Below are 56485 nucleotides of genomic sequence, written 5' to 3' on the forward strand. Positions count from 1 at the left end.
AGCGGGAGGCGAATTCTACAGCGTTTCAAACCGCTGTCAACACCCTCTTTACACCGCTTTCGATCAACTCAACCGATCGGCTAACAGGACCAAACCTCAACCCTGTCAGCCCGGCGCATTCTACGCAGATCTCTCTGCTTTGCAACCCTTAATTTCTCGCTAACTTATTGATTAGCTTGAAGTTTTAAGAGCCTTCCGCGCCGGAAGTGGTGCGCATTATAAGCACCCACAAAATACCGTCAAGGCATTATTGAAATGATTCTGAAATAAACGATTAGAGGCACTTAAATACCGAACGACCCTGCAGCAAAGCTCTCTGAAGCATTGCCTTCTATATATAGAGGGATAGCACTTCCCTTGTTCAGGACCTTGATGATGAGACTTGCGACCCTTTTGCGCCTCACCGGCAGTGTACTGCTGCTCCTCAGCCTCAGTGCCTGCAGCCTCTTCGATACAAGGGATGATGTGTACGTCGACCTGGTAGGCCTGGAGCCACTTCCCAGCCAGGACATGGAGGCTCGCTTCGCCGTAAAGCTGCGCGTGCAGAACCCCAATGAAAGCGCCATCCGCTACAACGGCATCGCCCTGGAGCTGCGGGTGAACAACCGCCCCCTGGCAACTGGCGTCAGTGATGAAAGCGGGGAAGTGCCACGCTATGGCGAAAGGGTCATCAGCGTACCCATCACCATTTCCGCGTTTTCGGTGTTGCGCCAGGCCTGGGGAGTGGCCGCAAGCGCGCCCTCCAGCCATGCCTCCGTACCCTATGAGCTAAACGGCAAGCTCGGCGGCGGCTTATGGGGAGCGGCACGCTTTACCGATACCGGTGAGCTGACGCTACCGGCGCAGTAGCCTTAGGCAATCGCTGCTTGCTTAGCGAGCTCGTCGAAGACTTCCGGCTGCAGCGCCGCTTCGCCCTTCTCGTCCAGCACTTCGCGGGGATGTTCACTGCCGGGAATGCTGCTATCCAGCAGACTGAGCAGACTGGAGCCGCGCAGGGTCAGCACGAAGTTCTCACCGTTACCGCCCTCTGATTCAGGACGCGGCTCGATAAAGCCTTCTTTTAGTAGTAGCGCCTCGTAGTCACACGCCTCTACCTTCAAGGAATCGACCTTATCCATCTGTACGCCTTCAGCCGTCTGGTCTGCAGCGAACTCAGCGGCGTACTCCCGCGGCTTGAATGGTTTGTAGGCACCGTTCTGCACTTCGTGAAGCAGACGCTCGATAAGGTCCCAGTTATAGGTAGCCATGTTCTCAACCTCCAACCGACTGTTAGTGATGTCACGCAGGCCAGACGGCCGCGGACTCATCCTTCATAGGTTGTGACCGGCCTTTGCCTAGGCCCGTTCAGGTTGTTTCGCCGGCACGCCATCATCGGCAACCTTCTCGCCCGGCGACTTGCCGTCCCGTGCATGGTGTTCGATCACCGCATTCAGCTCCGCGCCAAACAACAGCACGGCCGAGGACAGATAGAGATAGAAGAGAAAGATGATGATCGCGCCAATGCTGCCGTAGGTGGCGTTGTAGTTGGCGAAGTTCTGCGCGTAGTAACCAAAGCCCAGGGACGCCGCAATCCAGCCGACCACCGCCACAATCGAGCCCGGGGTGATAAAGCGGAACTCCTGCTTCACATCCGGCGCCAGGTAATACACCGCTGCCACCACCGCAACCAGCATCAGCACCGCCACCGGCCAACGCAGCCAGTTCCACAGCACCACCACAATCTGCTCAATCCCCAACTGATGGGCCAGCCAGTTCATGGCCTGCGGGCCGACGACCATCAAACCGGCCGCCACCAGCAGCAACACCGCCACCCCAATGATGTAGATCACCGACAACGGAATGCGCTTCCACGCCGGCCGCCCCTCTTCCACACCGTACACCTGGTTCATCGCCTGCATGGTTGAGCGCACGGCGGCGGAAGCTGTCCACAGCGCCACCAGAATACCGAAGGAGAACAAGCCGGCTTTCTGTGTCTGCAAGTTGGTAATCGCGGGGTTCACCAGCTCCATGGCGGCCTGCGGCAGCACCAGCTCTGCCTGCTGCCGCAGCCATTCAAAAAACGGCTCGATATCCAGCACGCTGATAATGGCGATCAGAAACAACAGAAACGGAAACAGCGAAAAGAACAGCTGGAAAGCCAGCGCCGAAGCGTAGGTCGGCAGCTCGTCGTCGAAGAAGTCGACCACCGTGCACTTGATGATTTCCGTGAAGGAAACACCCCGCAAATCCGGCAAAAACATACTCGCTCCCCCGCCCGTAAGCCATGCTCAGCGCGTGAAGTCACGGCGCCCCCAGGTTTTTGAGCCCATGGTGCCCGAATCGGTTCGTCTAAAATCTGCGGAGACCGGGCGTCGCAGCTAAAAGCAGGGAAAAACCCTATACACTATGCGGCCTTTTACCGATCCAACTCCGAGGTCCCTGTGAGCACGTTGCCACCCTGCCCGAAATGCAATTCCGAATTCACCTATGAAGATGGCCAGCAACTGGTCTGCCCGGAATGCGCCCACGAGTGGTCCGCTACTGCGGCGGCGGACGCTGGCGAAGGCGACAAGGTGATCAAGGATGCGGTCGGCAATGTGCTACAGGACGGTGATTCGGTCAGCGTGATCAAAGACCTCAAGGTCAAAGGCACCTCGCTGGTGGTGAAGGTCGGTACCAAGGTGAAGAACATCCGCCTGTGCGACGGCGACCACGATATCGATTGCAAAATCGACGGCATCGGCCCGATGAAACTGAAATCCGAGTTTGTTAAGAAAGTCTGAAACGACGGGCCGGCGTCAGCCGGCCCGCCTGCCCCGCTACAGCTTCCCTTCCATCGCCAACTTCACATAGCTCGAATCAAAGCGCAGTTTGATGTTCTTGCTATCACCCAGGGTCGAGCCGTCCGGGAACTGCATGCCCACCTTGTCGGCATTCGCCGCGCCCTCACCGAGCAAGCCCTTCTCGAATGAGAAATTACGCACCTTGTCCATGGTCGCGCTTAGCGTGCTCGACGCATTGGCGAAGGTGTAGGCCGTTACCGGCGTGTAAAACAGCTCGGTCTTGGTCAGTTGTGCGTCGTACCCGGCGAGGTCGGTGCCGGAGTGCTCGGCCATGTAGGTACGCGCCGCCTTACCCTGTTCGTTGTCTTGCTGCATCAACTGCAGGGTTTCGAACCAGGCGCCAACCAGGGCTTTGCCCAGTGCCGGGTTCTCCGCCAGGGTGGCGCTGTTCACCGCCATCATGTCGATGATCTCGCCAGGAATTTCCTTGGAGGTGAACACCTCTTTGGCCGTCGGCGACTGTTTCATCACCATGCTCAGTTGCGGGTTCCACAGTGCCGCGGCGGTCACGTCCGGGGTCATGAACGAGGCCACAGCATCGGCGTCCGAGGTGTTCATCACCGTCACGTCGCGCTCGGCCAGGCCGTGGATATCCAGGGCACGCGCCAGCAGGTAGTGCGACACCGACAACTCGACCAGGTTGACCTGCTGGCCCTTGATGTCGGCAAAACTCGAACCGTTCTTCAGCACGATGGCGTCGTTGCCATTGGAGTAGTCGCCGAGAATCAGGCCGGTGGTGTCCACGCCATTGGCGGCGGGAATGGTCAGGGCGTCCATATTGGTCATGCCGCAGGCATCGAACGCGCCGGCCGCGTATTGGTTGATCGACTCGATGTAGTCGTTGAGCTGGACGATTTCGATCTTGATCCCGTACTTCTTCGCCCATTTATCGACGATGCCTTTTTCCGCGGCATAGCCCCAGGGCATCCAGCCGGAATAGATGGACCAGGCCACCTTGAAGCTGTCTTTCTTTTCCGCCGCGCTGATGTTGGCGGCCAGACAGAAGCTGGCCAGACCGACCAGGGCGAGTTTTTGCAGCAAGGATGCACGACGCTTCATAAACACCTCATGGGCATTGGCTAATAGTTGTTTGATTGGCTCAGCACAGCGGCTGGGTGTAACGGGTCAGGGTCGGCGACTCGTGCTCGAACCAGGCGGCCGCAGCCGGGGTAAAACCGGTGGCCTGGGCATAGGGCAAGCTGGCTTCCAGCGTGTCGATGGTGAACAGCCGCTGGCAGACGATGCCGTCGACTTCCACGGTTTGCCGCACCTGCTCCTCGGCGGCCAGGTACTCAAAGCCATCCAGCGCCAGCAGGCGCTGCCCGACCCGCGCCGGTTGCGTGGACAGGCTCACCGTGTAGCCTTTCGCCAACGAGCCCTGGGCCACCGACGTTTCAAAATTGAACAGGCGCGCCAGTTGCGCGGCATCGCCTACCGCGGCAGCGACCCGCTCACGCAGCTGCGTATCGGCCGGTACAACCAGCGGCTCGGCACGGCCCAGCACCAGCGCCGCGTAGTCACCACAGACAATCAGGCCGCCACCGCGATGGCGCACCACGCCGCTGCCCACCTCGCGCTCTTCCAGTAACCGCAGGCCAATCAACGGGCCGGGCGCGGAAGGCTGCAGGCGCCAGTCTTCGACATACGCACCGCTCGGCGCGAACTCGATCATGCAGTTGCCAAAGCGCTTGAGCTCGGCGGGCTCCGGCCAGCGGTTATGCAGTTGCAGCGACGTGTCGCTGTGCCAGCTGAGCATCGGCTCGCGCCAGTCGCTCAGCGCTTCCCAACCTTCGTAGTTGGCCAACACCTGCAATTCAGCGGCGCTGTAATCGGCCAGGTTTCTGGCCACTACCTGAAGGTCTTCCAGCGGCAAGCGCAGGTCGATGGTGAAGCTGCGGCTTTGCAGCCAGCACACATGGGTATGCAGGTCGGTAGCGCCGTTGGCGAAGCTGATGGCGCGGCGTTTGTAGTAGCCCAGCATCCAGTCCGGCACGCCGTGCGTTGGACGACAGGCATGGGCGGCGAGCAGTTCGGCGAGGGTCATGGGCAGGGCTCCGCAGCAGTGTTTTGGTAACCGAAGGAAGACAGGCCCTTGGCGCCCTCGGGCAATTGCAGCTCGCCGCTGGCCAGGCGCTTTTTCAGGTAGCTGAAGGTTTGCAGGGTTTGCGCATACAGGTGTTCGCCGCAACGCACAGGGGCGTAGGGGCTATGGGTGCCCGGTTCGAGCAGCGCGGGAATCGGCTCAATCAGCGTGTCGTAATCACAGGCGCAGAACAGCGGAAACGCATACCGCTCCTCCGCCACTTTGCGCACCCGGTGTGAGGTGGCGACGAAGGTACCGTTGCTGAGGACTTCCATCATGTCGCCGATATTGATCACGAAGGCGCCCTCCACAAGGGGCACCTCAATCCACTCGCCAGCGCCGTTGAGCACCTGCAGGCCGGGCGCGGTAGGCAGCAGAATGGTGAAGCACTCGTAGTCGGTGTGCGCTCCGATACCGGGGCGGTCCACCGGCGCATGGGGGTTGTAGGGGTAGTGGATCAGGCGCAGCTGGCTGGGCGGCGTGCTGATGTGCTGGGTGAAGGCCTCTTCAGGCAACCCAAGCGCCAGCGCGAAGCCGCGAAACAGCTGGTTGCTCACCGCCAGCGCTGCATCGTAGTAGGCCTTGATGTCTTCTTTGAAGCCCGGAAATGCTGGCCATTTGTTGGCCCCCAGCATCGGCCGGCGGCGCTGCGCGTCCTGAAGATCGAAGCCCACGTCGTAGGCTTCCTTGTGGTCCACCGTGCCTTCGACGAATTGCTCCTCGCCTTCGGGCACATAACCGCTGTGATTGCTCGACAGGCCGATGTAGTCGGCCATCTTCGCCGCCAGTGGCTGGGCGAAATAGGCGCGGCTGCGGTTGACCAGGCCATCGATCAGCGCCGGCGGCACGCCATGCCCAGTGATATAGAGAAAGCCGGCCTCCCTGGCCGCCTGGCCCAACTGTGCGGCCGTGTGTTGGCGCACGGCGAGGTCGTCGGCATACAGGCCGCTGATATCCACCAGGGGCAAGGTTTGAAACGCGGTATGGGGATTGGGTTTGCCAAGGTCTGACGCCACAGCAACCTCCTGATTAAAAAATCAAAACGTTACCTGGTCGTCCAGATTGAGCGATGGCGGCTGCCACCCCGGGTCGTCCCGGAAAACTATCCGCCCCCGAACGGGAGCGAGGAGGATGAAGCGATTTGCGTGCCAGGGGCCGTAAACCCCTCTAGAACGGGGATTCGCCGTTTATAAAAAACTACGTTTGCCCCATCGTAGGGCAAGTATCGCGCCGCGATATCCGCCACTGGGCACAGGTTGAAACCGCCGGCGGATAGCTGCGATGTTCGCCCTACTGAACCGGCAGGAAGTTCATAAACAGCAGGCCCTGGGCGTAACTCACCCCCAGGCGCCGGTAGCGTTCATCCAGCACATCGGTGAGCAGGTCTAGGCGCGCGACGATCTTGCCGAACTCCACGGCAAAGCTGAGGTTGCGCACATCCGGCGACAGCTCGTTGGACAGCAGCCAGGGGTTGCCCTTGATGTCGTTGCGACTGGCGAGCATCCAGGTGGCTTTCTCGATGTTGCGCGCGGCGTTGTGGATAAATTGCGGGTCGAGTTCGTCGGTCATGTAGAACTCGGTGCGCCCGCCATGGGCGGTGATCAGCATGCTGCCCAGGGCATAGATGAAACCGCCGACGCGATCGCCCTGGTAATCCACGCTGAGGGCATAACTCAGCGCCGCGACATCCTTGCGCCCACCCAACTCCGGCAAAGGGCGGCTCTGTTCGATGGCTTGCTGCACCTGCTGCTCAGCTTCCTCGACAGTGGGCAGGCCGGTCTTGCGCCATTCACGCGGGTTGCGCCGGTAGAGCTTGTCCATCAGGCGGTAGAGAGTGTTGAGGTTATTGCGCATGCCGATGGTGGCCATGCGGTCGGTGTGAGTCTGGAAGAACTCGCCGGCTTTGACCGCGCTTTTGTTGCCAATAATCGTGTCATGGTCCTGGTGACTGGCGCAGCCGCCGAGTGCCAGGGCCAGCAGCAAGCAGGCGCCAAGCCGCCAGCCGGCCGCGAGTCGAGACCTTGGGCGTCGCAGGGCGACAGAGGCAAGCAGATTCATCCAATCCATGCGTCGACTCAGATGCTGTGCGGTTCCACTGGTTATAGACGCTAGCAATAAAAATGCCGCGCCTGGTTATTTTTCAGGCAGCCTGGCGCGACCTGTGTCGCATCCCGGCCTCAGGGTCTGACCGACACGGCGCGCAGAGGTTGCGCAGCCCAGGTAAATGCCCGCCACCGCTGACTTGGTTTGGTCATCAATCGGCAATAAAAGCTGCGCAAGCTGCACCTACACCGGCTGCCCGCCATGGGCGTGTGTGCCCTCCGGTTACCAATCCCCCCAGTTCCCCGTTACTGCAGCGAGCCGGCATGAATCACCACATTGAGGTTCCCGACCTGTTTGGCCTGCTCTATGGCTTTCGTTTTCGCCCTGGCGAGCGCGGCGAAGAGATCGACTCCAGCACCGCCCTGGCCTGGCTGAAGGCCCCCAGCGACGACGGCGAATTTCTCTGGCTGCACCTCAACCTCGCCCACGCCGCGTGCGAGCGCTGGATGATGGCGCACCTCGACCTGCCGGAAAATTTCTTCGAAAGCCTGCGCGAAGGTTCACGCTCCACGCGCCTGGAGCATGTCGATGCGGCGCTGTTGGCGGTGGTCAACGACGTGGTATTCAACTTCGATATGGTCTCCACCGACATCTCCACCCTGTGGGTGTGCGCGCGCAGTCGCCTGCTGGTCAGCGCGCGCCTGCAACCGCTGCGGTCGGTAGACAAACTGCGCTCATCGGTAAAGCGCGGCGAACGTTTTCGCTCGCCTCTGGAGCTGCTGGTGCACCTGCTGCGCGACCAGGGCGACGTGCTCACCGGCATCGTCCGCGAGACCAGCATCAGCGTTGACGGTATTGAAGATCAGTTGCTCGCCTCACGCCTCAACGACAACCGCGCCGACCTTGGCACCAAGCGCCGAGTGCTGGTGCGTCTGCAACGTCTGCTGGCACTGGAGCCTGGCTCGCTGATGCGCCTGCTCAACCGCCCGCCCGAGTGGCTGCAAGAGGACGACGTGCAGGAACTGCGTGAGGCCACCGAGGAATTCACCCTGGTGATCAGCGACCTCACCGCCCTTGGCGAGCGGATCAAGCTGCTGCAGGAAGAGATAGTCGCCAAGCTCAACGAACAAAGTAACCGCACCCTGTTCACCCTCACGGTGGTCACGGTGCTGGCCTTGCCGATCAACATCATCGCCGGCTTTTTCGGCATGAACGTCGGCGGTATTCCGCTGGCCGACGACGCGGAAGGTTTCTGGATTCTGGTGGCGCTGGTGGCCACCTTCACCGCGCTGGCCGGACGCTGGGCGTTCCGCAAGCGCAGCGACTACTGACAGCCTAGGCTGTCATCGACTTGCCACAGCCGCGCTCTAGCATCGGCTGGTCCGCAACCCTACCGCCCACAAGGTGCCGAGATGACCAACGAAGAGTTGATGCAGCGCATCCACCGCGAACTGCAAGACCACGGTGACGAAGAGCTCGAGCTGGAACTGCTCGAAGACGGCCACGACCTCGACGAACTGTTCCAGGGCCGTCCGGACGACAGCGAAGCCCGGCGCGCGCGCAAACACTACTTCAGCGAGCTGTTCCGTCTGCAAGGCGAACTGGTCAAGCTACAGAGCTGGGTGGTCAAGACGGGCGCCAAGGTGGTGATCCTGTTTGAAGGCCGCGATGCCGCCGGCAAAGGTGGCGTGATCAAGCGCATCACCCAGCGCCTGAACCCGAGGGTGTGCCGCGTCGCCGCCCTGCCCGCACCCAACGACCGCGAACAGACCCAATGGTATTTCCAGCGTTACGTTTCGCACCTGCCGGCGGCCGGTGAAATCGTTCTGTTCGACCGCAGCTGGTACAACCGCGCCGGCGTCGAGCGAGTGATGGGTTTTTGCAACGATGAGCAGTACGAAGAGTTCTTTCGCAGCGTGCCCGAATTCGAACGCATGCTCGCGCGCTCCGGTATCCAGTTGATCAAATACTGGTTCTCGATCTCCGACAGCGAACAACACCTGCGCTTTCTGGCGCGCATCCACGATCCGCTCAAGCAATGGAAACTCAGCCCCATGGACCTCGAGTCGCGCCGGCGCTGGGAGGCCTACACCAAGGCCAAGGAAATCATGCTCGAACGCACCCACATCAAAGAGGCGCCCTGGTGGGTGGTGCAGGCTGACGACAAGAAAAAGGCGCGGCTCAACTGCATTCATCACCTGCTAAGCCAGATGCCCTACGAAGAGGTGCAACAACCGCAAGTCGAACTGCCCCAGCGTATGCGCCATGACGACTATGTGCGTAACCCGACGCCGCAGAACATCATCGTGCCGCAGGCGTATTGAGCAAGAACGGGATGTGAGGAGAGGCTTTAGCCTCGATGCTTTTATAAGTGCCTCGATCTATTGAGGCTGAGCCTCTCCCACAAGCGCTCGCTGAACGGAACAGCGAGACATAACCTGTAACATTCCAGGCGAATAGTGATCGGGGCATCCACCTCATGGACGTCCCCGCCAATGAATGCCCCCTCCTACCCCGCCGATGTCTCGATCGCAGCAGACGCCAAGCCCAAGTTGAATTTCAAGAACAGCAAAGCCACTACCCTGGTGTTTTTCACGGTGCTGGTTCTGGGTCTGATCTACAGCGCCTACAGCCTGTTTCACGATGTCGATCAAGCCGGTACGGTGGTCACCACCTGGACGCCCTTTCTGCTGCTGGGCGTGGCCCTGCTGATTGCCCTCGGCTTCGAATTCGTCAACGGCCTGCACGACACCGCCAACGCCGTGGCCACGGTGATCTACACCCACTCGTTGCCGCCGCAGTTCGCGGTGGTCTGGTCGGGCTGCTTCAACTTTCTCGGTGTGCTGGTTTCCAGTGGTGCAGTGGCATTCGGCATCATCGCCCTGCTGCCGGTGGAACTGATTCTGCAGGTCGGCTCCTCGGCCGGCTTTGCCATGGTCTTTGCCCTGTTGATTGCCGCCATCATCTGGAACCTCGGCACTTGGGCGCTGGGCTTGCCGGCCTCGTCCTCGCACACCTTGATCGGCTCGATCATCGGCGTCGGCATCGCCAATGCACTGATGCATGGCCGTGACGGCACAAGTGGCGTGGACTGGGTGCAGGCGACCAAGGTCGGCTGGAAACGCATCGTGGTGACGGTCGGCGAGAAGATCGGCAAGAGCCACCTCACCTACGCTCAAGGCGCTTCGGCAGAACTGGTGGCGATGGTCACCATCGGCGCCGCCGACATGTATGGCCTGCCAGTGTCGACCACCCACGTACTCTCTTCCGGCGTCGCCGGCACCATGGCAGCCAACGGCTCCGGCCTGCAGATGCGCACCATCCGCAACCTGCTGATGGCCTGGGTGCTGACCTTACCGATCGCGATTCTGTTGTCGGGCAGCCTGTACTGGCTGTTCACCCAGCTGTTTTAACCCGCGCTCCCCCGCGTATTGCCGCCCCTTTCGGGCGGCTTTTTTTTGCTGAAAAACTCGCGGCTGAATCCATACCTCCAAAGGTCGCAGTTCCCGGTAGGAGCGGCTTCAGCCGCGATGTTTTTGATCCAACACCAACGCCAACAACCGATTGGTGGCGGTCTGGATATCCACCTGTTCGGTGTCGATTTCGCAATCGGCATCCAGGGGAGCCTCGTAGGGGCTGTCGAGGCCGGTGAAGTGGCGCAGTTTTCCGTCGAGGGCGGCGCGGTACAGACCTTTGGGATCACGGCGGGCGCAGGCGGCGAAAGAGGTGCTGATGTAGGCGCAGTGGAATTCGCCCTCTGCGAACAATGCCCTGGCAGCGTCGCGGTCGGCGCGAAACGGTGAGATGGCAGAGACGATAACGATCAGCCCGGCATCCACCATCAGCCGTGCCACTTCAGCCATGCGCCGGATGTTTTCCTTGCGGCTCTGCGGGCTCATACACAGGTCGCGGCATAGGCCGTTGCGCACGTTGTCGCCGTCGAGCAGAAAGGTGTGCAGGCCGCGGCCGTTGAGCTGAATTTCCAGCTCGTTGGCCAAAGTCGACTTGCCGGCGCCCGACAAACCGGTCAGCCAGATGCAGCCAGGCCGCTGACGTTTTATCCGGGCGCGCGACTGCGGCGCCAGCGCCAGGCTGTATGGGCGTATATCCACGTTGGCCTGACGCTCATTCATAACCGAGCAACTCGTAGTCACGGGCATACACCTGGCGCACCAAGTGACGGGTGCGCGCATTGCTGATGTCACGCGCACTGCCTTCGTGACGCTTGGAGGCATTCAGGTGCGGTAGGTCGCGGCTGATCTTGAGCAGCTCGCAGAGGGTGAAGAAGTCGTGGCGCAGGGTTTCCTGGCGGCCGATAAAATCCATCGCCAGGCTGCCGCTGGAGTCCAGCAGAAAGTCGGTCTGCGGGGCGAAGTGCAACTGGCGGCGCACGTTCTCGGCATGCAGCCAGCCACGCACGAATTCGTCAAAACTGGCGTAGCGGCTGACCAACTGATTGGCCGCCTGATCACGGCGTAACGGCACGTTGTTGCGCAGGTAGGTATAGGCCGAATACGTACGCTCCAGCGGGTCGCGCACGAAGGTGAACTTGAATGCTTCAGCGTAAGCCTGGGGGAATTGCTCCTGGTACCAGTACAGCGGCAGATGGCCCGGTCGCCAGGTGTCGAACAACGCCTTGCACACACTGCTGCCAGCACACTTGGGCACATGCACGAACAAGCCGGCCACGCGCTCGAAGGCCTCGGGATAGTGAATATTGGCAGTCATCGCCTTATTCACCGTATGACGGTCCACCACCGACAAGCGCCCTAACAGGAACGAGCGTTGAGCCTTGGGCATCAGTTTCCACAGCACGCGTTGCAACATTGACCACTTCCATTTCCGAACGAGCCGCTGTTTGGCAGCGAGGTGGCGGTAACGTAGCAATGCTGCGAACGGAAATTATGCGGTCTTGGTAAAGAGCGTAAGCGGCTGGATACACAACGCTGAGGCGCGCAGCGGCAGTGCCCATGACGGCTGTGCGCGGCTTTGTGTGAGTGCGCTTACAAACGTCGTGGCGCCGACGACCGGACAGGGCGCAGAACGGCTGTCGGGTTTCGCCGTTGGCTCAACCCAACCTGCGCCAATAAAAAAGGCCAGTCTCGCGACTGGCCTTTTTGTATTGCTAACGCGGCTTAGCTATTGCTTGGGAAAGCGAACTGAGCGGCTTCGTGGGAAGCGCGTTGTGGCCAACGTTGGGTGATGGCTTTGCGGCGGGTGTAGAAGCGTACGCCGTCCGGGCCGTAGGCGTGCAGGTCGCCGAACAGCGAGCGTTTCCAGCCGCCGAAGCTGTGGTAGGCAACCGGTACCGGCAACGGTACGTTTACGCCAACCATGCCCACTTCGATCTCGTCGCAGAACAGACGCGCGGCTTCACCGTCACGGGTGAAGATGCAGGTGCCATTGCCGTATTCGTGATCGTTGATCAGCTGCATGGCTTCTTCCAGGCTGCCGACGCGGACGATGCACAGAACCGGGCCGAAGATCTCGTCGGTGTAGATGGTCATGTCAGTTTTGACGTGGTCAAACAGGCTGCCGCCGAGGAAGAAGCCGTCTTCGTTGCCGGCCACTTTCAGGTTGCGACCATCGACCAGCAGCTTGGCGCCAGCAGCAACGCCGGCGTCGATGTAGCCAGCCACTTTGTCACGCGCCGCAGCGGTAACCAGCGGGCCCATGTCCAGGCCGCAGGAAGTGCCGGCACCGATTTTCAGGGCCTGGATTTGCGGCACGATCTTGTCGACCAGCGCGTCGGCGATCTGGTCGCCTACACACACGGCTACCGAGATGGCCATGCAGCGCTCGCCGCAGGAACCGTAAGCGGCACCCATCAGGGCGCTGACGGCGTTGTCCAGGTCGGCATCGGGCATCAGCACGGCGTGGTTTTTCGCGCCGCCCAGAGCCTGAACGCGTTTGCCGCGCTTGGTGCCTTCGGAGTAGATGTATTCGGCAATCGGGGTCGAACCCACGAAGCTCAGGGCTTTGACTTCCGGCGCTTCGATCAGCGCGTCTACCGCTTCCTTGTCGCCGTGCACCACGTTCAGCACGCCTTTTGGCAAGCCGGCCTGGTTCAGCAGTTCAGCGATATACAGGGTGGAGCTCGGGTCACGCTCGGACGGCTTGAGGATGAAGCAGTTGCCGCAGACGATGGCCAGCGGGTACATCCACAACGGCACCATGGCCGGGAAGTTGAACGGGGTAATACCCGCCACCACGCCCACCGGCTGGAAGTCGCTCCAGGCGTCGATGTTCGGGCCCACGTTACGGCTGTATTCGCCTTTCAGAATTTCCGGGGCGGCGCAGGCGTACTCGACGTTCTCGATACCGCGCTTCAGTTCACCGGCGGCGTCTTCCAGGGTTTTGCCGTGCTCTTCGCTGATCATCTGCGAGATCTTGGCTTCGTTCTGTTCCAGCAGTTGCTTGAAGCGGAACATCACCTGGGCGCGTTTGGCCGGTGGGGTGTTGCGCCAGGCCGGGAACGCGGCTTTGCCGGCGTCGATAGCTTTCTGCACGGTGGCGCGGCTGGCCAACGGCACTTTGTGGATGGCTTCACCGGTGGACGGGTTGTACACGTCGGCAGTACGACCGGTGTCGGTCACGAACTCGCCGTTGATCAAATGCTGGATGGTGCTCATACAAAACTCCCTTATCGAATTCTTGGCCGGGGTTTTCCCGTGCCTGCACTACTTGATAGCGGCTACTTGATTTCGGTCTCGATGAAGACGATTTCGTGGTCGCTGGCGTTGATCACATTGTGTTCAACGCCCGCCTTGCGAAAGTACGCCTGACCTGCCACCAGGGGCGCGTGTTTCTCGCCCTCCGGGGTTTCCAACAGCAGCAGGCCGTCGGTCATCGGCACCACGACATAGTCGTAGCCATGCAGGTGCTTGCCGGTTTCACTGCCGGGGGAAAAACGCCACTCGGTGACGATCACCTCGTCGTTCTCCACCTGCACGGTGGGCACGGCTTGCACACGTTGTCTCATCGTTTTAGTCCACGCTGTTGAGGGCATCGCCCACGGCGGAGAAGACGCGATCCAGGTCTTCGACCTTGGCATTGAAGGTTGGCCCGAACTGCAGGGTGTCGCCACCAAAGCGCACGTAGAAACCGGCTTTCCACAGTTTGATACCGGCCTCGTACGGACGGATCACCGGGTCGCCATCACGCGGCGCCAGTTGAATCGCGCCGGCCAGGCCGCAGTTGCGGATGTCGACGATGTGCTTGGCGCCTTTGACGCCGTGCAGCAGCTTGGCGAAGTGCGGTGCCAGTTCAGCGGATTGCTGGATCAGGTTTTCGCGCTTGAGGATTTCCAGCGACGCCAGGCCAGCCGCGCAGGCAACCGGATGCGCCGAGTAGGTGTAGCCGTGGGTGAACTCGACCATGTGCTCAGGCGATGGCTGGTTCATGAAGGTCTGATAGATCTCGCGGCTGGCGATCACGGCGCCCAGTGGAACGGCACCGTTAGTGATCTGCTTGGCCACGTTCATGATGTCCGGGGTCACGCCGAAGTATTCGGCACCGGTCCATTTGCCCATACGGCCGAAGGCGGTGATCACTTCGTCGAAGATCAGCAGGATGTTGTGCTGGGTGCAGATTTCACGCAGACGTTGCAGGTAACCAACCGGCGGCACGATCACGCCAGCAGAACCGGACATCGGCTCGACAATCACCGCGGCGATGTTCGAGGCGTCGTGCAACTCGATCAGTTTCAGCAGTTCGTTGGCCAGTTCCACGCCGCCGGTTTGTGCCGCGCCTTCGGTGAAGGCCAGGCCCGGTTGCAGGGTGTGCGGCAGGTGATCGACGTCCATCAGCTGGCCGTACATTTTACGGTTGCCGCCAATGCCACCCAGGCTGGTGCCGGCAATGTTCACACCGTGGTAACCACGGGCACGGCCGATGAATTTGGTTTTGCTCGCCTGGCCTTTCAGGCGCCAGTAGGCCTTGGCCATTTTCACCGAGGTGTCGGCGCTTTCAGAGCCCGAACCGGTGAAGAACACGTGCTTCAGATCGCCAGGCATCAGGTCGACCATTTCTTCGGCCAGCTTGAACGACAGCGCGTGGCCGTGCTGGAAGCCTGGGGAGTAATCCAGGGTGCCCAATTGTTTACCGACCGCTTCGGCGATTTCCTTGCGCGAGTGACCGGCACCGCAGGTCCACAGACCCGACAGGCTGTCGTAGATCTTGCGGCCCTGGTCGTCCACCAGCCAGCTGCCTTCGGCCGACACGATAAACCGTGGGTCACGCTGGAAGCTGCGGTTGGCGGTAAACGGCATCCAGTGCGCGTCCAGCTTGAGCTGGCTGGCCAAGGACGGCTGTGCAGTGTGCGGCATGTTCATTCAAGGGCCTCGCAAGGATCGTTGTTGTCGTCTGGGTACAAAGCTTTTGTTGCGAGCAAAGGTGCCATGGGCATAAAGTCTGAAAAACCCGATTCTTCTAATTTTCAGATTGGCTTTTACTAAACTATGAGCACCCGTCGCCCCGACCCTCTCGCGCAAGTCAGTGACTTTGATATCCGCCTGCTGCGGATCTTCCGCAGCGTGGTCGAATGCGGCGGCTTTTCCGCAGCGGAAAGTGTGCTGGGCATCGGTCGTTCGGCGATCAGCCAGCAGATGAGCGATCTCGAACAGCGCCTGGGCCTGCGCCTATGCCAACGCGGCCGCGCGGGCTTTGCCCTGACCGAGGAGGGTCGCGAGGTGTATCAGTCGTCGCTGCAACTATTGAGCGCGCTGGAAAGCTTCCGCACCGAGGTCAACGGCCTGCACCAGCACTTGCGCGGCGAATTGAACATCGGCCTCACCGACAACCTGGTGACCCTGCCGCACATGCGCATCACCAACGCCCTGGCGCAATTGAAAGAGCGCGGCCCGGACGTGCACATTCAAATTCGCATGACGCCGCCCAGCGAAGTCGAGCAAGGCGTGCTCGATGGTCGTCTGCATGTCGGCGTGGTTCCCCAGGCCACCACCCTCTCTGGCCTGGAATACCAGCCGCTGTATGACGAACGCTCCTTGCTGTACTGCGCGGTCGGCCACCCGCTGTTTTATGCCGCCGACGACCAGCTCAGCGATGAGCGCCTGAATGTGCAGGACGCCATCGCCCCGACCTTCCGCCTGCCGCCAGACATACAGGCCCAGTACCAGGTGCTGAAAGCCACCGCCAGCGCCTCCGACCGTGAAGGCATGGCCTTCCTGATTCTCACCGGCCGCTATATCGGCTACCTGCCGGACCACTACGCCAGCTTCTGGGTGCAGCAGGGCCGCCTGCGCGCGCTCAAGCCCAGCACACGCTTTTATGACCTCAGCCTGGCCTCGGTCACCCGCAAAGGTCGGCGCCCGCACTTGGTGCTGGAAAGTTTTCTGGAAGCACTGGCGGCCACCACCTAAGCCCGCCCTGCTTCGGTGCACAACGGCGCCACGACGATGCAGCGCCCGCGTTTACGACCAACCGGTCATCCCCAAGGCTTGCCCGCCACCGTTCTTGCGGCGACTGTATGCACCCGCCGAGACAAGGCTTTCGTGGATTGCGCACAATTTCCGCGAAGATTTTTTCGGCGAATCTGATCACTTGGACAGAAACTTGCAAAGACGAGTGCACCTGACCAAGTGGCCAGGAAAACTAAAACAGAAACAGGTTGTAGGAAGCGTAACGCGCACCGTCGTTTCCCCAATCTGAGATCGATGCCTTCCTGGGAGCACACATGAACAAAGTCTCTACCCTGCTGCTTGCTAGCGGCCTGGCACTGGCCGCTACTACCGCTCAAGCAGACGGCCCGCTGCTGTGGCAAGACAACAGCGCCACCTACCTGTACGGCCGTGATTTCAAGGTCAACCCCGCCATTCAGCAAACCCTGTCGTTCGAACACGCGAGCGGCTGGACCTTCGGCGACCTGTTCGTGTTCTTCGACCAGATCAACTACAACGGCACCGAAGACTCCAACGCCGGCAAAAACACCTACTACGGCGAATTCGCCCCACGTCTGTCGTTCGGCAAGATCTTCGACCAGAAGCTGGAGTTCGGCCCGATCAAGGACGTGCTGCTGGCCGGCACCTATGAGCGTGGCGAAAACCGTAACCAGAACTACCTGCTCGGCCCAGGCTTCGACCTGGCATTGCCAGGCTTCGACTACTTCCAGCTGAACTTCTACTACCGCAAACCCGACGGCATCACCAAGAACCCGTCCGGCCAGTGGCAAGTCACGCCGGTGTGGTCCTACACCATTCCGGTTGGCAACTCCGACATCCTCATCGACGGCTACATGGACTGGGTGTGGAACAACAAAGACGCCACCAGCAGCCGCCCGAACGACCTGCACGCCAACCTGCACTTCAACCCACAGATCAAATATGACCTGGGCAAAGCCATGGGCTGGACCGGCGTCAAACACGTCTACGTGGGTGTGGAATACGACTACTGGAAGAACAAGTACGCCATCGACAACGACAGCTTCCTGGGCGACGACATTCTGCGCGGCACCACCCAGAGCGCGATCAACGCCATCGTAAAAGTGCACTTGTAAGCAGCAACGGCACCTGCATGTTGGTGCAGGTGCCCGCTTCACGAATAACTCCTTCTTTGCCCGTTGGCGCACCTCGCGCAACGGGCATTTTTTAGCACACAGAATTCTGTAGCTGCGGTTGACCACCGTGGCCAACAAAACACCCTTGCTGAGACCGTGACATGCACCCCGAATCCGACAGCAACACCGACCTGATCTACGGTCTGGAAGACCGCCCCGCGCCCGTCCCGGCGTTCTTTGCCGCGTTGCAACATATGCTGGCCAGCTTCGTCGGCATCATCACCCCGCCGCTGGTGATCGGCTCGGTACTGGGCCTGGGTGCCCACCTGCCGTACCTGATCAGCATGGCCTTGATGGTGTCTGGCGTCGGTACCTTTATTCAGGCACGCCGCCCGTTCGGCATCGGCGCCGGCATGATCTGCCTGCAAGGCACCAGCTTCGCCTTTCTCGGCGCGGTGCTGTCGGCAGGCTTTCTGGTAAAGAGCCGCGGCGGTAGCCCGGAAGACATTCTGGCGATGATTTTCGGCGTGTGCTTTTTCGGCGCCTTTGTGCAGATCATCCTCAGCCGCATGCTCGGCCAACTGCGCCGGGTGATCACCCCGCTGGTGACCGGCATCGTCATCACCCTGATCGGTGTCAGCCTGATCAAGGTCGGCGTCACGGATCTGGGCGGTGGCTTCAACGCCCCGGACTTCGGCGCCCCTGGCAACCTCGGCCTCGGCGCACTGGTGCTGCTGACCATCATCGGTTTGAACCGCTCCAGCCGCCCATGGGTGCGCTTGTCGGCGATCATCATCGGCCTGGCCGTGGGCAGCATCGCCGCCTGGTTCAGCGGCAAGCTGGTGCCCCAACCGCTGCCGGACCTGCCGCTGATCAGCCTGCCGATTCCGTTCAAATTCGGCTTCGCCTTCGACTGGACCGCATTCATTCCGGTGGCCCTGATCTACGTGATCAGCACCATCGAAACTGTCGGTGACCTGACCGCCAACAGCATGCTCTCGCGCCAACCGATCGAAGGCCCGAGTTACCTCGCGGGCCTCAAAGGCGGTGTGCTCGGTGATGGCGTCAGTTGCCTGATCGCCGCCACCTTCAGCGCCTTCCCCAACACCACCTTTGCGCAGAACAACGGCGTGATCCAGATGACCGGCGTGGCCAGTCGTTACGTCGGCCTGTACATCGGCGTGGTGCTGTTTGCCCTGGGCCTGTTCCCGCTGCTTGGCGCGGTGCTGCAACAGATTCCGAAACCGGTTCTGGGCGGCGCTACCCTGGTGATGTTTGGCAGCGTGGCGGCGGCGGGTGTGCGCATTCTGGCGCAAAGCCCGCTGGACCGTCGCAGCATGCTGATCATCGCGGCGTCGTTTGGTGTGGGCCTGGGCATTGCTTCGCAGCCGACCCTGCTGCACCTGATGCCCAAGCTGGTGCAGAACCTGTTTGATTCGGCGATCACCAGTGGTGGGTTGACCGCCATCATTCTTAATCTGGTGTTGCCGGAAGAGAAGAGCACGCAGGTTGTGGCAGAAGGTGTGACCGAGTAAACACCATCGCGGCTGAAGCCGCTCCTACGGATTGTGCGATCTCGTAGGAGCGGCTTCAGCCGCGATCCCTGCAAACCTCGGCTTAAAAATCCAGCTCCAACCGCCCCCCAGCACACCCCGACACACAGGGCATGATCCACTGCCCACTGGCCCGTTCGGCATCGGACAGATACTGATCCCGGTGCTCGATCTCGCCACTGACCACGGCGGTCATACAGGCCCCACACATCCCCATACCGCACGACGTCGGAATGCTGATGCCGACCCGCTCTGCCGCCGCGACCAATGTCTCGCCGGCCAGCACCGTCACGCGCTTGCCACTGCGCGCCAGCACCAACTCCGCTTCCTGCGAGTCGCTCACCAGCGGCGCCTGAAAGTGCTCTTGAAACAGTGCACTCGAAGGCCAACCCCGCTCACCCGCCAGCTGCTGCACGCTGGCCATAAAGCCATCCGGGCCACAGGTGTAGAGCTGGCTGTCGGTTTGCCAGGCAGGCAAGTGCTGATCGAGATAGGCGCCCACCTCAGCCGCAGCCAATCCGCTGATCAGGCGCACCGCCGGGTCATGCCGCAGCTGTTCGATAAACGCGCTATGCGCCGGGCTGCGCGCGAAGTACAGCAACTGCACCGGCCGCTGCTCGGCGCGGCATTGACGGTACATGGCCAGCAACGGCGTCACGCCAATGCCGGCCGCCACCAAAAGCACCGGCCCGGTGCCCGGCTGCAGCGGAAACAGATTGCGCGGCGCACTGACCTTCAGGCGATCACCGACACGCAGCTGCTGGTGCAGCCAACGCGAACCGCCGCGCGAGTCATCGGCGTGTTTGATCGCCAGGCGCAGACAGCCTTCGTCGGCCAGGTTGGTCAACGAATACTGGCGCACCACACCGCTGCCCATTTGCACATCGACATGTGCGCCCGGCTGCCAACTGAACGGCAGCGGCGTGGAGTCGGCCATGCACAGTTCGACGGCAAGAATGCCTTCGGCCTCTTCGCGCAGGCCGCGGGTTTTCATGTCCACCCAGCTCATCGGCGCACCCCGGCACGGCGTTGCAGATCGAGCACCGCGGCGCTGGCCTGACGCCCCAACTCCATCAGGTCCAGACCCGGAATCTGGTCATCGGCGACCACCCGACGGCCACCCACCAGCAAGGCGCGCAAGCTGGCGCGACCGCCGCTGGCAACCGGGCCGATGGCCATGTCGTGCAGGCCGAAATAGCGCGGGTCGTCGAGGCGGTAGATGGCGATATCGGCGGCCTTGCCGACCTCCACCGTGCCCAGATCATTCAGGCCCAGCACCTGGGCGCCACCGGCCGTACCCCAACGCACCACGTCTTCGATACTGGCGGCATCGGCGCCGCCTTCGAACTGGCCGCCGGCATATTTTGGCTGCGCCAGCTCGCCCTTGCGCGCCCGCTGCAACAGCCAGGCGGCGTGGGTTTCCGAGAGCATGTCAGCGGCCTCGTTGGAGGCGGCGCCATCCACACCAATGGAGATCGGCACACCGGCGGCTTCCAGTTCCGGCAGGTTGGCGATGCCGCTGCCGAGGCGACCATTGCTTTGCGGGCAGTGGGCGATGCCGGTGCCGGTCTGGCCAAGCAACTGGATTTCTTCCGGCAGCAGTTTCACCAGATGCGCAAACCAGACATCCGGGCCGAGCCAGTCCTGCTCGGCGCAGAACTGCACCGGGGTCATGCCGAATTTGGCTTTGGCGGCGTCCAGATAATCCACCGTCTCGGAGAGATGACTGTGCAGGCGCAGGCCCAGCTTGCGCGCGGCCTGAGCAGTCTCGCGCAGCTCCGCCGGGGTGGTGGAATGCAAGGTAGTGGTCGGCGCCATGACGATGCGCCGAAACGCATCACTAGCCGGGTCGTGGTACAGGGCGGTCAGGCGCTCGACGTCGGCCAGGTAGGCATCGAGTTTTTCCGGGCGCAGGGCTTGCGGCAGATCGGCTTCCAACTGCCGCGTCTGTGTGCCGCCGCCGCGGCAAAGAACAAAGCGCAGCCCCAGGGCCTCGGCTTCCTCGAACAGAATCGCCGCGCTGTCGAACGGCATGCCGGGGTAATACAGGTAGTGGTGGTCGGCCACCGTAGCGCAACCAGAGCGCAGCAGTTCGAGCAGGCCGATGCGCACCGCGAGACGGAAACTGTGCTCGTCGAAGGCACCGCGAAAACGGTACGGGGTGGCGGCCAGCCAAGGCGTGAGAGTCTGGTTCAGGCCCTCGGGTTCGCCCTTGAGCAGGGACTGGAACAGGTGGTGATGGGTGTTGATCCAGGCCGGGTAAACCACGCAATCGCGGGCATCGATCTGCGCCTCGCCGGGTTGCGGTTCGAGGTGGCCGATGGCGGTGATGCGGCCATCGACAATACGGATATCCGGGCCGGCATGGCGGGCCTCAGCACCGCGTTTGCCGGTGAGAATGGCACTGGCGTTGCGGATCAGCCAGGTGGTGTTGGCAGTCATGGTGTTCACTCCGAAATCTTCGATCATCGCGGCTGAAGCCCCTCCCACAAGGGAACGTATGTCTCTGTGGGAGGGGCTTCAGTCGCGAGCTGTTGTTCTTAGCCCTGCTCACTCTCATGCCAATGCCCAAGGCTATAGCGGGCCAGCGCCGCCATCAGGCTGAACAGCAGCACGCCAGTCAGGGCAATCAGCACCAAGGCGGCAAACAGGCGCGGGATATTCAACTGAAAGCCGGCCTGCAAAATCTGATACGCCAAACCCGCGCCGGTGCCGCCCGTGCCGGCGACAAACTCCGCCACCACCGCACCAATCAACGCCAGGCCACTGGCAATGCGCAGCCCGCCAAAGAAGTACGGCAGCGCACTTGGAATACGCAAGCGCACCAGCGTTTGCCAGCGGCTCGCGCGGTTCAGACGGAACAGGTTGAGCAGCCCCGGATTGACGCTACGCAGGCCCAGCACGGTGTTGGAAATCACCGGGAAAATCGCCACCAGCGTGGCGCAGATCACCAGCGCCAGGGTGGCGTTGCTGCACCAGATAATGATCAGCGGCGCGATGGCTACCACCGGCGTCACCTGCAACAGAATGGCGTAGGGAAACAGGCTGGCCTCGATGATGCGGCTCTGCACAAAGAGGAACGCCGCCAGCACCCCGAGCACCACGGCGAGGGCGAAGGACAGGAAGGTAATTTTCAGCGTTACCCACAGCGCGCCAAGCAGCATCGGGCCGTCGCTGATCAGCGTGCGGCCGATATCGGCGGGACTGGGGACCAGGTAGACCGGCACCTTCATGGCGACGCAGATGAGTTGCCAGAGGCCGAGCAGGACGGCGCCGACCAGCACGGGGGCGAGGATGTTTTGCACACGTGGGTTGGAGAGCCAGGGTTGTTTGCTCATTGGGTTTCTCCCGTGTTGGCAGTGATTAAAAGCAGCCCTCTCCCCAGCCCTCTCCCGCAAGCGGGCGAGGGGGCAGATTGCGGCTTGTCTCCCCAGAGGGGCCGGGGGAGAGGGTCGGGGCAGACGAATATCTCGCTCATCAATGCCCCTCCCCATTCGCTTCCACCAACAACGCCGACAGTCGCGCACATTGCTCAATAAACCCGGCCGACATGCGAAACGCCTCGTCGCGTTCAGCCGGCCCTTCGATCTTCACATCGGCAATCACCCGCCCCGGCCGCGCGCCCATCACCACCACCCGCGAGGATAAAAACACCGCCTCGTAAATGCTGTGGGTCACGAACACCACGGTCAGGTCGCGCCGCGCCCAGAGTTCGCGCAGGTCGCTGTCCAGGCGATTGCGGGTGAATTCATCCAGCGCACCAAAGGGTTCATCCATCAGTAGCAGGTTGGGCTCGGTGGCCAAGGCGCGAGCAATGGAGGCGCGCATCTGCATGCCGCCGGACAGCTCACGGGGGTACACACCACCGAACTTGCCCAGCCCCACCAACTCCAACGCCGCCTGCACCCGTGGCGCACTGTCGGCGCGGTCGATGCGCATCAGGTCCAACGGCAACCGCACGTTGTCGGCGACCTTGGCCCAGGGCATCAGAGTGGCCTCCTGAAACACCATGGCCAGTTTCTGCTGGGCGACATCGGCACCGATCTCTCCCTTGCCCCACCAGCGCACATGGCCCGCCGACGGTTGCTCCAAACCGGCAAACATTTTCAGCAGCGTGCTCTTGCCACAACCGGACGGGCCGAGCAGTGAGACAAACTCGCCACGGCCGATTTCCAGTTTCATTTTCTGCAGCGCATGGGTGCCGTTGCCGTAGGTTTTCTCCACCTGGTTGGCCAACAGCACCGGCGGCTCTTCGCTCACCGGCAGATTGAGGGCGGCGTTCATAGCGGCACACCGGCAGGACGGAATTGCTCCTCTTCGCCGTGCTTTTGCAGCAGCTCGAAGAGCATCTTGCGCATGATCAACCCGGGCTTGTCCGACTCCATATGAAACTCCACACGCCGCCGCGTATCGACGCAGGCGTCGTAGTCGGTGGCTTCGAGAATCTCTTTGTCTTCGAGGGTGATCGGCGCATCCCAGGCAATCAGCTCTTCAGTGCTGCAAGCCTCTTCGCTGTCATTGCGGTACAGCCACTGCACCAGCTGAATGCGCTTGTCATCAATGGGCGTGGCGCAGTTGTAGATGATGTGGTGCAGGCCGCTGTCCGGGTAGGTGCAACCAAAGCGGCGCACGAACGGCAGGTGCCAGCGGTTGAACAGGTGGCGGGTGGTGGTCGGCGCGTCGGTGCCGGTAACCCGGTGCCCGGCCGCTGGGTTGTTGATCGGCACGATGGTCTCGGCCTCGAAACCCCACTCGTTTTGCTCGAGCAAATATTTGGACGGCTTGGGCTGGCTGAGCATGCCGAAGTTGGCCTTGTGCACGAAGCTGAAGTGCGAGTTATCGAAGGAGTTCTCCATAAACCGCAGCGGGCTGGTTTGCCACTCCTCGTAGAACTGGAAGATGCGCCGGTACTGCGGCTGACCTTCTTCATCGAAGTGCGGAATCGGCTGCAACGGCTCGCCCAGGCACACCCAGACATAGCCGTATTTTTCCTGGCAGTGGTAGGCGTCGGTGCGTGCGCCAGCAGGAATCGGTGCGTTGTCGGCCTGCTGCGGAATGCACACGCAGGCGCCGCTCTGGTCGTAGCGCCAGCCGTGGTAGCCGCAGACGATAACGCCGTCATCGACCCAGCCTTTGGACAATTGCGCGGTGCGGTGGCAGCAGCGGTCGGCCAGGGCCACCGGGCCTTCCTTGCCCATAAACAACACCAGACGCTCGCTCAGCAGGGTGAAGGGTTTCGGGCCGTCGGCGAGCATGCTCACGGGCATCAGGGCATACCAGAAGCGGCGCAGTACAGGTTGTTGGGTCACAAGCATGGCGAATTCCTCATCGATCTTTTAACGCCCTCGCTCTACGGCGGGGCTAGCAACTCTGTTTACTGAGCGGCCACTTCAGCGGCGGCAGGCAGCACTTTCAGCTCACGCACAAAACGGGTGTCGTAGGCTTTTTTCCAGTCGGTGCCCGCGCTCAACAGGTTGGCTTTCACCATAAAGTCGCGGGTGGCCTGCCAGCGCGCGTCGGTCATGGTGCCGATGCCCTGGGTCTGCGCATCGCCACCTTCCACCAAGTGGTATTCCTTGAGCTTGGCCACGCCCCAGGCGAGCAACTCGTCGTTCATGCTCGGGTTGTCCTGCTTGATCAGCTCGTTGGCGGCAGCGGGTTCAGCCAGGTAGCTTTTCCAGCCCTCCATGCTGGCTTTGACAAAGCGCTGCAGCACTTCGGGGCGGTCGGCGATCACGTCCTGGCGGGTAACCAGCGTGGAGCCGTAGGGTGGGTAGCCGGCGTCGGCGAACAGGAAGAAGTTGGCTTTCTCGCCGGCCTTTTGCGCCTGGAACAGCTCCGAGGTCGGGTAGCCCTGTTGCGCGGTGTCGGGATCGGCGAAGAACGGTTGCAGGTTGAAGGTGTAAGGACGGGCCTGGGCATCGGTGAAGCCGTATTTGCCTTTCAGCCACGGCCACCAGGTGGTTTGTCCGGAGGTGGAGACGAGGATTTTCTTGTCCTTGAGGCCATCCAGTGCGGTGACGTCGTCGTGGGTGAGCATGCCCTGCGGGTCGCCCTGGAAGGGCGCGCCGATGGCCACCACCGGCAAGCCCTGCTGCACGCTGGCGAGCACTTGCAGGTCGTAGTTGATGATCACGTCGGCCTGCTTGTTCAGGAGCAGTTGCATGCCGTTGACCTGCGGGCCGCCCATGCGGATTTCCACGTCCAGGCCGTTGGCCGCGTAAATGCCTTTGGCCTTGGCCTGGTAGAAACCACCCTGCTCGGCCTGGGCGTACCAGGAGGTGAGCAGAACGATTTTGTCGTTGGCCTGTGCACTCAGGCTCAACAGGATAGAAGCGGTGGAACCCAAGACGATGCACGCTTTCAAGGCAATGTTCTTCATGGCGAAGTTCTCTCTAACGGAGGGCACATAGAAAAGCCGCGCTCTGTGCACGGCGCACAGGGCTGCGAGGGAAACCGGAAGGGCTGCAGGAAACGGCAAACACACGGCAACGAGAAACCAGCAGGACCGGGCCTGTGGCGTGAAGCGTCATGATGGAAGCTGAAAAACGGCTCATGGCTGACCTCTCTCTCGTCCGGGCAACTGCCAGGATCAAGCACCCGAATACCGGGTGTGCGACCGGGTGGCCGCAAGAGCAATGTCCTACGTCGAATGAACTGCCTCGACGCTAACCGCTTCTACTCGGAACAGGTCTTTGCAGAGGCTGTGCCAATCTCGGCGAAAGCCGATGGCAGCGGCCTTTGTTGACCAACAGGACAGTTGTTGGCCGCCGCGATGGCCACAAAAGCGCGCACAGCCCGCGTAATCGCGCACAACGACGGTGCACTACCAACACTTCCTACGACATCTACTGCTTTTTCTGCGCCATGCGCTTGTAAGCGGCATGCCGCCTGGGTTATCTGTGCACAGGCTCCCCCCACTCAATGGTTCGGTTGTAGTTATGAACTTCGAAGTCCCCGCGCACACCGCCAAAAACACCGGCAAACCGGCCGGGCGTATTCGCCAGAAAAACGAAGAAGCGATTCTGGCTGCCGCCGAGGAAGAGTTCGCTCGCCACGGTTTCAAAGGCACCAGCATGAATACCATCGCCCAGACCGTCGGCCTGCCCAAGGCCAACCTGCACTACTACTTCAGCAACAAGCTGGGGCTGTACCTGGCGGTGCTGAGCAACATCCTCGAACTGTGGGACAGCACCTTCAACAACCTCACCGCCGAAGACGACCCGGCGGTGGCGTTAGCTGCTTACATTCGCGCCAAGATGGAGTTCTCGCGGCGTCAGCCGCTGGCCTCGAAGATCTTCGCCATGGAAGTGATCGGTGGCGGCGAGTGCCTGACCGAGTACTTCAACCAGGACTACCTGACCTGGTTCCGCGGCCGCGCCGAGGTGTTCGAAGCCTGGATCGCTGCCGGCAAGATCGACCCGGTGGACCCCATCCACCTGATCATTCTGCTGTGGAGCAGCACCCAGCATTACGCCGACTTCAACCAGCAGGTATGCCGCCTCACCGGGCGTAAAAAGCTGGCCAAAGAAGACTTCGCAGTGGCCAGCGACACCCTTATCCACATCATCCTCAAAGGGTGCGGGCTGACGCCGCCAAGCGCCTGATGTCGTTCACCCTGAGCCAACCTTGCGAGTTTCGCGAGGACATCAAGAAGAGCCGTTTCCTCACCTTGGCTGCGCCCGTTACCAGCGCGGCCGAGGCGATGGCCTTTATCGAACAGCACAGCGACCTGGCCGCCACCCACAACTGCTGGGCCTGGAAAGTCGGCCAGCAGTACCGCTTCAGCGACGATGGCGAACCGGGCGGCACCGCTGGCCGGCCGATTCTGGCGGCCATCGAAGGCCAGGACTGCGATCAGGTGGTGGTGCTGGTGATCCGCTGGTACGGCGGCATTCAGCTCGGCACCGGTGGATTGGCAAGGGCCTATGGCGGCGGGGCGAGCAAGTGTTTGCAGACCGGCGAGCGGGTGGAATTGGTCAGCCGGGTGAGCTGTGCGTGCCATTGCCAATTCGCCGAATTGCCCCTGCTCAAAACGCGCTTGCCTGAGCTGGAGGCGTTGCTGGAAAGCGAGCAGTACGACGGCGAAGGGGCGCAAGTGCAGATCGCCATTCCGGAAGCGCGGTTTGCCGAATTGCACAAGCTGCTGGCCGATATCAGCCGTGGGCGCATCGTTTTGCAGCGCCTGCAAGAAGAGCATCGCGGCTAAAGCCCCTCCCACAAAAGCAGACCTCATTTCTTGTGGGAGGGGCTTCAGCCGCGACGAAGCAAACACCGCCTCCAACCTCGCCCAACAACCAAAGCTTGCGCACCACCCTGGTGCCCTTCCCCACCCACAAAAATTAATCACCCCCTCTACCAGCGCTTTCTGACCCACTGGCCAAGTTTTTGCTTATGCCTGCCTCAGTAGTCTTTTTCTGAGTCAGTGATCATGTCCAGTTCCCCTCCTGTTCCGCGCTTGCTGTTGCAAGGCATCACCAAGCGCTACCCCGGCTGCCTGGCCAACGACCGTATTGACCTCAGCATCGAGGCGGGGGAAATCCACGCCTTGCTGGGGGAAAACGGTGCGGGCAAAAGCACCTTGATGAAGATCATCTACGGCGTCACCCAGCCCGACAGCGGCAGCCTGGTCTGGCAGGGCGAAGCGCTGAAAATGCGCGACCCGGCCATGGCCCGCAGCTTGGGTATCGGCATGGTGTTCCAGCATTTCTCCCTGTTCGAAACCCTCACCGTGGCCGAGAACATTGCCCTGGCCATGGGCAGTGAGGCCGGTACGCCGAAGCAGCTTGAGCCGAAAATTCGCGAAGTGTCGCAGCGCTACGGCATGGCCCTGGAGCCGCAACGCCTGGTGCACAGCCTGTCGATTGGCGAGCGTCAGCGGGTGGAGATCGTTCGCTGCCTGATGCAGGACATCAAGCTGCTGATCCTCGACGAACCCACTTCGGTGCTCACTCCACAAGAGGCCGACGAGCTGTTCGCCACCCTGCGCCGCCTGGCGGCCGAGGGCTGCAGCATTCTGTTTATCAGCCACAAGCTCGGCGAAGTGCGCGCGCTGTGCCAGAGCGCCACGGTGCTGCGCGGTGGGCGGGTGTCTGGCCACTGCGTGCCGGCCGAGTGCTCGGACCTGGAGCTGGCCAAGCTGATGGTCGGTGATGCCGAAGGGCTGGAAAGCAGCTATCCGAAAGTCAGCGGCGGCCGCGTACGCCTGCGGGTCGACGACCTCAACTGGCACAACATCGACCCGTTCGGCACCTCGCTGAGCAACCTGCGCCTTGAAGTGCGCAGCGGTGAAATTGTCGGCATCGCCGGGGTTGCCGGCAACGGTCAGGACGAACTGCTGGCCCTGCTCAGCGGTGAAGTGCGTTTGCCCCGTGGCGAGCGTGAACGTATCAGCCTCGACGATCACCCCATCGCCAACCTGTATCCCGACGCTCGACGCTCGCGCGGCCTGGCCTTTGTGCCGGCCGAGCGCTTAGGCCATGGCGCGGTGCCGGATATGTCGCTCGCCGACAACGCCCTGCTCACCGCCTTCCAGCAAGGCCTGCTGAGCAAGGGCCTGATCCAACGCGCCAAGGTGCTAGCCTTCGCCGACGAAATCATCAAACGTTTTGCGGTGAAAACCCCGAACGCCGAGGCAGCGGCGCGCAGCTTGTCTGGCGGCAATTTGCAGAAATTTATCCTCGGCCGGGAAATCATGCAGCAGCCGAAACTGCTGGTGGCCGCGCACCCGACCTGGGGCGTGGACGTCGGCGCCGCCGCTGCCATTCACCGCGCCCTGATTGCCCTGCGCGATGCCGGCGCAGCGATTCTGGTGATCAGCGAAGACCTCGACGAACTGTTCCAGATCAGCGACCGCATCGGCGCCTTGTCCAGCGGCAGCCTGTCGCCCCTGGCCGCCACCGCCAGCACCACGCCGGCGGATGTCGGGCGCTGGATGGCCGGCCAATTCGCGCATGAAGCGCCTCACCTTTCCACCGGTTCCAGCGCCAGCAGCGCTGCCACCTTGAGCTGACGGAGCACCCCCATGTTGTTATCCCTGGAACCGCGCGGCCAGCAATCACGCGCCATGCTCTGGCTGTCGCCATTGCTGGCCGCCGTGCTGACACTGGTGTGCGGCTCGTTGCTGTTTTTAGTGCTGGGCCTGTCCCCGGTAAAAACTCTGCACACTCTGCTGATTGCACCAATCAGCGACTGGTACGGGGTGTCGGAGTTGTTGGTCAAAGCCCTGCCGATTCTGCTCTGCGCCCTGGGCCTGGCGGTGGCCTACCAGGCGCGTATCTGGAACATCGGCGCTGAAGGTCAGCTGCTGCTCGGCGCCCTGGCCGGCAGTGCCGTGGCGGTGAATATCATCGACTGGGAAAGCCGCTGGGCGCTGGTCTGGGTGCTGGCGGCCGGGACCTTCGCCGGCGCTGCCTGGGGCGGCCTGACGGCCTGGCTGCGCACGCAGTTCAACGCCAACGAAATCCTCACCAGCATCATGCTCAACTACATCGCCCTGAACCTCCTGCTGTACTTCGTCCACGGCCCGCTGAAAGACCCGGAAGGCTACAACTTTCCGCAATCCGCAATGTTCGGCGACATGGCCCGCTTGCCACTACTGAGCGAAGAGGGGCGGATGCACAGCGGCATCTATTTCGCCCTGCTGGCCCTGGTGGCGATCTGGGTATTGCTGCAGAAAAGTTTTCTCGGTTTTCAGATCAAAGTGCTCGGCCTCGACCGTCGCGCCGCCGGCTTTGTCGGCTTTCGCGAGAAGAGCCTGGTGTGGTTTGCCCTGCTGGTCAGCGGCGCCCTGGCGGGTTTGGCCGGGGTCAGCGAAGTAGCGGGGCCGATTGGCCAACTGGTGCCACAGGTGTCGCCAGGCTATGGCTACGCGGCGATCACCGTGGCCTTTCTCGGGCGCCTCAATCCACTCGGCATCGTCTTCGCCAGCTTGCTGATGGCGTTGCTGTACATCGGTGGTGAGAACGCGCAGTTGAACCTGAATTTGCCCCAGGCGATCACCCAGTTGTTCCAGGGGATGATGCTGTTTTTCCTGCTGGCGTGTGACGTGCTGATTTTGTATCGGCCGCGGGTGAAGGCGGTTTGGAAGAAGCGCTTGGTGGTGAAAGAGGCGCTCGTCTGAAGACCGCTCCCTCTCCCCCGCCCTCTCCCCAAGGGGAGAGGGGGTCAGACCTCACGCGGTTTGGCTCCCCTCGCCCGCTAGGCCGGCCGGGCAGGCGAGAGGGGCTGGGGGAGAGGGCCGCTTTTCGCTGCCAACAATAATTTTGCGGAGCAACACCCGATGGATCTCGACCTGTTAAGCAACATCCTCTTCGCCATGGCCCGCACCGGCACACCGTTGCTGCTGGTGGCCCTGGGCGAATTGATCTGTGAGAAAAGCGGGGTTCTGAACCTCGGCCAGGAAGGCATGATGCTGTTCGGCGCCGTGGTCGGTTTTATCGTCGCCTTCAGCACCGGCAGCCTGTGGCTCGGCGTGTTGCTGGCGATAGCGGCCGGCATGCTGCTGTCCTTGCTGTTCGCTGCGGTGGCCCTGGGCTTTAACGCCAATCAGGTGGCTACCGGCTTGGCGCTGACCATCTTTGGCGTCGGCCTGTCGTCCTTCATTGGCGCCGCTTGGGTGGGCAAACCGTTGACCGGATTCGAACCGCTGGCGATTCCGCTGCTGAGTGAAATTCCGCTGATCGGGCGCATGCTGTTTGCCCAGGATGCGCTGATCTACCTGTCCTTCGCGCTCTTCGCCCTGGTCGCCTGGGTGCTGCTGAAAAGCCGCATCGGCCTGATCATCCAGGCCGTCGGCGAAAACCCCGACGCCGCCAGCGCCATGGGCCTGCCTGTACTGCGCGTACGCACCCTGGCGGTGATGTTCGGCGGCGCAATGGCTGGGCTGGCGGGCGGTTACCTATCATTGGCCTACACCCCCATGTGGGCAGAAAACATGACCGCCGGCCGCGGCTGGATCGCCCTGGCCCTGGTGGTGTTCGCCAGCTGGCGAGTGTTCCGTGTTCTGCTCGGCGCCTATCTGTTCGGCCTGGCCAGCATCATCCACCTGGTGGCCCAGGGTGTCGGCCTGTCGGTGCCCTCCAACCTGCTGGCGATGCTGCCGTATGTGGCGACCATTCTGGTGTTGGTACTGCTATCGCGCGACGCGATCAAAACCCGCCTGTTTGCCCCGGTGTCCCTCGGCAAGCCTTGGCAGCCTGGGCATTAAGAGCGGGAGGTAGAAGGTGCTCCTACGGGACTTTGCGATTCGTAGGAGCGGCTTCAGCCGCGATTGGGCCTAAAGCCAAACAGCGTCCCACAACGGGTAATCACCGATGCGGTCGACCAACCCTGCACGCAAAGGATTGGCAATCACGTAACGCGCTAACGCTTTTATATCGTCCTCCCCGCGCAACGCACGATCGTGATAACCGTGCTGCCAGAGCGCGCCTGTGCGTTGTAGATGCGCGTTAATGACTCGTCCGCTGCGACCTTTCAGAAAACGCATCAATGTATCTAGCGAGCCATTTTGCAAACTGACCAACCAATGCAAGTGATCAGGCATCACCACCCAGGCCAGTGATTCAACTGTGCCCTGTTGATGAAGCTTTCGCAGTTCATTCACCAGTAGGCGGCCAGCTGCAACGTCACGAAACAGTGGATCGCGCCTATGCACTACCGCCGTCAGCAGATAAATGCGGCCAGTTTCGGAATGGCGTCCGAATCGCAGACGGGTGCCGTGAGGCGCGTGTGGTTGGGGCATTCCGTTGCCTCTTCAGTAAGGTGTCTCGGCGACAATCGTATCGCGGCTGAAGCCGCTCCTACGGGATTGTGCAGTCTGGTGAGGCCTGCACCAGATCACAGCGCGCCGATTCAGCCATGCACCATCAGCGCTCCTCGCCCCCAAACACGAAAAGACCACAGCCCCAGTTTTAAGCGCCTGCATCGGTTAATTGTCCAGTTGGTCAATTTTTTGCAATCACAGGTTTCAGCAACTCAAAAGAACAACGACACACACCACTGGAGCTTCATTCGCTATGCAGAACAATCTGAAAAAGCCCCTGCTGCGGACCCTGATCGCCGCACTCGGTTTCAGCGCCACGCTGGGCGCGTTCGCCGCTGATCCGCTGAAAGTCGGCTTCGTCTACATCGGCCCGGTGGGTGACCACGGCTGGACCTACCAGCACGAGCAAGGCCGCAAGGAAATGGCGGCAGCCCTGGGCGACAAGGTCGACACCAGCTTCGTGGAAAACGTCCCCGAAGGCGCCGACGCCGAGCGCGTGATCCGCAACATGGCCAAGAACGGCTACAAAGTGATCTACACCACCTCGTTCGGTTACATGAACCCGACCCTGAAAGTGGCCAAGCAATTCCCTGGCGTGATCTTCGAACACGCCACTGGCTACAAGCAGGACAAGAACATGGGCACCTATCTGGCGCGCACCTATGAAGGTCGTTATGTCGGTGGTTTCCTCGCGGCGAAAATGACCAAGACCAAGAAAGTCGGCTACGTCGCCTCGTTCCCAATTCCGGAAGTGATCCGCGACATCAACGCCATCCAGCTGGCTCTGGACAAGTACAACCCCGGCACCGAAATGAAAGTGGTGTGGGTCAACTCCTGGTTCGATCCGGGCAAAGAGTCGGACGCCGCCAACGCCCTGATCGACCAGGGTGTGGACGTAGTGTTCCAGCACACCGACAGCCCGGCGCCGATCCAGACCGCCGAACGCCGTGGCGTGTACTCGGTGGGCTACGCCTCCGACATGGCCCACTTCGGCCCGAAAGCGGTGCTGACCTCCATCGTCAACGACTGGGGCCCGCACTACATCAAGTCGACCCAGGCGGTTATCGACGGCACCTGGAAACCTCAGGACTACTGGGGTGGTCTGGCTGACGGCACGGTGAAATTGCCGATCAGCGACATCGTGCCGGCCGACGTGAAAACCGAAGCCGAGAAGATCATTGCGGACATCAAGTCCGGCGCCTTTCACCCGTTCACTGGCCCGATCAAAGACCAGACCGGCGCGGTCAAAATTCCCGCTGGCGTCGTAGCCACCGAAGCTGAACTGGCTTCGATGAACTACTACGTAGAAAACGTTAAGGCTGAACTGCCGAAGTAAGTACTATCGCAAGTTGGGGGCACCCGAACGGTGCCCCTTTTTACATCTGCTATCTGTGCCGTCCCTGCTGAAACACTCAGCAGAACCGCCTCTTCGCTATGGGTACGAGAAGACCTGAAGCAACAACCTTCTTGGAGCCACCATGCCCAATTCCCTGCCCCTGATTGATATCGCCCCCCTTTACCAAAACGACGACGCCGGCTGGCTGGCAGTTGCCAAGCAGATCGACGCCGCATGCCGCGAGTGGGGCTTTTTTTATATCAAGGGCCACCCCATCAGCCCGGAACGAATCGACGCCCTGCTGCAGGCCGCGAAAACCTTTTTCGCCGCCAGCGAAGCAGAAAAACTGCGCATCGATATCACCCAGAGCGAACACCATCGCGGCTACGGCGGCATCGCCACCGAGCAGCTCGATCCGACCAAACCGAGCGACCTGAAAGAAACCTTCGACATGGGCTTTCATATGCCCGCCGACCACCCCGAAGTGCTGGCCGGCAAACCGCTGCGCGGCCCCAACCGCCACCCCGAGCAGCTGGGTTGGGAAGCGTTGATGGAACAGCACTACAGCGACATGCAGGAGCTGGCGAAAACCCTGCTGCGCGCCATGACCATTGCCCTGGGCATCGAACGCGACTTCTTCGATGCGCGCTTCAACGAGCCGATCAGCGTGCTGCGCATGATCCACTACCCGCCGCGCCACACTGCCAGCAGCGCCGAACAGCAAGGCGCCGGCGCGCACACCGACTACGGCTGCATCACCCTGCTGTACCAGGACGACGCCGGCGGCTTGCAGGTGCAGAACGTCAAAGGCGAATGGATTGATGCGCCGCCGATTGCCGGCAGCTTTGTGGTCAACCTCGGCGACATGATGGCGCGCTGGAGCAACGACCGGTACAAGTCCACCCCGCACCGGGTGATTAGCCCGTTGGGCGTGGATCGCTACTCCATGCCGTTCTTCGCCGAGCCGCATCCGGATACGCAAATCAGCTGTTTGCCGGGGTGCTCGGACGCAGCGAACCCGCCGAAGTATCCAGCGACCACCAGTGTGGAGTATTTGCTGTCGCGGTTTGCCGATACCTACGCCTACATCCGCGAGCAAGAGGCGGTTTAAGGTCAACAGCATCGCGGCTAAAGCCCCTCCGACACTGGACCGAAGATTCTTGTGGGAGGGGCTTTAGCCGCGAGCTTTTTTACCGTCGCCCCACCATTCCCCCGCTATGCTGTGCCCCTCTCCCTCAAAAACAGGAGCCGCACATGGCACAGGCAAAATCCGCATTGATCATTGGCGCCTCGCGCGGCCTCGGGCTGGGCTTGGTACAGCAACTGCACGCCGATGGCTGGCAGGTGACCGCCAGCGTTCGCAGCCAGGCCGGCGTTGACGCATTGCGGGCCCTGCCAGGGGTGAAGATCGAACAGTTGGATATCAATGACGGCGCCCAGGTCGGCGCGTTGCAAAAACGCCTCGAAGGCCAGACCTTCGACCTGCTGTTTATCAACGCCGGCGTCTCCGGCCCTGCCCATCAGTCCGTTGAGCACGCCACTGTCGAAGAGCTCGGCCAGCTGTTTATGACCAACGCCATCGCCCCGATTCGCCTGGCCCAGCGCCTGGTCGATCAGGTGAAAAAACCCAGCGGTGTATTGGCCTTTATGAGCTCGATCCTGGGCAGCGTGGCCATTCCCGAAGGCAACAACATGCCGCTGTACAAGGCCAGCAAGGCGGCACTGAATTCGATGACCAACAGTTTTGTCTGCGAGCTGCAAGACAGCAGCCTGACCGTGCTGTCGCTGCACCCGGGCTGGGTGAAAACCGACATGGGCGGCGAAGGTGCACCGCTGGATATCGAGACCAGCTGCAAAGGACTGGTGGCGCAGATCAACGCGCAGGCGGGGAAAGGCGGCTATCGGTTTATTGATTACCAGGGCGAAAGTATTGCCTGGTAAGTGTTTGCCCTCTCCCCCGTGAGCGGGCGAGGGGAGACAAACGGAGCTTGCCGCATTAACTCGGTCGGCCCCCTCTCCCGCATGCGGGAGAGGGTTGGGGAGAGGGCAGCGATCTACAGCCCAATAAACGTCAGCATCAAAAACGTCGCAAACAAGGCGAAGTGGGTCATGCCTTCAATGGCATTGGTCTCACCGTCATTGAGGTTAATGGCGGCGACGATCAGGGTGATAAACACCATCACCGACTGAATCGGCGTCATCGCCATCAGGAACGGTTGACCGGTGTACAGGGCAATGCCTTCCATCACCGGCACGGTCAGAATCACCGTCGACAGCGACGCGCCCAGGGCGATGTTGACCACCGATTGCATGCGGTTGGCCATGGCCGCGCGCAGGGCGGTGAGAATCTCCGGCGCAGCAGAAATCGCCGCCACCAGCAACGCAGCCAATACTGGCGGTGCCCCCGTGCCTTCCAGTCCCAGGTCCAGCGCTTTCGACATCACCTCGGCCAACGCGCCGATAACGATCACGCCCAGTACCAGCATGGCGATGGAAAAGGCTTTGCTGTCGTGCTGCTCTTCTTCGGTATTGGCGCGGCGTTTTTCCGGGTAGGCGTAGCTGAAAAAGTAACTGTGCGGGCCCACCTGCATGCGCAGGAACAGGGCGTAGAGCATGATCATCATGACCACGGTAAAGGCCGAATAGGCCTTCCACGAACCCTCCGGCACGAACTCCGGCACCACCATGGAAATGCCCATGGCAGTGAGGATCATCACGCTGTAGCTTTTCGCCGAGTCGTCGTTGTAGGGCTGCTCGCCATGCTTGATGCCGCCCATCAGCGCGGCCAGGCCGAGGATGCCGTTGATGTCGAGCATCACCGCCGAATAAATGGTGTCGCGCACCAGGGTCGGCGAGGCTTCGTTGCTCATCATGATGGCCAGCACCACCACTTCCACCAGCACCGCAGCCAGGGTCAGGATCATGGTGCCGTAGGGGTCGCCCACCCGGTGCGCCAACAGCTCAGCATGGTGGGCAACGCGCATCGAGGCGCAGATGATCGCCCCCACCAACGCCAGCGCGCCCACCAGGGCAACGCCCTGGCCGGAGTGCAGCAAGGCATGCTCCAGCGGGTAGGCAATGGCCACTGCGGCAATCGCGATCAGCAGCAGTTTTTCGTCTTTGAAATGGGCAAGCATGGGCCGTAGCAGTCCTTGGCAACAAAATGTTGCAGCAGCTTAAGCGGCTGCGCCCTCACTGCCAACCGGAAGCAGCAAGGGGATTACAGGAGATTCTGTCTCGCTGGTCAGCTAAACTGCGCGGCAGATTTCTTTTACAAGGTGCTTACCCATGTACGACTGGCTCAATGCCTTGCCCAAGGCCGAACTGCACCTGCACCTGGAAGGCTCGCTGGAGCCCGAGCTGCTGTTCGCCCTGGCCGAGCGCAACAAGATCGCCCTGCCCTGGAACGATGTCGAAGCGCTGCGCAGCGCCTACGCGTTCAACAACCTGCAGGAGTTTCTCGACCTCTACTACCAGGGCGCCGACGTGCTGCGTACCGAGCAGGATTTTTACGACCTGACCTGGGCCTACCTGCAGCGCTGCAAGGCGCAGAACGTGATCCACACCGAACCCTTCTACGACCCGCAAACCCACACCGACCGTGGCATCCCCTTTGAAGTGGCGCTGAACGGCATCAGCACCGCGCTCAAAGACGGTCGCGAGCAGTTGGGGGTGAACAGCGGGTTGATTCTGAGTTTCTTGCGCCACCTGTCGGAAGACGAAGCACAGAAAACCCTCGACCAGGCCCTGCCGTTTCGCGATGCGTTTTTTGCCGTCGGCCTGGACAGCTCGGAAATGGGCCACCCGCCGAGCAAGTTCCAGCGCGTGTTCGACCGCGCCCGTGGCGAGGGTTTTCTCACCGTGGCGCATGCCGGCGAAGAGGGCCCGCCCGAGTACATCTGGGAAGCGTTGGACTTGCTCAAGATCAGCCGCATCGACCACGGCGTGCGCGCCAGTGAAGACCCACGGTTGATGCAGCGCATCATCGACGAGCAGATCCCGCTGACCGTCTGCCCGCTGTCCAACACCAAGCTCTGCGTGTTCGAACACATGGGCCAGCACAACATCCTCGACATGCTCGAGCAGGGCGTGAAGGTGACGGTGAACTCGGATGACCCGGCGTACTTCGGTGGCTACGTGACCGAGAACTTCATGGCACTGCACGAGCACCTAGGCATGACCGAAGACCAGGCCAAGCGCCTGGCGCAAAACAGCCTGGATGCGCGGTTGTTTAAAGGCTGATTGCGGCCCCGTAGGAGCGGCTTCAGCCGCGATGCTTGTGAACTTAAAAGCATCGCGGCTAAAGCCGCTCCTACAGGTCTCACGTTAGCTGGTGACGGCGGAGGAACTGGCCCGCCGCGAAACCACCAGCCAATCCAGCACCCCGATCACCACCAGCGACATCCCCACCAGCGGAAACGCCACGCCCAGCGCGATGATGATCACCACCGCCGTTTTCCACAGCGGCAGGTCATGACGCAGAGGCGGCACGCCCAGTTGCCCTTGCGGCCGACGTTTCCACCAGATCACCAGGCCACTCACCGAGCTAAGCAGAATCAGCAGGCACACCGCCAACATCAGCAGTTGGTTGGCCAGGCCGAACAGTTTGCCTTCGTGCAGCATCACCCCGGTTTCGACGCCCTTGGCCACCAGGTTGTAGTGCTGCCAACGCACGTCGGCCAGCACCTGGCCGCTGTATTGGTCGACATGCAGGGTGGCGTCGTTGCGTGGGTCATCGGCAAACAGGGCGATGGTGTACACGCCTTCGTTGCCCTGCGGCAGGGTGATGCTGTAGCCCGGCTGCACACCGTTGGCCTGGGCGATGTCGACCACTTGCTGCAGAGGAATCTGCCCCGTGGTGGCGGGCGCCATGTCGGCCATGCTGTGGCCGTTGTGCGCAGCGTGGGGGTCGACGGCTGGCGGTTTGGAGGCTGGCAGCGGGGTGTTTTCCACGGCCCAGGCGACGGTCTGCGAATCCGCCGTGTTCAGGCTGCGGGTCTCGACGCCGGATTTCGGCACGTCATTCCACATCGCCGCCGGGAACTGGTTCCACACATCGGCAAAGCTTTTGCCCCAGAAACCGGTCCAGGTCATGCCGGTGAGCAGCATGAACAGCAACAGCAGCGAACCCCAGAAGCCGGTGACCGCATGCACGTCGCGCCAGAACAAGCGCCCGCGCGCGGCCATTCGCGGCCACAACACACCGGCACCCCAACGCCCACGCGGCCACCACAGGTACAGGCCGGACACCACCAGCACCACACCCCACCCGGCCGCTAATTCGACTAACCGATCGCCAACGGTGCCCAGCAGCAGCTCGCCGTGCAGCGCACGGGCCAGGGCTTGCAGGTTGTTCTGCGCATCCTGGCTGCCGAGCACGATGCCGCTGTAGGGGTCGATAAACAGGTTGAGCTTGCGCCCTGCCTCGGTGACCACGAATTGCGCGCTGTGGCGCTCATCCACCGGCGGCAGGTATTGGCTGATCGCCGCCTGTGGATAAGCCGCCTGAACCCGCGCCATTTGTTGCTCGGCGCTGAGCACCTGGCCAATCGGGTTGGCCTGCAACAGGTCGGCGTACATCAGGTTGTCGAGCTGCGGTTTGAACAGATAAATGATGCCGGTCAGCGACAGCACGATCATGAACGGAATGACAAACAGGCCGGCATAGAAGTGCCAGCGCCAGGCCTGGTTGTAGAACGACACAGGAGCCTTGCTCATAGGTGCGCCCCCCGGCGTTCAGTTTTTGTGTTGGGACATATCGTGCTGTTCGGCCGGTGCTTCTTTCTGCACGGCCACTTGCACGGTCACCTCACCGGCTTTCTCGAAATGCAGGGTCAGCGGGAAACGTTCGCCATCCTTGCCCTGCTGTTTCAGGTTGAACAGCATCACGTGGTAAGCCATCGGCGCGAAGGTGGCTTCGCCGCCGGCTGGCACGGTGACGAACTGCACCTGCTGCATTTTCATCAGGCCGTTCTGGTCAATGTGTTCATGCATCTCGGCCTTGCCGGCCACCGGGGTGTCCACCGAGAGCAAACGGTCGGCGCTGGCGCCCTTGTTGTGGATGATGAAATACACCGCCGAGGTCGGCGCGGTGGGCGGCATTTCGCGCGACCACGGGTGGTCGATGTGCAGCTCGCCCACTTGGTATTCATGGGCCATGGCAGTGAACGAAAGGGTCAGCAGGGCGGCAGCAGCGAACAGCGATTTAAACAAGCTCATCAGAATTCTCCGAACAGTCGAAAGGCAACGACAACACACAGGCACAGACAGCAATGGACCTGGGTTCAGAGCGGAGAAGCGCGGGGGTTGGCCGAGGGCCAGGAGTAACGCGGCGGGGCTTTGCTGCGGGGTTCGAAACTGGGTAAGCAATCACGGCGTTCGCGCAGCAACCAGCTCAGGCAGAACAGCAGGGCCAGGCCGAGGCTGACGGCGCCGCACAGGGGGCAATTGAACGGGGTGGTGGCGCTGGCGTCGTTGACCGAACCGCTGCCTGAATCCAGGGTGGGACCGGAGCTGTTGTCTGCCGAACAAAACGCCCCGCCAAAACCGTTCAGGCTCAAGCCGAGCATTTGGCCATGGCCGATCCCGCAGGCGAGCACGTTGAACAGCACGCTGAAGTACAGCAGCCAGGCCAGCAGTGAGCGGTTGGTCAGGGACGGTTTCATGGCCGCGACTCTACCACTGCAAAACGCGCTGACAAGCCCCGGATTGCCGCAGGGGCTAGCTGCCCCCGGGCTTGGCGCTAAGTAATTGGCTACAGCGTTGTTGGATAAATTCACGCAGCAGGTACACCGTTTTGCTCAGTTGGGCGCGATGGGTGCAGATTAGGTTAAGCGCCGCCGGCTCGCCACGCAGTTCCGGCAATAACACCTTGAGGCGCCCGGCCTGCACATCGGCGGCCACGTCCAGCCACGATTTGTACATCACCCCACGCCCGGCCACGCCCCAGCGGCGCACCACGTCGGCATCGTCGCTGACCTGATTGCCGCCCACCGTCACGCTCAGCTCGCGCTTGCCATCGATAAAACGCCAGCGCTCGTGCAAGCGCCCGCCAAGCATGTACAGCAGGCAGTTGTGCTGGGCCAGTTGGTCGATGCGTAGCGGTTCGCCGTGTTGCTGCAAATAGGTCGGCGAGGCGCAAAGCACGCGGCGGTTGTTGGGCGCCAGGGGCAGCGCCACCAGGCTGGAGTCTTCCGGGGCGCCGTAGCGGATGGCGATGTCCACCGGCTGGCGAAACAGGTCGGCGTTGCGGTCACCGAGCAGCAGCCGCACGTGCAGTTGCGGGTGTTCCAGCTGGAATTCGTCGAGCCAGGGCAGCAGCACGTTGCGGCCGAAATCCGAGGGCGCGGAAATCTGCAGCACCCCACTAATGTCTACCTTCCTGCCCGCCAATTGCTGCTGGGCTTCGTCTAGGCTTTGCAGAGCCGCGCGGGCATAGCCGAGAAACTGCTCGCCTTCGGGGGTCAGGCGCAGGCTGCGGGTGGAACGGGCGAACAGGCGAACCTCCAGCTCCTGCTCCAGGCGCTTGAGCGCCGCACTGGCCACCGCGGGCGACACGTCCAGGTCGCGCGCCGCCGCCGACAGGCTGCCGAGGTCGGCGGTACGTACAACGATGTGCAGGTCATCCAGGCGCAGCATGGTCGAGGTCCTTGGCAAGGCGATTATCAACGGCAGGTTGAAAGAGCCTCAGCTTCTACGCTGTTTTTCCCACCAGCGAAATAGCCGACCATGCTGACCATCCATTGCCCCTCTTTATTTGGAGCCGTACCCATGAAAGCCATTGCCTATTACCAACCCCTGGCCATCGATAACGAAGCCGCCTTGCAAGACATCGAACTGCCCACGCCTACCCCGCTGCCCCGCGACCTGCTGGTGGAAGTACGGGCGATTTCGGTAAACCCGGTGGACACCAAGATCCGCAAGAACGTGGCGCCGGAAAACGGCGAAGCCAAGGTGCTGGGCTGGGACGTGGCCGGCGTGGTCAAGGCCGTGGGCAGCGAAGTCACCCTGTTCAAGGTCGGCGACAAGGTGTTCTACGCCGGCGCCCTGAACCGTGCCGGGGCCAACAGCGAACTGCACGTGGTGGACGAGCGCATCGTCGGCCATATGCCGAAAAACCTCAGCTTCACCCAGAGCGCCGCTTTGCCACTGACCGCCATCACCGCCTGGGAGCTGCTGTTCGAGCGTCTGCAGGTGGCGCAGGGCAACAGCGGTAAGAAGCAGAGCTTGCTGATCGTCGGCGCCGCCGGTGGCGTCGGTTCGATTCTGGTGCAGCTGGCCCGTCAGCTCACCGATCTCACCGTGATCGGTACCGCCTCGCGCCCCGAGACCCAGGACTGGGTACGCGAACTGGGCGCCCACCACGTGATCGATCACAGCAAGCCGCTGGCTGAAGAGCTGAAGCGCATCGGCGTCGGCCAGGTCACCCACGTGGCCAGCCTGACCAACACCGACCAGCATTTCGCCCAGTTGATCGAAGCCCTGGCGCCTCAAGGCAAGCTGGCGCTGATCGACGACCCGAAAAGCCTCGACGTGACCCAGCTCAAGCGCAAGAGCCTGTCGCTGCACTGGGAGTTCATGTACACCCGCTCACTGTTCGAAACCGCCGACATGATCGAGCAGCACCGCCTGCTCAACCAGGTGGCCGAGCTGATTGACGCCGGCACGCTGAAAACCACGGTGGGCGAGCACTTCGGTAGCATCAACGCGGCCAACCTGCGCCGCGCCCATGCCCTGCTGGAAAGCGGCAAGGCCAAGGGCAAGATTGTCCTGGAAAGCTTCTGAGCACCCAAAGCATCGCGGCTGAAGCCGCGATGCTTTGGGTGGGACTATTGACCGTGTGTCGCTCGAATGATCTCGGTCAAAGACAATTCAGCGCTCAGGACTAGACTGCAACTTCCTCGACTTTTCCCACCAGCAGGAGGCAGGCATGAAAATTCTTGTTCGTACGCTCTCCACGCCGCAAGGCCCGCTTTGGCAAGTTCGCATGGACCAGCATGCGGTGAGTTTTCGCAGTGAGGCGCAGGCCCGCGAGTTCGTGAATACCCTGGAAGCCCGTCTGAAAGCCCCCCACCAGCTACCGCTGGTCGAACAACGCGCCGCCGGCTAAGCCGCGCGGCTTTCTACGCTGCGTGCCGTTACAAGACACCGAACGGCACGCTCTTCGCGCTGCGCGACGTCACCTGCGCCAGCACCATCGCCAACACCCCACAGCCGCTGATCACCAGCGCCATCGGCATGGCCGTGCCGTCGTGCAGGATGCCGACCAGGCTGGCCGCGCCAGCTGCCACGCTGAACTGCAGGCAACCGAGCATTGCCGAGGCGCTGCCGGCATGGCTGCCCTGCCCCGCCATGGCGCAGGCCGAGGCGTTGGGAATGATGCAGCCAAGGCTGGCGATAAAGCAGAACAGCGGCAGCATCAGCGGCAATAGCTGGGTCGGGCGCAACGCCGTGACCGCCAGCAGGATCAGGGCGAACAGCAGGTACAACCAGACAATTCGCACCAGCCAGTAACCCGGCCCGTGGTGGCGCAACAGCCGTGCGTTGACCTGCGCCGTAACGATGAAGCCCGCCGCGTTGCCACCGAACAGCCAGCCGTAATGCTCCGGCGGCACGCCATACAGCTCGATGAACACGAACGGCGACCCGGCGATGTAAGCGAACATGCCAGCCATGGCCACGCCACCGGTCAGGGCATGGCCCATGAACTGGCCGTCGCCGAGCAGCTTGGCGTATTGACGAAAGGCACCGCGCAGCGGTGGGCGGGCGATGCCGGTCGGGATGGTCTCCGGCAACCACAACGCCACGCCCAATAGACACAACACGCTGAAGCCGGTCAGGCAGTAGAAGATCGATTGCCAGCCAAACAGGTTGAGCAGCACGCCACCGCCAAACGGCGCGAGGATTGGCGCCACGCCCATCACCAGCATCAGTTGCGAGAACGCCTTGGCCGAGGCCAGCGGGTCACAGAGGTCGCGGATCACCGCGCGGGAAATCACCATGCCGGCACAGCCACCGAGGGCCTGGACAAAGCGCGCGCCGATCAGCCATTCCAGGTTCGGCGCCATGGCGCAGGCGAACGAGGCCAGGGTGAACAGCACCACGCCCACCAGCAATGGCAGACGCCGGCCGAAACGGTCAGTGAGTGGCCCGTAGACCAATTGGCCAATGGCCAGGCCGCTGAAATAGGCGGCCAAGGTCAGTTGCACATGCTCGACATCGGTGCCGAACGCATGGGCCAAGGTTGGGAAGCTCGGCAGGTAGAAGTCGATGGCCAGAGGGCCGAAGGCGCTCAGGGCACCGAGAATCAGCAAAATACGTAAATTCATGAACGGTCCGGCGGCGGAAGAAAAACGCGGCCGACGATGGTACACCAATAGCAGGCTAACGATCTCGCCACAAAGATCAAAGGCATCGCGGCTAAAGCCCCTCCCACAAGGATCGTGCGCTTTTGTGGGAGGGGCTTTAGCCGCGAGCTTTTAACAAGCAGCGCTAATGTGCGTCCGGGCTATCCGCTTGCTTCGGCTTTTTCTTGCTCAATTTCGCCGAGGCCGTTTCCACCAGCAGGTAGAACATCGGAATCACGAAAGTCGCCAGCAAGGTCGCCGCCAGCATGCCGCCGATCACCCCGGTACCAATCGAGTGACGGCTGGCTGAACCGGCGCCGGTGCTGATGGCCAATGGCACGCAACCAAGAATGAATGCCAGCGAGGTCATCACGATCGGCCGGAAGCGCAGCTTGGCCGCCTCCAGCGCCGAATCGTAAATGCTCATGCCTTGCTGGCGACAGAGCACGGCGAACTCGACGATCAGAATCGCGTTTTTCGCCGCCAGGCCGATCAGGGTCACCAGGCCGACCTGGAAGTACACGTCGTTTTGAATGCCGCGCAGCCACACCGCCAGAATCGCGCCGAACACCGCAAAGGGCACGGCGGTGACCACGGCCACCGGCAAGGTCCAGCGTTCGTACTGAGCGGCGAGAATCAGGAACACCATTACCAGGCCGAAGATAAACGCCGTGCTACCCGAGCCCTGGGAGGCCAGTTCCTGATACGCCTGGCCGATCCAGCCCAAGGTGTAGTCAGCCCCGAGCGTTTCATCCGCTACTTCTTGCATCGCTTCCAGCGCCTGCCCCGAGCTATAGCCCGGTGCCGGTCCGCCGAGGACTTTCGCCGCTGGGTAGACGTTGAAGCGCGCATAGCTGTCCGGGCCGAGGATACGGCGCACGCTGACCAAGGACGAAAGCGGCACCAGCTCCGAGGTAACCGAGGAGCGCACATACACCTGACTGAGGTCTTCGGGCTTTCTGCGGAACTCCGCCTCGGCTTGCAAGCTCACCTGCCAGGTGCGGCCGTAAAGATTGAAGTCGTTAACGTAGTAGCTGCCGAAGGTGGTCTGCATGGCGGTGAACACATCGTTGATCGCCACGCCCAGGGCTCGCGCCTTGGTGCGGTCGAGGTCGATGTAGTACTGCGGCACCTCGGCGTTGAAGGTGGTATTCACCCCCGCCAGCTCCGGGCGTTTGGCCGCCGCGGCCATGAACTTGTGAACCATCTGCTCCAGCTGTTCACTGCTGCCGCCGCTGCGGTCCTGGATATACGCTTCGAAGCCGCCGGTGGTACTCATGCCGGTGATCGGTGGCGGGTTGAAGGTCATCACCATCGCGTCTTTCTGCGACGCACCCATGCCCATGAAGGCGCGCGGCAGGTTGCGCGCGTCCAGCTCCTCGGTGGTGCGCTCACTCCAATCTTTCAGCGGAATAAACGACACCCCGGCGTTGCTGCGGGTGCCGAAGGTGAGCACGTCGAAACCGGCGAAAGTCACCACGTCTTGCACGGCCGGGTGTTTCATCAGTTGCTCGGTGACATCGCTGGTGACCTTCTCGGTGCGCGTCAGCGACGCGGCTGATGGCAGGAAATAGGCGTTGAGCACGTAACCCTGGTCTTCATCCGGCACCAGGGAGCTGGGCACCCGCCCGAACAGCACCACCATCAGCGCGATCATGCCGCCAAACAGCAGCAAGCCAATAAATGAGCGTTTGAGGAAGAACACCACCCCTCGGCTATAGCCAGCGGTGGCCTTGTCGAAGAAGGTGTTGAACCAGCGAAACGGAGCCGCCGGTTCCTTGTGCTCGGGCTTGAGCAACAAAGCGCACAGCGCCGGCGACAAGGTCAGCGCCACCAGCCCGGAAACCGCGACCGACACCGCAATGGTGATGGCGAACTGTTTATACATCTGCCCTGCCAGGCCACCGAGGAAGCCCACCGGAATGAACACCGCACAGAGCACCAGCACGATAGCGATGATCGGCCCGGTTACCTCCTCCATGGCCTTGATCGCCGCCTCGCGTGGCGGCAGCTTCTCGGTGCGCATCACCCGCTCGACGTTTTCCAGCACCACAATGGCATCGTCGACCACGATGCCGATGGCCAGCACCAGGCCGAACAAGGTCAGCAGGTTGATCGAGAAGCCAAGCATGTACATGCCGGCAAAGGTGCCGATCAGCGACACCGGAATGGCCAGCACCGGAATCAGCGTGGCGCGCCAGTTCTGCAGGAAAATGAACACCACCAGCACCACCAGCACCAAGGCCTCGAAGAAGGTGTGGATCACCTCCTCGATGGAGACCTTCACAAACTTGGTGGTGTCGTAGGGGATCTTGTAGGTCATCCCCGAGGGGAACCGTTTGGCCAGGCGCTCCATGGTGTCGCTCACGGCCTTGGCAGTGTCCAGAGCGTTGGCACCGGGTTGCAGGTAGATACCAAAGGCGGCGTTCTGCTGACCATTGAGGCTGGTCATCAGCGAGTAGTCCTGCGCCCCCAGTTCCACCCGGGCGACATCCTTGAGGAGCAAACTGGCTCCCGTGGTATCGGAACGCAGAATGATGCTCTCGAACTCTTTCGGGTCGGCGAACCGCCCTTGAGTGGTCACCGTATAGGTGAAGTCCTGCTCTTTGGTCAGCGGCTGGCGACCAAAACTGCCCGCTGCGAACTGCGAGTTCTGCTCCTGAATCGCACTGACCACATCGGTGGGCGTGAGGTTGTACTGCGCCAGTTTGTCCGGCCGCAGCCAGATGCGCATGGAGTAGTCCTTGGAGCCGAACTGGCTGGCGTCGCCCACGCCCTTGAGACGCTTGAGTTCGTCGATCACGTTGATCAGCGCGTAGTTGCTGATAAAGATCGGGTCACGGGAACCGTCCGGCGAATACAGGGTAATTACCTGCAGGATGTCGGAGGATTTCTTCTCCACCTTCACCCCTTGCCGGCGTACCTCTTCCGGCAGCTTGGCCAGCGCCGCCTGCACCTTGTTGTTGACGTCGATGGTGGCCTGGTCCGGGTCGGTGCCGACCTGGAAGTACACGTTCAGGCTCATGGCGCCGCTGCTGTCGGAGTTGGACAGCTGGTAGATCATGTTCTCGACGCCGTTGATTTCCTGCTCCAGCGGCGCCGCCACGGTCTCGGCGATCACCTGGGAACTGGCGCCGGGGTAATTGGCGCTGACCGCCACCTGCGGCGGCAGAATTTCCGGGTACTGGGAAATAGGCAGCGAGCGCATGGCCGACAGCCCGGCGAGCACGATAACCACGGAGATCACCGTGGCGAAGATCGGTCGATCGATAAAGAAGCGAGAAATCACGGCAACGCTCCTTAAGCTTGTTTCGCAGGTTGGTCGCTAGCCGCTTTGGCCTCGCTGGCTTTGACTGGCGACTCCGGACGGACCTTGAGCACGCCCTCGACAATCACCTTGTCGCCTACGTTGAGGCCCGCTTCGATCACCCAGCGCCCCTCCGAGGTGGGGCCGGTTGTCACCTGCCGCGCATGGGCCAACCCCTGTTCATCAACCACGTACACGAACGTGCCCTTGGGTCCCTGCAACAACGCACGTTCCGGCACGGTAATGGCGTTGGCCCGAGTCAACCCTTTGATCACCACCCGCATGAACTGGCCCGGGAGCAAGTTCTGATTGGGATTGGGCACTACCGCCCGGGCACTCACGGTGCCGGTGCCGCTGCTGACGAAGCTGTCGGTAAAGTCCACTCGCCCCTCGAGCGGGTAGTCACTGCCATCGCCGAACTTGAGCTGAGCAAACAGCTTGCCGTCGCTTGGCATCGACACCTTGCCGCTCTGCACGCCCTCGCGCAGGCGTTCCGCAGCGGTGTCGGGGTAGGCGAAGTTGACATACAAGGGATCGAGTTGCGTGAGCTGGGTGAGCAAACTGGCATTGGGATCAGAGGCTACTACCAGGCTGCCCTCGGACACGGTCTGCTTACTGGTGATGCCGGAGATGGGGGCGACCACGGTGGTGTAATCGAGGTTGATCTGGCTGGTTTCCACGTCGGCCTTAGCGGCTTCGACGTTGGCCTTGCTCTGCTCGAAATTGGACACCGCATTATCCAGCTCACTTTCACTGGCGAAACCTTTCTTCTGCAGTTCGCGAATCCGTTTCAGGTCGCGGTCGGTCTGCCGGTAGCGAGCCTGCGCTTGCGCCAGCGCGCCGTTAGCGCGCATCAGCGCCGCCTGGTAGGGACGCGGGTCAATGCGAAACAGCACCTGCCCAGCCTTGACCTTGCTGCCCTCCTCATACGTGCGCTGCTGCAGAATGCCGCTGACCTGCGCCCGCACCTGCACTTCCCGGTAACCCGCCGTACGCCCGGAATACTCCAGCACTATCGGGAAGGTTTCCGCCTTGGCCACTTCCACTGTCACTTCCGGTGGTGGCGGCGCGGGCGCAGCAGGCGCATCGGCGGCCTGGCTGACGGTGCCGAACAAGCTCAGGGTTATCAAGGAAAGAGGCACGACAAACGAAGACAAGGCGTACGGCATAACGGTCTCCATGACCAAGCGCATCAGATAAATAAAGATGATCCAGAGCTGGTCGATACATACAGGAGTGTTTGTAAAGTCCCCGCAGGCACTACAATGCCCCTCACGCCCGCTCTAACTGAACAGAGCCTAGACAGAAATAGCCCAACCGCCATGCGAAGAACCAAAGAAGAAGCAGAGAAAACCCGCAGCGCCATTTTGCTGGCCGCGGAGATGCTGTTTCTGCAAAAAGGCGTGGGCCACACCACCCTCGACCAGATCGCCAAGACCGCCGACGTCACCCGCGGCGCGGTGTACTGGCACTTTGAAAACAAGGCGCACCTGTTCCACGAAATGCTCAATCAGGTGCGCCTGCCGCCCGAACAAATGGCCGAATTGCTGTCGGCCGACAATCGCCGCGAGCCACTGCAGACCCTGCGGGATATCTGCGTGGATGCGCTGGTCAACCTGGTCCACGACGAACAGAAGCGACGGATCATGACCATCTTGCTGTTTCGCTGTGAGTTCACCGATGACCTGCGCGAAGCCGAAGACCGCCACAACGCCTTCGTGCGCCAGTTCATCGACCTCTGCGAAGCGCTGTTCCAACGCGCCGCTGCGCACTTGCAGCCGAGCATGACGCCGCGTCTGGCCGCACTCACCCTGCACGGGATGGTCATTGGCTTGTTCAGCGATTACCTGCGCGACCCCGAGCTGTACCGCCCGGAGCAAGAGGCAGGACCGATGATCGATGCGATCTTCCGCGGCCTGGCCCGCGAATGGCCGTTGAGCAACTAACCTAGGTGGTATCTGCTGCTGGAGCCTGACCATGCGCGCCTTTCTGTTTGCCTGGCTGTTGATCACCTCGGCGTTTGCCCACGCCGAATTCGCCGAAGCACCGACGCCGCAGTCGGACGGTTACGGGGTGTTGATCATTTCCCGCGAGCGGCTGGAAGTGGGGAGTCCTTGCGACATCGGCCTGTACCTGCAGGACCAACTGGCGGCGCGGTTGTGGCAAGGGCAGTCGGTGGCGTTCAACTTGCCGCCGGGGGCGATTTCGGTGCGTTTGGGGTTGTTGGGCCCAGGGGTGTGTTCGCCGGGGATCAGCCAGACCAGCAGTATTTCGGTGGACCTGATTCCGGGAGAAATTCGCCGGTATCGGATTGGGTTGAATACCACGGGGTTGTACCTGCTGCAGTCACCGCCCCTGAACCAATAGATGCCCTCCTTTTGCCGATCCGCGTTTCCCCTGTAGGAGCGGCTTCAGCCGCGAGCTCTTGATCCACCGACCAAAAGCGCTAGGGCTTGACCTTACCCAGGGGTCAAGGTTGATCCTGTGGACGAACTCAACGGAGATCGCCCATGTCCAGCCTCCACGCTTTCGACCTCCCCATCCAGGGCATGACCTGCGCCAGTTGCGCCGGCCGCGTCGAACGCGCCTTGCAAGCCGTACCCGGCGTTCAGCAAGCCAGCGTCAACCTGGCTACCGAGCACGCACGTATCCAAGCCCCCGCCGACGCCCTTCCACGTCTTATCGAAGCCGTGCACGGCGCGGGTTACAACGTGAGCAGCCAACGCCTGGAGCTGGCCATCAGCGGCATGACCTGCGCCAGCTGCGCCGGCCGTATCGAGCGTGCCCTGGCCCAGGTACCCGGGGTGAAAAGCGCCAGCGTCAACCTGGCCACCGAGCGCGCCCATCTCGAACTGGTCGGTAGCAGCGACGCGGCGCCCTTGTTGGCCGCGGTCAAAAGCGCAGGTTACAGCGCCAGCGTGATCAGCGATGCCCAACCCCAGCAAGACCCACAGCGCCAGCTGCAACGCGAACGTTGGGCGGTGCTGTTGGCGCTGGTTCTGGCGCTACCGCTGATGGCGCCGATGCTGCTGGAGTGGGCGGGGCTGCACTGGATGCTGCCGGCCTGGGTGCAGTTCGCGCTGGCCACCCCGGTGCAGTTCATCCTCGGTGCGCGCTTTTATGTCGCCGCCTACAAAGCCCTGCGCGCCGGTGCCGGCAATATGGATTTGCTGGTGGCCCTGGGCACCAGCGCGGCTTACGGCCTGAGTCTTTACCAGTGGTGGTCGGCACCGGCAGGCGCCATGCCGCACCTGTATTTCGAAGCAGCCGCGGTGGTGATCGCCTTGGTGCTGCTCGGCAAATACCTGGAAAGCCGCGCCAAACGCCAGACCGCCAGCGCCATCCGCGCCCTCGAAGCGCTGCGCCCGGACAGTGCGGTGCGTTTGCGTGATGGCGCGGAAGAACGGGTGGCGATCAGCGCCATCGCCCTCGGCGACCTGATCGTGGTGAAACCCGGCGAGCGCTTTGCCGTGGACGGCGAGGTGGTGGAAGGCCAGAGCCATGCCGACGAAGCGCTGATCAGCGGCGAAAGCCTGCCGCAGGCAAAACAGCCCGGCGACCCGGTCACCAGCGGCGCCATCAATGGCGAAGGCCGGCTTCTGGTGCGCACCCAGGCGCTGGGCGGCGAGACCGTGCTGGCGCGGATCATCCGCCTGGTGGAAGACGCCCAGGCCGCCAAGGCGCCGATCCAGAAACTGGTGGACCGGGTCAGCCAGGTGTTCGTGCCAGTGGTGATCGGCGCTGCCCTGCTCACCCTCGCCGGCTGGCTGTTAGCCGGTGCCGGGATAGAAACCGCGCTACTCAACGCTGTGGCCGTGCTGGTGATCGCCTGCCCGTGCGCCCTCGGTCTGGCCACGCCGACGGCGATCATGGCCGGCACCGGGGTGGCGGCCAAACACGGCATTCTGATCAAGGACGCGCACGCCCTGGAGATCGCCCACAAGGTCAGCGTGGTGGCTTTCGACAAGACCGGCACCCTGACTTCCGGCAGCCCGCAAATCGTCCACCTGCAGGCCAGCCACAACGACAGCGAACTGCTCAGCCTGGCCGGCGCCCTGCAGCGCGGTAGCGAACACCCGCTGGCCAAGGCGGTGTTGCAGGCTTGCAGCGAACGCCAGCTGCCACTGCCAAGCGTCAGCGCCAACCGCGCACTGGCCGGGCGCGGCATTGCCGGTACGGTTGATGGCCGCGAGCTGGCCCTGGGCAACCGCCGCCTGCTGGAAGAAAGCCAGTTGCCGGGCGAGCATTTCGACCAGCAGGCCAGCGCCTGGGAAGCCGAGGGCCGCACGTTGTCCTGGCTGCTGGAGCTGCAACCAACGCCACAGGTGCTCGGCTTACTGGCCTTTGGTGACAGTCTTAAACCAGGCGCGGCAGCGGCTATCGCCAACCTGCGCAAGCGGCAAATCACCTGCCACCTGATCAGCGGCGATAACCAGGGCAGCGCCCAGGCGGTGGCCACAGCATTAGGCATCGACTCGGTGCACGCCCAGGTATTGCCGGGAGAAAAATCAGCCCTGATCAACGGCCTGAAACAGCAAGCCACCGTGGCCATGGTGGGTGATGGCATCAACGACGCCCCGGCACTCGCCGCCGCCGACGTCGGCATCGCCATGGGCGGCGGCACTGATGTGGCCATGCAGGCGGCCGGCATCACCCTGATGCGCGGCGACCCACGCCTGGTGCCGGCGGCGCTGGAGATCAGCCGGCGCACCTACGCGAAGATCCGCCAGAACCTGTTCTGGGCCTTTATCTACAACCTGGTGGGCATTCCGCTGGCCGCCTTCGGCCTGCTCAACCCGATGCTGGCCGGCGCCGCCATGGCGCTGTCGAGCGTCAGCGTGGTGAGCAATGCGCTGCTGTTGAAACGCTGGAAGCCCGACTTTGAGGAGAACGATCAATGAACATCGGCCAAGCAGCAAAACGCTCAGGGCTGAGCGCCAAGATGATCCGCTACTACGAAAGCATCGGCCTGCTGCAGCCGGCCCATCGCAGTGAAGCCGGCTACCGCCACTACCAGCCGCAAGACCTGCACACCCTGGCCTTTATCAAACGCTCGCGCGACCTGGGGTTTTCCCTGGAAGAAGTGGGCAAACTGTTAACCCTCTGGCAAGACCGCCAGCGCGCCAGCGCCGACGTCAAAGCCTTGGCCCGCGACCATATCGATGCGCTGAACCGCAAGATCGACGAGCTCACCAGCCTGCGCGACACCCTGCACGACCTGGTGCAGACCTGCCACGGCGATGACCGCCCGGATTGCCCGATATTGAAAGATTTGGAGAAGGGCTGTTGCCCCTGAAAAACATCGCGGCTAACGCCCCTCCCACAATGGATCGAGCGTCCATGTGGGAGGGGCGTTAGCCGCGATGAATTTAATGCGGTATTACGCCTGCGACTGCAGGTAATTTTCCAGGCCGATGCGGTCGATCAAGCCGAGCTGCTGTTCCAGCCAGTACGCGTGATCTTCCTCGGTGTCCTGCAGTTGCAGAATCAGGATGTCGCGGCTGATGTAGTCCTTGTGGGTTTCGCACAGGGCCACGCCTTTGCTCAGGGCGGCGCGCACTTCGTATTCCAGCTTGAGGTCGGCGCGCAGCATGTCCGGCACAGAGCTGCCTGGGAACATCGGCTTGGCGGTCATGTCCGGGGTGCTTTCCAGAAACAGGATGCGCTGCAGCAGGGCATCGGCGTGCTGGGTCTCTTCTTCCATCTCGTGGTTGATGCGTTCATAGAGCTTGGTGAAGCCCCAGTCCTGGTACATGCGCGAATGCAGGAAATACTGGTCACGGGCGGACAGTTCGCCACGCAGCAGATCCTTGAGGTATTCGACGACTTCGTTATTGCCCTGCATTGCTATTTCCCCGCACAAAAAACCGAAGGCGAAAGCTTCGGCCGCCAAGACCGAGTGGTCAAGCCCGGCGTTTGGGCAACACGGTCACCGCCAGGCCGACAAACACCAGCGCACAGGCCAGCCAACTGAGCGGGCTGAGTTGCTCATCAAGCAGCAGCCAACCGGCCAACAGCCCGGAAACCGGCACTGCCAGGGCAAACGGGGTGACCACGCTGGCCGGATAACGGCGCAGCAGAAAGCTCCAGATGGCAAAGCCGACGGTGGTAGCGAGAAAGGCGATGAACAGCAGTGCGGCAATACCACGCAGGCTCAAGTGGGTGAGCGCGAAGCTGATGGCGGCCGGTCCTTCGAACACATAGGAAAGCGCCAGCAGCGGCAGCGGTGGAATCAGACTGATCCAGCAGATCAGGCGCAGCATGTCGGTGGCGCCGGAGCGCTTGGTGGCGATGTTGGCGCACGCCCACATCAGCGCGGCGAACACCACCAGGGCGAAGGCCAGCAAGCTATCGCCGAGCGGCCGCTGCCAACCGATCAACACCAGACCACTGGCGGCCAGAGCCAAGCCCGCCAGCGCACGGTGGCTGGGGCGTTCGCCGAGCATTACAGCGGCAATCAGAATGGTGAAGAACACCTGGCTTTGCAGCACCAGCGACGACAGCCCCGCCGGCATGCCCAAGTGCATGCCGACAAACAGCACACCGAACTTGAACACCCCGAGCAACAAGCCGATCTGCATGATCCGCCACCACGGCGCCGGCATCGGCCCACGCAGAATCAGCAACGGCAACGCCGCCAGGGCAAACCGCAGGGCGCAGAACAGCAGCGGTGGAAAATCCTCCAGGCCGACCTTGATCACCACGAAGTTCACACCCCAGATCAGGGTGACCAACAAGGCAAGCAAGGCGTGGCGTAAAGGCATGGCAGGGCTCCAGAAAAACTGGGGCCTACGCTAGCAGCTAGAGGGGGGTATGTATGGATACAGATGGGGATTTTGTTGGGCAGAGCAGATCAAGAGCATCGCGGCTAAAGCCCCTCCCACATGGATAGGTGATCCTTGTGGGAGGGGCTTCAGCCGCGATGCTTTTGGCTTTAAAAACTCACTGCAACCAAGGCGGCGGTGGTGGCTCGTCGGTTTTGGCCGGGCCTTCGGCGTCGGCACGAGCAGCCTGCTTGCGCTGTTCATCCAACCGCGCCGCTTCGATTTCGCGCATCACCGCACCCACGTCGGCACTCTCTTCTTCCTCGGCAAACTCACCGGTGAGCACGCTCGCCGGGTGCAGGGTGCCGGCTTCGTAGAGCGCCCACATTTCCTTGGCGTAGCGGGTCTGCTTGAGCTCGGGGGCGTAGCGCCCGAAGTAGGCAGCCATGTTGCCAACGTCGCGCTCGAGCATGCTGAACGCGTGGTTGTTGCCGGCCGCATCCACCGCCTGCGGCAGATCGATGATTACCGGGCCGTTGGCATCCAGCAGCACGTTGAATTCCGAGAGGTCGCCATGCACCAGGCCCGCGCACAGCATCAGCACGATCTGGCGGATCAGGAAGGCGTGGTACTCGCGGGCTTCTTCGGGCTCCATCACCACGTCGTTCAAACGCGGCGCGGCATCGCCGTCGGCACCGGCGATCATTTCCATCAACAGCACGCCGTCGAGGAAGTCGAAAGGCTTGGGTACCCGCACACCGGCACTGGCCAGGCGGAACAGGGCCGAGACTTCGGCGTTCTGCCAGTTCTCTTCCTGCTCCTTGCGCCCGTGCTTGGAGCCCTTGGCCATGGCCCGGGCGTCCCGACTGTTACGGACCTTGCGGCCCTCCTGGTATTCGGCCGCCTGGCGAAAACTGCGTTTGTTCGCCTCTTTATAAACCTTGGCACAACGTAACTCTTTACCGCAGCGCACCACATAGACCGCTGCTTCCTTGCCGCTCATGAGCGGGCGCAGCACCTCATCGACCAAGCCATCTTCAATCAAGGGTTCAATGCGTTTGGGAGTCTTCATCAGCTTTTATCAAGGGTCCTTTTTTGCCAGAGGTCGGTGGGCATGCCAGAGCGCGAAGGCCGGCTGCGGCCCATCCTCTCACAGCCCGCCGCAGATGCCGACCCTGGGAACGCGACGGAGGGCAAATCGTTGGCATGTGGAGTGGCTTCTGGATGAAATGTTGCGGCGCATTTTGCCGCTGCACAGCCCTACCCGCGCTGCAAATTCTGCTTCAGCGCTTCTATGGCATAGCGCACTTTCGCCGGCTGCGCATCGCGCCGCGGGGTGACCAAATAAATGGGCAGCGCTGCGTGCTGCCATTCCGGCAGTACCCGCTGCAGGCGACCGCTGGCCAGCTCGCCGCGCACCTCCGGTTCCGGCTGGATCGACAGGCCCATGCCCGCCAGGGTGAATTCGCGGGCGGCGATCATGTTGTTGCAACTGATCCGGCTTTCCAGTTTCAGCCGCCGCTCCTCGCCTTGGCGGTTGTGCAGCACCAGCTGCTGGGGCAGGTGCTGGGTGCTCAGGCTCAGGTAGTCGAGGTGTTGCAGCTGCTCAGGGGTTTCCAGCGGCGGATGCTGCGCCAGGTAGGCCGGCGAAGCGCAGAGCACGGCATTCCAATCGACCACATGGCGGGCCACCAAACTGGAGTTTTCCAGGCGGCCGATACGCAGGGCGATGTCGATACGCTGCTCGATCAGGTCGACCTGCTCATCATCGAAAAACACCTTCAGACGCAACTGCCGGTGCGCGGCGAGCAACGGCGCCAGCGCCCGGCTCAGGCGCCCGCCGGCAAAACCCACCGGGGCGGCGATGCGCAGCTCACCCACCGGCGCGTCGCGCAATTCCAGCAGGCGCTGCTCGGCCTCCTGGGCCAGCGCCAGCACCTGGGCGCAGCTGCGATAAAAGGTGGCGCCCGCTTCGGTCAGGGTGAGCTTGCGGGTGGTGCGGTGCAGCAGGCTGACCTGGGTACTGGCCTCCAGCTTGCTGATCTGTTGGCTGACCGCCGAGGAGGTCATGCCCAACTCGGCGGCAGCCGCCACCATCGAGCCCTTGTCCACCACCGTGGCGAACACCGCCATGCGTTTTAGCTGCTCCATTCTTAAGCACCGCTTAACTGTTTAAGCCTTTTTAGCCTATTTCTCCGACCTTTACCCATCACAGATGATGGCGACCAGTTCATCACTCACTTGGAGACACCCATGAAAATCGCCTTGATCGGTGCCAGCGGCTTTGTTGGTGCAGCTGTACTGCAAGAAGCTCTGAACCGTGGCCACGCGGTCACCGGTATTGTTCAGCACCCGGAAAAACTGCCGGCCCATGCCCAGCTCACTGCGGTGAAAGCCGATGCCTACGATGCCGCCGCCCTGGCGCCAGTGCTCAAGGGCCATGACGCCGTGGTCAGCGCCTTCAATCCGGGCTGGGACAAGGCCGACATCCTGCCGCTGTTCCTCAAAGGCAGCGCCGCGATTGCGGCGGCGAGCAAGCAGGCTGAAGTTAGCCGCCTGCTGGTGGTCGGTGGGGCCGGCAGTTTGTACGTGGCGCCGGGCCTGCAACTGATCGACACCCCGGACTTCCCTGCCGCTTACAAAAACGGCGCCGAGGGTGCACGGCAGCACCTGAACCAATTGCGTGATGAGCCGACGCTGGTCTGGACCTTCCTGTCGCCGCCAGCCTTGTTGCAGCCGGGTGTGCGCAGCGGCAAATACCGCGTGGGTGGCGAGGAGCTATTAATGGATGGCGCGGCACCAGCGGGGATCAGCGTGGAAGACCTGGCGGTGGCGATTGTCGATGAGCTGGAGCAGGGCAAGCAGTTGCGTAAGCGTTTTACTGTCGCAAATTAACCCTCAGCTCCAACATTCTGGATTCCGGCCTGCGCCGGAATGACGGAGGTTTTTGTACCT

Annotated in this window: 54 protein-coding genes; 24 read left to right on the top strand and 30 right to left on the bottom strand. The window is 62.0% G+C overall.

Features of this window, described 5'->3' with window-relative positions; all coding sequences use genetic code 11:
• The first annotated feature begins 375 nt into the window (after positions 1 to 375).
• Positions 376 to 849, top strand: coding sequence for an LEA type 2 family protein (locus C8K61_RS23315; RefSeq protein ID WP_108098700.1), 474 nt, complete (start codon positions 376 to 378; stop codon positions 847 to 849).
• Between the two features lie 2 nt (positions 850 to 851).
• On the opposite strand, the gene C8K61_RS23320 is transcribed toward C8K61_RS23315, so the two are convergent.
• Together C8K61_RS23320 and C8K61_RS23325 are read right to left on the bottom strand one after the other, a co-directional pair.
• Positions 852 to 1247: a transcriptional regulator gene (locus C8K61_RS23320; protein WP_108098701.1), complete on the bottom strand. Its 396-nt coding sequence runs from the start codon at positions 1245 to 1247 to the stop codon at positions 852 to 854.
• A gap of 87 nt (positions 1248 to 1334) precedes the next feature.
• Positions 1335 to 2240, bottom strand: a complete 906-nt coding sequence (locus C8K61_RS23325) for a YihY/virulence factor BrkB family protein (protein ID WP_108098702.1) — start codon at positions 2238 to 2240, stop codon at positions 1335 to 1337.
• 180 nt (positions 2241 to 2420) lie between these two features.
• On the opposite strand from C8K61_RS23325, the gene C8K61_RS23330 reads away from it, so the two are divergent.
• On the top strand, positions 2421 to 2762 hold the full coding sequence (locus C8K61_RS23330) for a zinc ribbon domain-containing protein YjdM (RefSeq protein WP_108098703.1): 342 nt from the start codon (positions 2421 to 2423) through the stop codon (positions 2760 to 2762).
• Positions 2763 to 2798: 36 nt separating this feature from the next.
• On the opposite strand, the gene C8K61_RS23335 is transcribed toward C8K61_RS23330, so the two are convergent.
• From C8K61_RS23335 to C8K61_RS23350, 4 genes are all read right to left on the bottom strand, one after another.
• Positions 2799 to 3860, bottom strand: coding sequence for a putative urea ABC transporter substrate-binding protein (locus tag C8K61_RS23335; RefSeq protein WP_256589539.1), 1062 nt, complete (start codon positions 3858 to 3860; stop codon positions 2799 to 2801).
• 61 nt (positions 3861 to 3921) lie between these two features.
• A complete protein-coding gene (locus C8K61_RS23340) occupies positions 3922 to 4866 on the bottom strand; it encodes a hypothetical protein (RefSeq protein ID WP_108098705.1) in 945 nt (314 codons plus the stop codon).
• Entirely contained in the window at positions 4863 to 5921 is a 1059-nt protein-coding gene (locus tag C8K61_RS23345) for an isopenicillin N synthase family oxygenase (RefSeq protein WP_108098706.1), read from the bottom strand. The genes C8K61_RS23340 and C8K61_RS23345 overlap by 4 nt, the downstream gene beginning before the upstream one ends.
• Positions 5922 to 6195: 274 nt before the next feature.
• Positions 6196 to 6963: a hypothetical protein gene (locus tag C8K61_RS23350; protein WP_371920022.1), complete on the bottom strand. Its 768-nt coding sequence runs from the start codon at positions 6961 to 6963 to the stop codon at positions 6196 to 6198.
• A gap of 308 nt (positions 6964 to 7271) precedes the next feature.
• Between C8K61_RS23350 and C8K61_RS23355 the strand changes: the two genes are divergently transcribed.
• The 3 genes from C8K61_RS23355 (at position 7272) to C8K61_RS23365 (ending at position 10361) form a co-directional block, all read left to right on the top strand.
• Complete coding sequence (locus C8K61_RS23355; protein WP_108098708.1) at positions 7272 to 8279, top strand: transporter; 1008 nt, start codon at positions 7272 to 7274, stop codon at positions 8277 to 8279.
• A gap of 81 nt (positions 8280 to 8360) precedes the next feature.
• On the top strand, positions 8361 to 9272 hold the full coding sequence (gene ppk2, locus C8K61_RS23360) for a polyphosphate kinase 2 (protein WP_178086501.1): 912 nt from the start codon (positions 8361 to 8363) through the stop codon (positions 9270 to 9272).
• Positions 9273 to 9443: 171 nt separating this feature from the next.
• Positions 9444 to 10361, top strand: a complete 918-nt coding sequence (locus C8K61_RS23365; RefSeq protein ID WP_108098709.1) for an inorganic phosphate transporter — start codon at positions 9444 to 9446, stop codon at positions 10359 to 10361.
• A gap of 108 nt (positions 10362 to 10469) precedes the next feature.
• Here the strand turns inward: C8K61_RS23365 and cysC are convergent, their stop codons facing one another.
• The 5 genes from cysC to C8K61_RS23390 all read right to left on the bottom strand — a co-directional run bounded on the left by cysC (position 10470) and on the right by C8K61_RS23390 (position 15281).
• On the bottom strand, positions 10470 to 11081 hold the full coding sequence (gene cysC, locus C8K61_RS23370) for an adenylyl-sulfate kinase (protein WP_108098710.1): 612 nt from the start codon (positions 11079 to 11081) through the stop codon (positions 10470 to 10472).
• Positions 11074 to 11775: a sulfotransferase family 2 domain-containing protein gene (locus C8K61_RS23375; RefSeq protein WP_108098711.1), complete on the bottom strand. Its 702-nt coding sequence runs from the start codon at positions 11773 to 11775 to the stop codon at positions 11074 to 11076. Before C8K61_RS23375 ends, cysC begins: the two co-directional genes overlap by 8 nt.
• Positions 11776 to 12083: 308 nt before the next feature.
• Complete coding sequence (locus C8K61_RS23380; RefSeq protein WP_108098712.1) at positions 12084 to 13580, bottom strand: CoA-acylating methylmalonate-semialdehyde dehydrogenase; 1497 nt, start codon at positions 13578 to 13580, stop codon at positions 12084 to 12086.
• A gap of 62 nt (positions 13581 to 13642) precedes the next feature.
• Positions 13643 to 13930 carry a cupin domain-containing protein gene (locus tag C8K61_RS23385; RefSeq protein WP_108098713.1) on the bottom strand — a complete coding sequence of 96 codons (288 nt, stop codon included), beginning with the start codon at positions 13928 to 13930 and terminating at the stop codon, positions 13643 to 13645.
• Between the two features lie 4 nt (positions 13931 to 13934).
• Entirely contained in the window at positions 13935 to 15281 is a 1347-nt protein-coding gene (locus C8K61_RS23390; protein ID WP_108098714.1) for an aspartate aminotransferase family protein, read from the bottom strand.
• 126 nt (positions 15282 to 15407) lie between these two features.
• Between C8K61_RS23390 and C8K61_RS23395 the strand changes: the two genes are divergently transcribed.
• The 3 genes from C8K61_RS23395 (at position 15408) to C8K61_RS23405 (ending at position 18996) form a co-directional block, all read left to right on the top strand.
• On the top strand, positions 15408 to 16328 hold the full coding sequence (locus C8K61_RS23395) for a LysR family transcriptional regulator (RefSeq protein WP_108098716.1): 921 nt from the start codon (positions 15408 to 15410) through the stop codon (positions 16326 to 16328).
• Positions 16329 to 16642: 314 nt separating this feature from the next.
• Positions 16643 to 17461 carry an outer membrane protein OmpK gene (locus C8K61_RS23400; protein WP_108098718.1) on the top strand — a complete coding sequence of 273 codons (819 nt, stop codon included), beginning with the start codon at positions 16643 to 16645 and terminating at the stop codon, positions 17459 to 17461.
• Positions 17462 to 17622: 161 nt separating this feature from the next.
• The gene (locus C8K61_RS23405; RefSeq protein ID WP_108098720.1) at positions 17623 to 18996 is read left to right on the top strand and encodes a uracil-xanthine permease family protein; all 1374 of its coding nucleotides are present in this window, start codon (positions 17623 to 17625) and stop codon (positions 18994 to 18996) included.
• An 82-nt stretch (positions 18997 to 19078) separates the two neighbouring features.
• Here C8K61_RS23405 and C8K61_RS23410 read toward each other — a convergent pair whose 3' ends face one another.
• From C8K61_RS23410 to C8K61_RS23435, 6 genes are all read right to left on the bottom strand, one after another.
• Positions 19079 to 20023: a PDR/VanB family oxidoreductase gene (locus C8K61_RS23410; RefSeq protein ID WP_108098722.1), complete on the bottom strand. Its 945-nt coding sequence runs from the start codon at positions 20021 to 20023 to the stop codon at positions 19079 to 19081.
• Positions 20020 to 21456: an amidohydrolase family protein gene (locus tag C8K61_RS23415; protein ID WP_108098920.1), complete on the bottom strand. Its 1437-nt coding sequence runs from the start codon at positions 21454 to 21456 to the stop codon at positions 20020 to 20022. The genes C8K61_RS23410 and C8K61_RS23415 overlap by 4 nt, the downstream gene beginning before the upstream one ends.
• A gap of 98 nt (positions 21457 to 21554) precedes the next feature.
• Positions 21555 to 22247 carry an ABC transporter permease gene (locus C8K61_RS23420; protein WP_371920023.1) on the bottom strand — a complete coding sequence of 231 codons (693 nt, stop codon included), beginning with the start codon at positions 22245 to 22247 and terminating at the stop codon, positions 21555 to 21557.
• A 244-nt stretch (positions 22248 to 22491) separates the two neighbouring features.
• Positions 22492 to 23298, bottom strand: a complete 807-nt coding sequence (locus C8K61_RS23425) for an ABC transporter ATP-binding protein (RefSeq protein WP_108098726.1) — start codon at positions 23296 to 23298, stop codon at positions 22492 to 22494.
• Positions 23295 to 24329, bottom strand: coding sequence for an aromatic ring-hydroxylating dioxygenase subunit alpha (locus C8K61_RS23430; protein WP_108098727.1), 1035 nt, complete (start codon positions 24327 to 24329; stop codon positions 23295 to 23297). Before C8K61_RS23430 ends, C8K61_RS23425 begins: the two co-directional genes overlap by 4 nt.
• 59 nt (positions 24330 to 24388) lie before the next feature.
• Complete coding sequence (locus C8K61_RS23435) at positions 24389 to 25396, bottom strand: ABC transporter substrate-binding protein (RefSeq protein ID WP_108098728.1); 1008 nt, start codon at positions 25394 to 25396, stop codon at positions 24389 to 24391.
• Between the two features lie 559 nt (positions 25397 to 25955).
• On the opposite strand from C8K61_RS23435, the gene C8K61_RS23440 reads away from it, so the two are divergent.
• The 5 genes from C8K61_RS23440 to C8K61_RS23460 all read left to right on the top strand — a co-directional run bounded on the left by C8K61_RS23440 (position 25956) and on the right by C8K61_RS23460 (position 31222).
• Positions 25956 to 26621 carry a TetR/AcrR family transcriptional regulator gene (locus C8K61_RS23440; protein WP_108098730.1) on the top strand — a complete coding sequence of 222 codons (666 nt, stop codon included), beginning with the start codon at positions 25956 to 25958 and terminating at the stop codon, positions 26619 to 26621.
• Entirely contained in the window at positions 26621 to 27223 is a 603-nt protein-coding gene (locus C8K61_RS23445) for a YigZ family protein (protein ID WP_108098922.1), read from the top strand. Before C8K61_RS23440 ends, C8K61_RS23445 begins: the two co-directional genes overlap by 1 nt.
• A 222-nt stretch (positions 27224 to 27445) precedes the next feature.
• Complete coding sequence (locus C8K61_RS23450) at positions 27446 to 29026, top strand: ABC transporter ATP-binding protein (RefSeq protein ID WP_108098732.1); 1581 nt, start codon at positions 27446 to 27448, stop codon at positions 29024 to 29026.
• A 12-nt stretch (positions 29027 to 29038) separates the two neighbouring features.
• Complete coding sequence (locus C8K61_RS23455) at positions 29039 to 30136, top strand: ABC transporter permease (protein ID WP_108098734.1); 1098 nt, start codon at positions 29039 to 29041, stop codon at positions 30134 to 30136.
• Positions 30137 to 30295: 159 nt separating this feature from the next.
• Complete coding sequence (locus tag C8K61_RS23460; RefSeq protein ID WP_108098736.1) at positions 30296 to 31222, top strand: ABC transporter permease; 927 nt, start codon at positions 30296 to 30298, stop codon at positions 31220 to 31222.
• Positions 31223 to 31291: 69 nt separating this feature from the next.
• Here the strand turns inward: C8K61_RS23460 and C8K61_RS23465 are convergent, their stop codons facing one another.
• Positions 31292 to 31756 (bottom strand): transposase, encoded by a 465-nt coding sequence (locus tag C8K61_RS23465; protein ID WP_108098738.1) that lies wholly within the window; start codon positions 31754 to 31756, stop codon positions 31292 to 31294.
• 274 nt (positions 31757 to 32030) lie between these two features.
• Here C8K61_RS23465 and C8K61_RS23470 point away from each other — a divergent pair, with 274 nt between their 5' ends.
• The 3 genes from C8K61_RS23470 (at position 32031) to C8K61_RS23480 (ending at position 35054) form a co-directional block, all read left to right on the top strand.
• On the top strand, positions 32031 to 33113 hold the full coding sequence (locus tag C8K61_RS23470) for a BMP family ABC transporter substrate-binding protein (RefSeq protein WP_108098740.1): 1083 nt from the start codon (positions 32031 to 32033) through the stop codon (positions 33111 to 33113).
• A 142-nt stretch (positions 33114 to 33255) separates the two neighbouring features.
• Positions 33256 to 34224, top strand: a complete 969-nt coding sequence (locus C8K61_RS23475) for a 2-oxoglutarate and iron-dependent oxygenase domain-containing protein (protein WP_108098742.1) — start codon at positions 33256 to 33258, stop codon at positions 34222 to 34224.
• A gap of 143 nt (positions 34225 to 34367) precedes the next feature.
• Entirely contained in the window at positions 34368 to 35054 is a 687-nt protein-coding gene (locus C8K61_RS23480; RefSeq protein ID WP_108098744.1) for an SDR family oxidoreductase, read from the top strand.
• 113 nt (positions 35055 to 35167) lie between these two features.
• Here the strand turns inward: C8K61_RS23480 and C8K61_RS23485 are convergent, their stop codons facing one another.
• Complete coding sequence (locus C8K61_RS23485) at positions 35168 to 36250, bottom strand: calcium:proton antiporter (RefSeq protein WP_108098746.1); 1083 nt, start codon at positions 36248 to 36250, stop codon at positions 35168 to 35170.
• A gap of 151 nt (positions 36251 to 36401) precedes the next feature.
• Here C8K61_RS23485 and C8K61_RS23490 point away from each other — a divergent pair, with 151 nt between their 5' ends.
• Entirely contained in the window at positions 36402 to 37355 is a 954-nt protein-coding gene (locus C8K61_RS23490) for an adenosine deaminase (RefSeq protein ID WP_108098748.1), read from the top strand.
• An 84-nt stretch (positions 37356 to 37439) separates the two neighbouring features.
• Here the strand turns inward: C8K61_RS23490 and C8K61_RS23495 are convergent, their stop codons facing one another.
• From C8K61_RS23495 to C8K61_RS23510, 4 genes are all read right to left on the bottom strand, one after another.
• The gene (locus tag C8K61_RS23495) at positions 37440 to 38831 is read right to left on the bottom strand and encodes a PepSY domain-containing protein (protein ID WP_108098750.1); all 1392 of its coding nucleotides are present in this window, start codon (positions 38829 to 38831) and stop codon (positions 37440 to 37442) included.
• Between the two features lie 18 nt (positions 38832 to 38849).
• Entirely contained in the window at positions 38850 to 39332 is a 483-nt protein-coding gene (locus tag C8K61_RS23500; protein ID WP_108098752.1) for a copper chaperone PCu(A)C, read from the bottom strand.
• 65 nt (positions 39333 to 39397) lie between these two features.
• Entirely contained in the window at positions 39398 to 39778 is a 381-nt protein-coding gene (locus C8K61_RS23505; RefSeq protein ID WP_108098754.1) for a DUF2946 domain-containing protein, read from the bottom strand.
• A gap of 55 nt (positions 39779 to 39833) precedes the next feature.
• A complete protein-coding gene (locus tag C8K61_RS23510; RefSeq protein ID WP_108098756.1) occupies positions 39834 to 40751 on the bottom strand; it encodes a LysR family transcriptional regulator in 918 nt (305 codons plus the stop codon).
• A gap of 132 nt (positions 40752 to 40883) precedes the next feature.
• Between C8K61_RS23510 and C8K61_RS23515 the strand changes: the two genes are divergently transcribed.
• Positions 40884 to 41897 (top strand): zinc-binding alcohol dehydrogenase family protein, encoded by a 1014-nt coding sequence (locus C8K61_RS23515; protein ID WP_108098758.1) that lies wholly within the window; start codon positions 40884 to 40886, stop codon positions 41895 to 41897.
• 145 nt (positions 41898 to 42042) lie between these two features.
• On the top strand, positions 42043 to 42222 hold the full coding sequence (locus C8K61_RS23520; protein WP_108098760.1) for a hypothetical protein: 180 nt from the start codon (positions 42043 to 42045) through the stop codon (positions 42220 to 42222).
• A 28-nt stretch (positions 42223 to 42250) separates the two neighbouring features.
• Here C8K61_RS23520 and C8K61_RS23525 read toward each other — a convergent pair whose 3' ends face one another.
• From C8K61_RS23525 to C8K61_RS23535, 3 genes are all read right to left on the bottom strand, one after another.
• Positions 42251 to 43441, bottom strand: a complete 1191-nt coding sequence (locus C8K61_RS23525; RefSeq protein WP_108098762.1) for a multidrug effflux MFS transporter — start codon at positions 43439 to 43441, stop codon at positions 42251 to 42253.
• A 163-nt stretch (positions 43442 to 43604) separates the two neighbouring features.
• Positions 43605 to 46748 carry an efflux RND transporter permease subunit gene (locus C8K61_RS23530; RefSeq protein WP_108098764.1) on the bottom strand — a complete coding sequence of 1048 codons (3144 nt, stop codon included), beginning with the start codon at positions 46746 to 46748 and terminating at the stop codon, positions 43605 to 43607.
• Positions 46749 to 46759: 11 nt separating this feature from the next.
• The gene (locus C8K61_RS23535) at positions 46760 to 47935 is read right to left on the bottom strand and encodes an efflux RND transporter periplasmic adaptor subunit (RefSeq protein ID WP_108098766.1); all 1176 of its coding nucleotides are present in this window, start codon (positions 47933 to 47935) and stop codon (positions 46760 to 46762) included.
• A 153-nt stretch (positions 47936 to 48088) separates the two neighbouring features.
• Here C8K61_RS23535 and C8K61_RS23540 point away from each other — a divergent pair, with 153 nt between their 5' ends.
• The 4 genes from C8K61_RS23540 (at position 48089) to cueR (ending at position 52062) form a co-directional block, all read left to right on the top strand.
• Positions 48089 to 48712: a TetR family transcriptional regulator gene (locus tag C8K61_RS23540; protein WP_108098768.1), complete on the top strand. Its 624-nt coding sequence runs from the start codon at positions 48089 to 48091 to the stop codon at positions 48710 to 48712.
• Positions 48713 to 48743: 31 nt separating this feature from the next.
• Positions 48744 to 49133 (top strand): hypothetical protein, encoded by a 390-nt coding sequence (locus tag C8K61_RS23545; RefSeq protein ID WP_108098770.1) that lies wholly within the window; start codon positions 48744 to 48746, stop codon positions 49131 to 49133.
• A gap of 143 nt (positions 49134 to 49276) precedes the next feature.
• Positions 49277 to 51667, top strand: a complete 2391-nt coding sequence (locus tag C8K61_RS23550; RefSeq protein WP_108098771.1) for a heavy metal translocating P-type ATPase — start codon at positions 49277 to 49279, stop codon at positions 51665 to 51667.
• Entirely contained in the window at positions 51664 to 52062 is a 399-nt protein-coding gene (gene cueR, locus C8K61_RS23555) for a Cu(I)-responsive transcriptional regulator (RefSeq protein ID WP_108098773.1), read from the top strand. Before C8K61_RS23550 ends, cueR begins: the two co-directional genes overlap by 4 nt.
• 84 nt (positions 52063 to 52146) lie before the next feature.
• Here cueR and bfr read toward each other — a convergent pair whose 3' ends face one another.
• The 4 genes from bfr to C8K61_RS23575 form a co-directional block, all read right to left on the bottom strand.
• Complete coding sequence (gene bfr, locus C8K61_RS23560; RefSeq protein WP_108098774.1) at positions 52147 to 52611, bottom strand: bacterioferritin; 465 nt, start codon at positions 52609 to 52611, stop codon at positions 52147 to 52149.
• Positions 52612 to 52669: 58 nt separating this feature from the next.
• Positions 52670 to 53530 carry an EamA family transporter gene (locus tag C8K61_RS23565; RefSeq protein ID WP_108098776.1) on the bottom strand — a complete coding sequence of 287 codons (861 nt, stop codon included), beginning with the start codon at positions 53528 to 53530 and terminating at the stop codon, positions 52670 to 52672.
• Positions 53531 to 53708: 178 nt separating this feature from the next.
• The gene (locus tag C8K61_RS23570; RefSeq protein WP_108098778.1) at positions 53709 to 54602 is read right to left on the bottom strand and encodes a PA4780 family RIO1-like protein kinase; all 894 of its coding nucleotides are present in this window, start codon (positions 54600 to 54602) and stop codon (positions 53709 to 53711) included.
• Between the two features lie 188 nt (positions 54603 to 54790).
• On the bottom strand, positions 54791 to 55681 hold the full coding sequence (locus C8K61_RS23575; protein ID WP_108098780.1) for a LysR family transcriptional regulator: 891 nt from the start codon (positions 55679 to 55681) through the stop codon (positions 54791 to 54793).
• A gap of 102 nt (positions 55682 to 55783) precedes the next feature.
• Between C8K61_RS23575 and C8K61_RS23580 the strand changes: the two genes are divergently transcribed.
• Positions 55784 to 56425 (top strand): NAD(P)-dependent oxidoreductase, encoded by a 642-nt coding sequence (locus tag C8K61_RS23580; RefSeq protein ID WP_108098782.1) that lies wholly within the window; start codon positions 55784 to 55786, stop codon positions 56423 to 56425.
• The last annotated feature ends 60 nt before the right edge of the window (positions 56426 to 56485 follow it).

Origin of the sequence: Pseudomonas sp. GV071, assembly GCF_003050835.1 — a bacterium.
Classification (GTDB): Bacteria; Pseudomonadota; Gammaproteobacteria; order Pseudomonadales; family Pseudomonadaceae; genus Aquipseudomonas.

Coding starts and splice junctions, on each gene's coding strand:
- C8K61_RS23315 (WP_108098700.1), top strand. CDS start 376: ATGAGACTTGCGACCCTTTTGCGCCTCACCGGCAGTGTACTGCTGCTC.
- C8K61_RS23320 (WP_108098701.1), bottom strand. CDS start 1,247: ATGGCTACCTATAACTGGGACCTTATCGAGCGTCTGCTTCACGAAGTG.
- C8K61_RS23325 (WP_108098702.1), bottom strand. CDS start 2,240: ATGTTTTTGCCGGATTTGCGGGGTGTTTCCTTCACGGAAATCATCAAG.
- C8K61_RS23340 (WP_108098705.1), bottom strand. CDS start 4,866: ATGACCCTCGCCGAACTGCTCGCCGCCCATGCCTGTCGTCCAACGCAC.
- C8K61_RS23350 (WP_371920022.1), bottom strand. CDS start 6,963: ATGAATCTGCTTGCCTCTGTCGCCCTGCGACGCCCAAGGTCTCGACTC.
- C8K61_RS23355 (WP_108098708.1), top strand. CDS start 7,272: ATGAATCACCACATTGAGGTTCCCGACCTGTTTGGCCTGCTCTATGGC.
- ppk2 (WP_178086501.1), top strand. CDS start 8,361: ATGACCAACGAAGAGTTGATGCAGCGCATCCACCGCGAACTGCAAGAC.
- C8K61_RS23365 (WP_108098709.1), top strand. CDS start 9,444: ATGAATGCCCCCTCCTACCCCGCCGATGTCTCGATCGCAGCAGACGCC.
- cysC (WP_108098710.1), bottom strand. CDS start 11,081: ATGAATGAGCGTCAGGCCAACGTGGATATACGCCCATACAGCCTGGCG.
- C8K61_RS23375 (WP_108098711.1), bottom strand. CDS start 11,775: ATGTTGCAACGCGTGCTGTGGAAACTGATGCCCAAGGCTCAACGCTCG.
- C8K61_RS23380 (WP_108098712.1), bottom strand. CDS start 13,580: ATGAGCACCATCCAGCATTTGATCAACGGCGAGTTCGTGACCGACACC.
- C8K61_RS23385 (WP_108098713.1), bottom strand. CDS start 13,930: ATGAGACAACGTGTGCAAGCCGTGCCCACCGTGCAGGTGGAGAACGAC.
- C8K61_RS23390 (WP_108098714.1), bottom strand. CDS start 15,281: ATGAACATGCCGCACACTGCACAGCCGTCCTTGGCCAGCCAGCTCAAG.
- C8K61_RS23395 (WP_108098716.1), top strand. CDS start 15,408: ATGAGCACCCGTCGCCCCGACCCTCTCGCGCAAGTCAGTGACTTTGAT.
- C8K61_RS23400 (WP_108098718.1), top strand. CDS start 16,643: ATGAACAAAGTCTCTACCCTGCTGCTTGCTAGCGGCCTGGCACTGGCC.
- C8K61_RS23405 (WP_108098720.1), top strand. CDS start 17,623: ATGCACCCCGAATCCGACAGCAACACCGACCTGATCTACGGTCTGGAA.
- C8K61_RS23410 (WP_108098722.1), bottom strand. CDS start 20,023: ATGAGCTGGGTGGACATGAAAACCCGCGGCCTGCGCGAAGAGGCCGAA.
- C8K61_RS23415 (WP_108098920.1), bottom strand. CDS start 21,456: ATGACTGCCAACACCACCTGGCTGATCCGCAACGCCAGTGCCATTCTC.
- C8K61_RS23420 (WP_371920023.1), bottom strand. CDS start 22,247: ATGAAGGTGCCGGTCTACCTGGTCCCCAGTCCCGCCGATATCGGCCGC.
- C8K61_RS23425 (WP_108098726.1), bottom strand. CDS start 23,298: ATGAACGCCGCCCTCAATCTGCCGGTGAGCGAAGAGCCGCCGGTGCTG.
- C8K61_RS23430 (WP_108098727.1), bottom strand. CDS start 24,329: ATGCTTGTGACCCAACAACCTGTACTGCGCCGCTTCTGGTATGCCCTG.
- C8K61_RS23435 (WP_108098728.1), bottom strand. CDS start 25,396: ATGAAGAACATTGCCTTGAAAGCGTGCATCGTCTTGGGTTCCACCGCT.
- C8K61_RS23440 (WP_108098730.1), top strand. CDS start 25,956: ATGAACTTCGAAGTCCCCGCGCACACCGCCAAAAACACCGGCAAACCG.
- C8K61_RS23445 (WP_108098922.1), top strand. CDS start 26,621: ATGTCGTTCACCCTGAGCCAACCTTGCGAGTTTCGCGAGGACATCAAG.
- C8K61_RS23450 (WP_108098732.1), top strand. CDS start 27,446: ATGTCCAGTTCCCCTCCTGTTCCGCGCTTGCTGTTGCAAGGCATCACC.
- C8K61_RS23455 (WP_108098734.1), top strand. CDS start 29,039: ATGTTGTTATCCCTGGAACCGCGCGGCCAGCAATCACGCGCCATGCTC.
- C8K61_RS23460 (WP_108098736.1), top strand. CDS start 30,296: ATGGATCTCGACCTGTTAAGCAACATCCTCTTCGCCATGGCCCGCACC.
- C8K61_RS23465 (WP_108098738.1), bottom strand. CDS start 31,756: ATGCCCCAACCACACGCGCCTCACGGCACCCGTCTGCGATTCGGACGC.
- C8K61_RS23470 (WP_108098740.1), top strand. CDS start 32,031: ATGCAGAACAATCTGAAAAAGCCCCTGCTGCGGACCCTGATCGCCGCA.
- C8K61_RS23475 (WP_108098742.1), top strand. CDS start 33,256: ATGCCCAATTCCCTGCCCCTGATTGATATCGCCCCCCTTTACCAAAAC.
- C8K61_RS23480 (WP_108098744.1), top strand. CDS start 34,368: ATGGCACAGGCAAAATCCGCATTGATCATTGGCGCCTCGCGCGGCCTC.
- C8K61_RS23485 (WP_108098746.1), bottom strand. CDS start 36,250: ATGCTTGCCCATTTCAAAGACGAAAAACTGCTGCTGATCGCGATTGCC.
- C8K61_RS23490 (WP_108098748.1), top strand. CDS start 36,402: ATGTACGACTGGCTCAATGCCTTGCCCAAGGCCGAACTGCACCTGCAC.
- C8K61_RS23495 (WP_108098750.1), bottom strand. CDS start 38,831: ATGAGCAAGGCTCCTGTGTCGTTCTACAACCAGGCCTGGCGCTGGCAC.
- C8K61_RS23500 (WP_108098752.1), bottom strand. CDS start 39,332: ATGAGCTTGTTTAAATCGCTGTTCGCTGCTGCCGCCCTGCTGACCCTT.
- C8K61_RS23505 (WP_108098754.1), bottom strand. CDS start 39,778: ATGAAACCGTCCCTGACCAACCGCTCACTGCTGGCCTGGCTGCTGTAC.
- C8K61_RS23510 (WP_108098756.1), bottom strand. CDS start 40,751: ATGCTGCGCCTGGATGACCTGCACATCGTTGTACGTACCGCCGACCTC.
- C8K61_RS23515 (WP_108098758.1), top strand. CDS start 40,884: ATGAAAGCCATTGCCTATTACCAACCCCTGGCCATCGATAACGAAGCC.
- C8K61_RS23520 (WP_108098760.1), top strand. CDS start 42,043: ATGAAAATTCTTGTTCGTACGCTCTCCACGCCGCAAGGCCCGCTTTGG.
- C8K61_RS23525 (WP_108098762.1), bottom strand. CDS start 43,441: ATGAATTTACGTATTTTGCTGATTCTCGGTGCCCTGAGCGCCTTCGGC.
- C8K61_RS23535 (WP_108098766.1), bottom strand. CDS start 47,935: ATGCCGTACGCCTTGTCTTCGTTTGTCGTGCCTCTTTCCTTGATAACC.
- C8K61_RS23540 (WP_108098768.1), top strand. CDS start 48,089: ATGCGAAGAACCAAAGAAGAAGCAGAGAAAACCCGCAGCGCCATTTTG.
- C8K61_RS23545 (WP_108098770.1), top strand. CDS start 48,744: ATGCGCGCCTTTCTGTTTGCCTGGCTGTTGATCACCTCGGCGTTTGCC.
- C8K61_RS23550 (WP_108098771.1), top strand. CDS start 49,277: ATGTCCAGCCTCCACGCTTTCGACCTCCCCATCCAGGGCATGACCTGC.
- cueR (WP_108098773.1), top strand. CDS start 51,664: ATGAACATCGGCCAAGCAGCAAAACGCTCAGGGCTGAGCGCCAAGATG.
- bfr (WP_108098774.1), bottom strand. CDS start 52,611: ATGCAGGGCAATAACGAAGTCGTCGAATACCTCAAGGATCTGCTGCGT.
- C8K61_RS23565 (WP_108098776.1), bottom strand. CDS start 53,530: ATGCCTTTACGCCACGCCTTGCTTGCCTTGTTGGTCACCCTGATCTGG.
- C8K61_RS23570 (WP_108098778.1), bottom strand. CDS start 54,602: ATGAAGACTCCCAAACGCATTGAACCCTTGATTGAAGATGGCTTGGTC.
- C8K61_RS23575 (WP_108098780.1), bottom strand. CDS start 55,681: ATGGAGCAGCTAAAACGCATGGCGGTGTTCGCCACGGTGGTGGACAAG.
- C8K61_RS23580 (WP_108098782.1), top strand. CDS start 55,784: ATGAAAATCGCCTTGATCGGTGCCAGCGGCTTTGTTGGTGCAGCTGTA.